The organism is Streptomyces sp. NPDC102437, assembly GCF_044765565.1.
Taxonomy (GTDB): domain Bacteria; phylum Actinomycetota; class Actinomycetes; order Streptomycetales; family Streptomycetaceae; genus Streptomyces.
Map to the genome: position 1 here is coordinate 57543 of NZ_JBIWKI010000012.1, position 57671 is coordinate 115213.

Sequence of the window (57671 nt, forward strand, 5' to 3'; positions counted from 1 at the left end):
CGCCGCCCTGACCTGCCGGGCACAGGTAGCAATTTCCATGACGATGATGAGGCGACCGGAATACGCGCCCGTCATGGACCGGCATAGCGAACTGGACCTGATGGCCGTGGCTCAAACCTTTCGGGGACGAGGTATCGGGGGAGCGCTCGTCCGCGCGATGGAGGAACGGCTGCGGGAGCGGGGCGTACGGATATGGTTCGGCAACGCCACCCGGGACCTGGAGACCACCCGGCTCCGCGAGTTCTACACCCGGCACGGCTTCACCGTTCTCCCGGCCGACCAGCCGTTGCCTGACCTGCTGGGCCGGTCATGGGTGCTCCCGACCGCCGAACAACCCGCCTTCTTCTTCTACAAGCAGATCAAGAAGGGCTGAGGCCGTGGACTGGATCTCTCCCGTTTCCGGACTCGTCGGCGCCCTGTTTGGCGCGGCGGCCACGTACGGCGGCACCCGCCAGGCACAGAACAAGGCGCTGGCTGATGCCCGACAGGCCCGACTAGAGGCCAAGCAGGACCAGGCCGTGGCCACACTGGCGAAGGCTTTCGGTGACCTTCACCAGCACGTCCGGGGCGTTCCCGACGACTGGGAGCCGGGAATGAGCGCCGAGGCAGCCGCCGCGTTCACGGCGGCGCGGGAGACGTGGGACGAGGAGCTGCAAGACCACATCGCGCCTACCCGGCTGGCCATCGGCGCCATCCGGGACAGGAAGGTGCGCCACCGCCTGAAAGAGGCCATGAACTTGCTGGAGGTGTGGGACAGCGGGCTGGTGTACGCCTTCCATGGTCGGTCCCGCATGTGGGTGCTGCACGGGGTGGTCGCCCATGCCGTGGACTGCGTAGGGGCGTGGCAGAGAGAGGAGGCACTACCGGAACCGAACCGCGCGTTCACGGAGGCCCGGGAATCGTTGGCCGCCAAGCGGGACGAGTGGGAGTCGATCGCCGAGGCCGAGGAGGGAGACCGGCGCCGGCGCCGCGCCCAGCGCCTCAGTGGGGCCACCGAGCCGCCGTCAGAGGCTGGATAAGGAGGAGACCGAAAGTGCAAGGACCCGGCCCCGGGACGCCTGCCTCTGCGGGCGGTCCGGATGTTGAGCCGCGTAACTGACTGGGACCGGCCACGGCTTGAAACTGCGATGCACTATGCCGACTCCGGCCGGCGCCCAACTGATGCAAGGTGCCCCGAGGGCCCGACACTATCGGGCTGTCCGTTTGCGTAGCTCCTGGCCTCCGGAACTCCGCTGTACCGCCTCAAGACCAAGGCCGGCCGCCGGGTCTCTGGCGTGTCAGCCACCCGTTAGCCGACCCCACACACCCCACTTGAGGGCCAGCCATGGTGCTGAGGTCCATGGTGAGGCCCATCTCTTCTCGGGTCTATAGGTCGAGGGCGCACCGCCGGCCGCTATCGCACGGGACCTTCCTGCTGCGGACCGCTTTTAGGTGAATTAGAGCAAAAGATCCGCAGAAAACTAGTCTTCGGAGGCATCCCGTGAACGTGGTACAGGAAGCGAAATGGAATCGGAACGACAAAGGGGGCGGTCCAGTAGCTGTATAAATTCCTTGTGCTGTTGCGGCGATGGGGTCGTCTCAAGACCAGTGCTGCCCCAGCCAATAGTCACAGTACCTGCGCAACAGGAACCCGCTGAGCTACCTGCTGCCGCATGCAAGCTGAGATGGGAATTTCCTGCTGGCGGCGGCGTGCCCCGGTGGCAATGTGTTGAGATCTGCGTACAGGCAATGTGGGCATGGGGCCGTGCGCTTCGCACTCCTGAGACCATTTCAGGGTCAGGGTTAGAAAAACGGCCGCCGCGAGCCATCGAAAAAAGAACGAGGTCCGGCTCCACTGCCTGACATAACGTAGCGGCGAATTTTTGGGAGTCGGATGTTTTAGCCTTTCCTCCGTGATGCGGAAAAACAAGTACATGGGATTTTAAGTCCACGCCGAAGGAAATCATGCGCTCCAGAGCTAGCGCATCAATGTCGGCAGGCAAAAGTACAGCGGGGCTGCCGTTTAAAGAGACCCGAAGAACGGCAGAGAGCGTGTTTGCGGTAAGTCGCCCGATCGGGGTGGCGGACGCCGAGGGCCCGAGTGTGGCCATTTCGAGGTCGGGATGTAGAACCTCAATATTCGCCCGCTGACTAAATGCCAGGTCTGCGCTGGAGGCTGTATTGAGATTGCGCTGACCGTTGAGTAGTGCTCCCTCTCGGTACCGCAAGTACGCCTGCCTAGCTAGATTCTGCCAGGCTTTGCTCTGCTTGGTGCCATCTGGGTTATACCAAATCATGCCGACAAGGAAACGTGTGTCCCAGAGGAGCTTAACGGCGCTGCCCATGTGGTCCAGGTCGCTGTGAGATAGGACTAGATGGTCAATGTGCGTGATTCCGCAGCGCTCTAACTCGTCGAACAGGGTCGTACCTGGCGGCGCATCAACCACCACGCATCGTGTACCGTCGCGAATTACGGCACAGTTTCCATGTCCAACATCGAGGACAGTTACTTCCAGAGTGTCAACGATTTGGTCCGCAGATGTGGTCACGGTCGCATCCAGTCTGCTGGAAGATCGGGACTAATTGCGAAGTTCCTGAAAAACAGATCGCGCTCCCTCTCGGCGTGGCAATTTACCTCGGCTTCGACCCAACGATTTCGAAGTTGGTTAAGCCCCAGTCCGGTGTCCTGTGTGATTAGGCCAGCAGGGAGTTGAATGGCCACCGAAGGGCGCCATGCAGGGACCAAGACCTCCGCAGTCGGCATTTCCTCGTTGACGTGCACTCCAACAATTTCAATGATCGTTGGAAGGGCCAATCTTGTCCTGGGAGTATCGCCATGAAATTCTGCAACAATTGCTTCGAATGCAGACTGGATGGATTCTGCGCTCTGCTCATCCTTATCGAGGAGGCATGGAATTTCCGCCCTCCGTAGTCGGATGGTGGTCGCCTGGTCCCGCGAGATGTATGTACTGCTTAGGACGGCCGGGAAACCTCGCTGAGAAGCAAGGCTTGCGAGTTCAGCGCCATCGAACGGGACATTAATCCTTCCATTTAGCCTGTGGTCGAAAACAGCTGCCACGCAACTGTCAGTTACGCGCTGTAACATGCGCTCGGCCGCTTCTCTTTGCGGTGCAACCTCAACCGGCTCGTATCCCGCTAGCCGTAGCACCATCCCTGTGGCGTAAGCCTCCTCAGGGTCGTCATCAACTACTGCTACTCGAGACCCTGCTGCCGGCACCTGAGTGCGCGGAAAGAGCCTGTCCAGAGGCCGCCTCGCGCCCCGTTCGACATTCACGACGAGGCTCCAGCTGGAGTATCGGCGGTGCGAGTGGGATGTGCAGGCAAGCGGACCATAATCCGAGCACCGCCCAGCTCACCTGTCTCGAAGGCGAGGTTCTTTCCTTTTAGTTCTTCCACTACGTCTCGCACGATGGTTAGTCCTAGGCCCGTGCCGTCAGTACGTGAGGTCCTGCCAGGTGACCAGATTTCGTCGATTGGCATGTCCCGAATTCCGGGGCCCGAGTCGTCAACGGTAAGAACGACACTGTCTTCGCCGTATTGGGTTCGGATAAGGATTTCACGGGCGCGATCGGGCATGTCTTGACGTAGCAGTGCATGCGCGGAGTTCGTCAATAGATTGGCCCAGATCGCTTCGATTTCTGCAACGGTGCTGCGAACGCGCATTGACTGACTGTCAAATTCAGTTTGTACGGAAATGTTTCGGTCGTTGAAGTACGGCGAGAATAGTTTCACCACCTCCCTGCAGACCGCGTCGATATCTACGTCAGCGGAGTCTCGTTTCCTCTTTTTCACCATCTCCAGGGAAAGGTTGGCGAAGGCTTGTACCGTGTCCAATGATCGCCCAATGCGGGACATGGGTTCATCGAAGACGGAGTCGTATGCTTCCTGGCCAACTTTGTTTCCAATTAGCTGACCCAATGCTCTAACCATTCGAGTAAGTCGACTTGCAGGTCCAAGAACCTCGTGTGCAAATACTGCTGTACTTGTTCCGAGGGTGCTCAGGGTCCTATAGAGCCTCAGGTCTCGCTCTACAGCCTTAACATGTTGCTGGGTTTCCCCACGATATGTGTTTACTTGGCGCTCTACGATTTCTCTATATCGCGGAGGGAGGGTGCGCACGGTCTTGCGGAGTTCATCTTCGGCGGTCTTCATCCGTGTGCGCGTCTTAGGTACTTGCTGCCGACGCCTGACTTCAGCATCCTTCAGGCGGACGGCCGCCGCCCAGTCTGTCGCTCTGATAGCAAATTCTTTTAGATCGACGAAGGCGGGGGTTTCAACGAAGCCTGTTCGGTCGGTTTTAGGCTGCAGAATTTGCGTGTCGTCGTCCACGACAACTCGTCCGACTGCAGTTCTGGTCGAGGGGCGCTCCTCGGGACTCCCAGTGCGGCGGGCATTTAGCTCTAGCCAGTCATTTCCTGGATCCCCGTAGGGCGTAACCCTAAGCCCTCGATGAATTAGGTGCACGCCCCCTACGACCTCAAGCCATGGCCAAACCCGTTCCCTGTCCGGAGAGTTCTTCAAAGGTGAGAGCGATTTTCCGCCTTTGAGGAACATCCAGAGTTCAAGGCTGGCTCGCGGCGCCAGCTCAAAGGGCAAATGAACATCACGTCCGCCGCGCTTGCGATTCAGCGACACTATGTCATGGCTGGCTTCGTGAAGAATCTCGCCGCGCCAGTCATACAGTGTTGCTTTGGCGTACCCTTCTGGATCGATTTCGGCGAATAAGCGAAAGTCTGCTTGATCCAAGTACGCGCGAGATGTGTCGGCGAGTAGCTTGTCGAACTCATCCGAAACAAAAATAGCCCGGAACGGAGAATTTTCGGGAAATGGTCCTGTAAGTAGTAGAACTGACCGAGCCATCCGTTTTACGTCCGCTTCAGCGAATGGTTCGCGAAGTTGGCTGATGGTGACACGGGTCCCTGGGGGTTCTAAAGTCGGTTTGTTGACGACGGTGAGTGGAACGTCTTCAACGGCGTGCACAGAGTCGTACTTAGTCCAGTCGATTATTAGTACGTGTGCCCGGCCGGGAGTGTTGGCCGGTCGCGTTTCTAATTCGACATGTGCTCCGAGGCGTAGCGCTGCTAGTCGGCCGAGGCCCTTCTCGCCTACTTTTTGTCGCCCGCCGGGAGTGATCGGAGATGAAGTTTTGGCGGAGCGACCCAGGAGGAGGAAGCTGTCATAGATGCTGTCCTCGTTCATGCCCGTGCCGTCATCTTCTACGATGAGGGTACCGCCAGCCCGGTCAGCTTCCAGTAGGCGGATCGTGCAGGTGGTTGCGTCCGCGTCGTAGGCGTTGCGTACCAACTCCATTACGCCGAGGTCTGGGTGTGGGACGAGCTCTTCACCCAGGCGCGCGAGGATCTCCGGCGCGAATCGTAGATGTCGGCTCATCCCTACCTCCCCGTGGCGGCCGTGGATCGGCCCCAGTCTTGCGTCACCTGGACAGCTGAACGCATGTTATCCGCCGTATCCAGTTAGCGACAGAGGGTCATCTGCCCGTTAGCTAGGTCAAGTTCAGGGGGATCTCGCGGACTGCCCGCACCGTGAGGTGTCTACACCTGATGCGCTCGTCCAGCCACCGGGTCACGGGTTCGGACGCCAAGACCTTGAGGAGGTCCCTGCACGTTTCCTCCTGCCCGTCCAGCGGTCGCGCCGTGATGATGTGGTTGTCAACAGCGACGGGAGTGTGCCCCGTGATAAGGACTCCGACCCCGCGGCTGTGTCCGCCCGTGCCTTGGCCTGGACGCGATGTGCGTCGTATTGCCACGAAGGGTGGTTCCAGCAGACGGCCCGAGAATCGGCGCGTTTCCCTGGGCACGCCGGCGTCCCCAGCAGGAGGGAGGGCGCGGGCCTTGAGAAACGGCGATTCAGGACCCTCGTGAGGATCGCGGTTGTCTACTACGGGGCCGACTCGCACCTCAAATAGATCCGCCAGACTCTGGGTGCTTCGCTTGGCTGTCCAGCGAGCCGTGCCGGATTCTGTCCGCTTCGAGCGACGCTGACGCGTGCCCGAGAGCAGAAATACATGAATGTCCGTGTGGGGATCGAACTGACCTTCGGTCTGGACGACTTTCAAACAGAGATGTTCGGACAGTAGCTGGCGCCACCGCTCGTAGCGAGAGCCGCTGCGTAGTACGTCTGGAAGCACGGCAGTCAAATGGCTGCCCAGGGAGAGCGCCTTGGCGCCGGCCAGAGTGAACACGGCGGCTTGGGACACAGCGCCGGCGGCCCAACCCCAACGCGTATCTGCTGGCATAGGCCCAAAGGGTGGGTTGAGAAGCACGCTGCCACGGAAGCTTCTGGCGGTGTGCAGTGCTGCCAGGCCGTCCTCGACTCTGAGTGACTGCAGGTCAGCCCAACCACGGTCGCCATCGTTGGTCCGGGCTTCTGACCCTGCGTCGCGTGTCCTGCGGGCCGCAGCCAGGTACAGGCGGAGTCTTGCTGCGGTGACGAACTCGGGCTGCAGGTCGCTGCCTCGAAGGGTTCGCGACCAAAGCCTCAACGTCTCGCTGGTGTTTGCTCCTACTGGGAGATGCTCGGATGCGGCGAGCAGCAGATCCCCTGCTCCGCAGGACGGGTCCCAGAAGCGGCCCGAGAATGGAGACTGGCCCTGAAGCACGTTGCTGAACGACTCACGAACTGTGCCCGTGGTAAAGAATGCGCCGTGCGCGCGTCGTGCGGCCAGAGGGACAAGTTGGCGTAACCGTTCAGATGCCTGCCCATTCAACGCCAGGCTGACGTCCTGTTCGATCCGGTGCCATGAGCCACGTGCTACATCCCGGGCAAGGAGGGTTAGCTCGTCGACGTAGGCGGAGTAGGAGCCGGTAGTGCCTCGCATGTCGGCGATGCGCCTTTCTGGTACTCCAACGCTGAAGGCACTGCGGATTGTGCCTCGTGCTCAGATTCTGCAGCAGAGAGCTCGGCGCGTCTATCGTAAGAGGCTTGCTCCAACGTGGCTGCCACATGCCGTGGAGTCAACGGCCCTAGCCACAGAGAGGGTTTGCGATCTACATCCGCTGCAGATAGTGCCCCGCCGGGCATCCTCGACCAGGGATGAAGCCAGAGGCTAGCGACGCCGCTGGGGCGTCGTGCGCCTCAGTTGTAGGCGGGCCTCGATGAAACCGACTCGCGTCTGCGCGCTCGCCGAGGGAAGCGGATGACGGACTTCTGGCAGCTGGAGTTCCACTACCACCGCGCTGGCTTCTCGTTCGACGAGCTCTTCACGGCGGACGAGGCGCTGCTGCACTGGTGGACGGAGCGGCTCGATCAGGTCGAGGACGCGTTCTCCGCAAGGCTGGAGGGGTGGATGAGCCCGCTAAGTCTGGGTACGCCCGCCATCTCACTCGAAGGCAAGCCCACAGAAGGCGTTGCGGATGTCCGTCAGCGGCTGTCGGTCGCGGGTGTAGTAGAGCTTGTTGGTCAGAAGCACTGCCCAACGTTGCTGACGAGGTGAGATCCACATACCGGTGCCCGTGAACCCGTAGTGGACCCAGACCGCTTGGGCGGGAGAAGTACCGGGCGCCGGGTGCCAGAACAGCCCCCGGACCGGCTGCAGCTCGCCGGTCTGGGTGGTCAACGATTCCGCAGTCCAGGCGGGGCCGAACCCCGCCTGGCCGGGCGCGGTGGTGGTGTCGAGCATGTAGCGCAGGAAGGCGCAGAGGTCGTGCATGACGGTGAAGGCTCCGGCGATCCCGCACACTCCGCCCAGGTGCCGTGCGGAGAAGTCGTGGGCGGTGCCCTTGAGGTGGGTGTCGGTCTCCGGGTCGAGTTCGGTCGGGGCGCATCGTGAGGCGGTCTCGGGGGGCAGCGGCCCGAAGCGGGTCGTATGCATGCCCAGTGGCTGCCACGTCCGCTGTGTCGCGAGCTCGTCGAGGCGCTGGCCGGCGAGATGCTCGGCGAGGTATCCGAGGATGAGGGCGGCTCGATCGGTGTATTCGACGGCCTCGCTGGGTGGACGGTGCAGGGCTTCGTGGAGGACTCCGTCGCGGACGTCTTGTGGGTCCGTGCCGTAGAGGTTCTTGAGCTGGGCTCGCAGCGGAACGCCGGCCGTATGGGTCAGCAGATGGCGGGCGGTGACGCCCCCGAGCGGGTGGCCGTCGACTTCGGACCAGAAGGTGGCGAGTGGGATGTCGAGATCGAGTTTGCCTTCCTCCCAGAGGGCGCCGATCGAGGCCCACACCGCGAGGATTTTCGTCAGGCTGGCGGCATCGAAAATGGTGTCGGGCCGCATCGGCGTACCGGGGTCGTCGGGGTCGAGCACTCCGGTGGAGCCGGAGGCGTGGATGCCGACAGCGTCACCGACGGCCCATACGGCGCCTGGGTAGACCTTGTCGCGGACGCCTTCGCTCAGAAGCTGTTCGATGCTGTCGGTGCGGTACGTCATGGTCTCCCTGTTCGCCGTGTGCATCCCGCCGGGTCAGCGTAGTGACGTCGGCGGGTCCGGTGGGCGATCGGCGTGGCGGCATCGTCTGGTGTGTGACGTTCATGTGAGCTGGAGGCCCAGGTCCGTCAGGGCTTGAGCGGTCGTCGAGAGTGGGTAGCGGGTGGCGTTCGCGTAGCCCGCCTGTCGGAGAGCGGGCAGCAGTTCCGGTGCGGTCCGTAGCCGGTTCAGGTCGCGGGCGAGTGCGGTGGAGTGCGTGAAGTCGGTGGCCACTCCGGACCCTGCGAGGACCTCGGTGAGGCCGGGCACGGGCTGGTACAGGACAGGCAGGCCGCAGGCTTGGGCCTCCAGCGCGACCAGGCCCATGGCCTCCAGGGTGGTGGACGGCAGGACCAGTACGTCGTGCTCGGTGAAGGCTTTCCACAGCTGTGGACGGCGGAGCCAGCCGAGATAGCGGGCCCGCACACCGGCCCGCTGGAGCAGCGGGGTCAAGGCGCGGAACTGGGCTCTGGGGGCGGCGACGCTCAGCTCGACGCCCGGAATGGGCGCCAGGCCGGTGATGAGGCGCTCGACGCCCTTCTCGGATGTCAGCCGTCCTGCGTACAGGACTCGCAGATGGCTGGTTGACGTGCGGGCGGGCCGGGCCGGTGGATCAGTGAGCAGATGGTCGGGGATGCCCCACGGGATGTGGACGACCTTGCGGCGGTCTGTTTGCGGGGCGAGTTTGAGCAGGTGATCGGCCATGGCACCGGTGGAGACCACGATTGCGTCCGCGGCCCTCGCAGTCTCGCGCAGTACCTGGAGCTGGTCGCGGTGAGCTTCGGCAAACAGCAGGTCGGTGCCGTGAACCATCGCGATCCTCGGGTGTGCCGGCAGGGCCCGGAGCAAGGCGGGAGTGGCGCCGAACGCGAGATGTTGCAGGTGCAGAACGCCGATCTGTGCCGGATCGATCGCGGTCACCAGAGCCCGGCGCAGGGCTGCGACGTAGCGACTGAAGCCGGCACCTTCCAGACACTTCCCGGAGACGGACAGCAGGTCGAGGCCAGATGGGAGACGGGGCCTGGGGCCCGGGGGTGCCAGCATGAAGGCCCGCGCGGGGATGAGGGGCTCGTCGCCGGTATAGAGATCGAGGAAGAGTTCGACGCTGCCGCCGGGGCTACCGGCCGGAAGGTCCAGGCAGGTAGCAGCCAGGAGGCCCGCGGTTGGGTGAACGACGGACTTCACAACGCTCCTTGAGGGATCTCTTCGTACAGGCGGGAAATGTCGATGCCGTCCGTCGCCGCGTACTTGGCTCGTTGTTGCTGGTAACTGGCCGGGCTACCGGCAGTGGTGAGGAAGACGAGCTTGCCGAAGGTCATTCCCGGATAGACGCGGGCGGGCTTGGCGACGCGGATCTCCAAGGTCCAGCGGATTGCGTGGCCCTGGTGGCCCAGCGGAGCGGAGACGTGGACCCAGATGCCGAGGGCGCCGATGGTGCGGTCCCCGTTGAGGAGCTGTGCGTACGTTTCCGAGCCGGTCTTCTCCAGGGTGACGCCTAGGTAGAGCACTCCGGGTTGCAGGACCAAACCGGACGTAGGGATGAGGTGTTCGGTGAAGGCGGTGCGGGCGGCGGCGTCCAGGTCGCCGTCACAGATGCGGATCGTGTCGCCCAGCCGCCAGTCGTAGGCGTTGGGTGAGATCCGCTCGGGCTCATAGGGGGAAATAGTGATCTCTCCCGTGCTGACGGCAGCGGCGATGGCTGGACCCGTGAGAATCACGAGGCCACCGCCTGGATGCGTGCAGCGTCCTGCCAGTAGCGGGAGGACTGGGGGCCGGCGGCACCCTGGTACTTGCCGCGATACAGCTCGACGTCACCGGTGGAGACGAAGAACATGATCTGCCCGATCTTCATGCCCGCGTACACCCGTAGCGGGCGGATGGGCGAGAGCATCAAGGTCCACTGTCCGTGGAAGCCGATGTCGCCGATCGGCGCGGTGATCTCGACGAACAGGCCAAGGCGTCCGACCGAGGAGCGGCCGAAGAGGAGGGGGACGAAGATGTCCGAGCCGACCTCCTCAACGGTGTGGCCGAGGTACAGCTCGCCGGGCTGCAGGACGTATCCGTCGTCGCCGATCAGGATCGAGCGCGTGGGATTGGTCTGGTGGGCGTCGATCACCTTGGCGGCATACGTCAGCAAGGTCGGAGCGAGGCGGACGTTGTAGCTGTTGGGGTTCGTCTGGTCCGGGGTGAAGGGGGTGATCCGTAAGCGCCCGTTGGCCACGGCAGCCTTGATCTCAGGTCCGGTGAGGATCATTACTGACCTCCTTCTTGGGAGTCTGCGGAGCTGGGCAGCGAGGTGGTCAGGACATGGCTCACGGCTTGCCGAAGGCGCACGCCTGCTTGGTGAGTTGGCCCGCCGAGGTAGCTGTCGGCGAGGTAGTCGGTGGTCAGCACGGTTCGGATCGCCGGGGGAAGAGGCGCAGGGGCGACGATCAGGCGGCCGACGAGTTCGGTGAGGTGGTCGAGCAGCTTGCCGTGGTCCCGGACGTGCTGCTCGGGGAGGAAGGCATGCACGAGCTGGTTGCCGAAGGGCTCGATGGCCAGCAGGTCGCCGAGGGTCAGCGTGGCGCCGAGTGGCACGGGACGCAGGGCGGTCTCGTTGAGGATGACCGCGTCAGCGCCGAGGCCGGAGTGCAGTCGGCCTGCGATCTCTTCGAGCAGTCTGCGGCGATCCAAGGGCGCATCGCGGAGGCGCTCGTCCACAGCGCCGATGGGGCTTCTCAGCCGCAGTCCGATGGCTGAGATCTTCTCCATCACCGAGGTGAGTTCGTGAGGAACGGAATGAGCGTCGGGGAAGGACCCGATGCGGGCGCCCCAGCCGCTGCCGACAGGCTCGGCGGCGGAGTATCCGACACCGAGTTCGCGGCCCTTGACCACGAGGGTGTCGCCGACGTGCACGGGGCCGGAGCTGTCGCTGTGGCAGTGCCCGGCGAAGATGACATCGGCGCGCGGGCAGGCTGTGGCCAGCTTCAGGTCCTCCTCGAAGCCGGAGTGGGACAGCACCATCCACGCGTCAGCACTGTGGTGGTTGTCCTGCATCACCTCGTGCAGAGCCTGTGCCGGGTTGCTGATGCGGTGGCCGGCGCGCTGGTCGGCAGGGATGGCGTTGAACGCCTGCGGGCCCATCACCGCGGTGACAGCGACCCGTCGTCCGCCGATGTCCTGGATGCGTACGCGGTCGAAGAGCGGCGTGCCGCAGTCGTCGGTCGTGTTCGCGCACACCGTCATCCGCCGCAGCCCCGGCTCGAAGTAGTGCGGCCACCCGTGGTTTCCGGGCGCGAGCAGGTCGTACAGGGTGGTGAGGACTTCGCGCTCGATGCCTCCCTCGCCGAGGTGGTAGTAGCCGCTCCCCTCGAAGAAGTCTCCGCAGTCCACGATCAGGCTGTCGGGTCTCGCAGCGTGGAGGTGGACGAGCATCGGAGCGGCCGAGTCGAAGGCGGAGTGGACGTCGGTCGTCGCGATGATCTGACGCAGTTGCCCGTTCACGGGATCACCTCGCAGATGTCGGCTCCGAGGGCGTGCAGCTTGACGGGCAGGTCGGCGTGGCCGCGCCGGAGCTGTTCGAGGCCGCCGAGGGTGGTCACACCGCGAGCGGTGAGGCCGGCGATGAGCAGGGCGGAACCCGTGCGGATGTCGGTGGCCTCCACTCCGGCACCGGTCAGCTGCTGCGGTCCGGCGAAGCGGCACTGTGTGGGCGACAGCTCGTCGATCGTGGCTCCGAGGCGGACGAGCTGGGGCAGCAGGTTGCGGTGGCGGCCGGGGTTGATGTCGTCGGCGAACAGGTGCGTGCCGGGCAGGGTGAGGGCCAGGGCCAGCAGCGCGGGCTCGAAGTCCGCGTCCAGACCGCCGGGAGACAGAGAGGCAATGGCTCGCAGTGGTCGGCCGGTGGGCTGCGCGTCCTGGGCCTGCACGGTGAGGGTGCCGTCCTCGGCGTCGGCAGGGACGCCGAGCCAGCGCAGCGCGGTGATCAGAGGGGTGATGTCGTCGCGGCGTACGCCGAGGATGTGCGCGTTGCCGCCTGTTACCGCGACTGCGCAGGCCAGGGTGCCCGCTTCGATCTTGTCGCCGGGCACCCGCCACGCGATCTCCTCACCGGAGACGGATCGAGGCGGCTGAAGCGTGAGGACGGCCTCGCTGACCCGGCACTCCCACCCGGAAATCCTCAACGCCTCTACGACACTGAGAACTTCGGGTGACAGGTTCGGTTGGCCCAGTCGCAGCGGCCGTCCGGCGACGACCGTACGCAGGAGTGCGGCGATACTCGCTCCGCGGGACCGGAAGGGGAGCATGATCGACACCGTGCCGCGTCCGCCAGTGGCTGCTTCCACGAGGTAGCCGCGGTCACCGACGGTCGAGCGGTCGCCGAACCGCTCGTACACCTTGAAGTGCTGCTCCATCCCACGATCCCCGATGGCGCAGCCGCCCGGCCACGGCAAACGGGCCCGCCCATAGGCGCCGAGAAGAGCCGGGACCAGGTAGTACGAAGCTCTGATCCGCGCAGCGACCTCGGGATCGGGATCCGGCCGCTGCTTGTCGCTCGGCAGGATCACCGTGGTATGCGGATCGCTGACCGGGCGGGCCGCCTGCCAGCCGGACTGCTGGAGGAGGGTGAGCATCGTCCCTACGTCCGTGTTGGCCGGGACGTTACTCAGGTGCACCGGGCGGTGCATGGCCGCGGCGGCGGCCAGCAGGGGCAGGGCTGCGTTCTTCGACCCATCTACGGTCACGGCCCCGGCGAGCGGAACGCTCGGGCGCACGGCGACGACTTCTGCGGCGACTGGGGGAATTCGTACGGCTGGCAACAGTCAGCTCCTCATCTGGGGCACGTGTGTTGCGACGGTTGGAAGCGGGGTGCTGAACTCGAATTCGGCCCAGCAGCGCTTACCGGAGGGCAGCGGGTCGAATCCGTGGCGGTCGGCGAGTGCGGCGACGAGGAACAGGCCGCGTCCGTCTTCCTCTTCCTCATCCGGCAGGCCGACTTCCGGGATGTCGAAGCTGGTGTCGATCACCGCGATCCGTAGCGCCCCATCGCTGAGGTAGGCGCCAGCCGTGATCGGTCCTTCGTGTGCGTGCCGTACCGCGTTGGTGATCAGCTCCGAGGCCACCAACGCAGCCGCATCCAGGAGCGCAGGTCCGAGAGCGGCACCCCAATCCCGTATCTCCTCGGCGATCTGCCGGCGCGCCGACGCGGCGCCGGCAGATGTGCCATGGACGGGAATCCGGATGTGGTGCGCTTCCATGAGCGGCCTCCTGATTGGTTCGGCCACTCCACGTAACCGCCGCACGGGCCCCTCGGACCAGGACTCGTGCCGGTGCTGCATCGTCTATGCAGGAGCTGCATCACGGTGCACTGCCGGTCCCTTACGCTCGGTTGGGAAGGCAGGATCGGCGACGGCAGGAGGAGCCGTGGCACAGATGGCCGAAGAGCACAGCGAAGCGAGACGGATCGGTGAAGTGATCCGTCAGGCCCGCGTATTACAGCGGCGTTCGCAGAAGGAAGTCGCCTCCGCCCTGGGCTATCACCAGTCCAAGGTGAGCCGCCTGGAAGGCGGCAGGGGCACGGACGACGTCCGCACGCTGCGCGAGGTCTCGCGCGTGCTGGCGATTCCGCCACACCGCCTCGGCCTCGCGGCCACCTCGGACATCAACCACGCCGAACCCGAGACAGAGGACATGCACCGCCGTACCGTTCTTGCCGCCGGCATCGCCGCGCTCGCGGCCCCGACCCTCCCCAGCACCGCCCATCAGGACCTGGTCCAGTCCCTGCTGCCCGGAACAGCCCGGGTGACTGCCGAACCGGTGCCGGATCTCCAGAGCATGCGAGACCAAGTCGCAGGTGTACGACGCCTCTTCTGCACCTGCGATTACACAAAACTGGAAGGCACACTGCCCGTCCTGATCGGGCAGTTACGGCAGGCCATCAGCGACAGTCCCGGATCGAGCGACCTGTCCGGGCTCCTCGCCACGGCGTACCAGACCTCGGCGAGCCTGCTGCTCAAGCAGAGCGACCAAGGAAATGCCTGGCTCGCGGTCGGACGCGCCATGTCCGAGGCCGAACGCTCCGGCGATCCTGTTGTCCTCGCCTCCAGCGTCCGCGTTCACGCCCACGCCCTGGCCCGTGACAGCCACACCGCTCAAGCCGTCACCCTCGTCCGGCACACCGCCGACCAGCTCACGGGCTCGTATGACCAGCGCTCCCCGAAGTACCTTGCGGCACTCGGACTGCTGCTTCTGCGCGGGGTCACCGCCGCCAGCAGCGGCGGCGACCGCTCCTCCACCCAGGACTTCCTCACCGAGGCGAAGGAAGTCGCCCGCTACGTGGCACTCGACAGCCCCGACGCCTGGGCCAACTTCAGCCCGACGAACGTCGCCCTGCACGGACTCAGCGCGGCGGTCGCCTTCGGCGACGCGGGCGTCGCCCTGGACACCGCCCGGCCTCTCATGCGCCGCCATATCCCCGTCCCCGAGCGTCGTGCCGCCCTGTGGATCGAGGCCGGCCGCGCCTACAGCCAGCAGGGACGCCTGGCGGACGGGTACCAGGCCCTTCGCATCGCAGAAAGCTGCGCGGCCCAGGACATCCGCCGACCGGCCGTCCGTGAGCTGGTGGCCGACATGGCCGCCCGCGACCGCCGTCGTACGCTGCCGGAACTGCACCGTTTCAGCCGTCAACTGGGAGTCCCCGCGTGAGTGATCAGCCGGACCGGCAGACCAAGAAGCCCTTCCTGTACGTCGTCGTGTGCGCCTCCGGCATCGCCGGCGACGTAGGCATTCTGATCACCGCGGCCCAGGAGGCGAACTGGGATGTGGGTGTCGTCGCCACCCCGCAGGGCCTCGGTTTCATAGACACCGAGGCGGTCGAGGCACAGACCGGCTACCCGATCCGCTCGGCCTGGCGCTCGCCCGGCGACCCACGGCCGCTGCCGCCCGCCGACGCCATCGCGGTGGCCCCGGCCACCTTCAACACGATCAACAAATGGGCTGCAGGGATCTCGGACACCCTGGCGCTGGGCATCCTGTGCGAGGCGTACGGCTTCCGCATCCCTACTGCCGTCATGCCCTACCTGAACTCGGCACAGGCCGCCCATCCCGCATACAGCCAGAGCCTGGAGCGGCTGCGTGAGATGGGTGTCCTGATCGGTTCGTACGAGCCCCACAAGCCGAAGGCCGGCGGTGGCGCGGACCAGTACCGCTGGGAGGAGGCGCTGGAGCTGCTTACTCCCAAGCTGTCCGCACCGGCCTGATCAGCGCCGCCGTGCTGGCGGTGCCTGCGGCGGCGGAGGGGCTGCTGCCCGGTGGATAGGGGCGGCACCACGTTGCGTGGTGCTGCGCGCCCTGGCCGCCTGAGCGCGGGGACCAGGGGCGTGACGGTCACCGAGGCGGCGGATGCGCCAGGTCAGCGCGCGGGCGGGGCTGTGGGCGTCGTCCAGGGTGCGCTGGCCGAGTGCCTGAACGAGCACGGTCGTCGCGTTGTGCCCGGCAGCTTCTGCTTCGGCGAGCACGGCGGTGAGTGCGTCCCAGGCGGGGTCGTTGAGGATGCGCTCGGCATGCTCCGGCACGGCCTGCTGGAGGTGGTGGGCGTAGCGGTGCTTCATCTGGGGGCTGGGGGCGCGCTGCGCGAGGCCGGCCAATACCGGCTCGGCAACCTGGGCGTACGCGACCTGAAGGTGGACGAGAGCCTGTTCTGCTGCCGCTTCCTGCTGGGCGTGCTGGTGGGTGCGGTGCCAGTGCATGGCGAGCACCACTGCCGTGAGCACGGTGTCCAGCAACATGGCAATTCCGGATCCGTCGCCGTCCGAGGGCCGGTCTCGCCAGATCGTTTGGATTCCGCGCCGCAGAGCGTGGGTGCTGGCGAGGTCGGCCGCGATGCGGGAGCGGGTGGCGCGCTCGAAGGCGACAGCGGCTCGTTCCAGTTCAGCCTTCACCGCGGTCGGTGCGTTGATCGGCAGTAGATCCAGCGTCGCGCCGAGTAGGACCAGTTGGCCTTGCGCTGTCTGGTCGTCGCCGTGGGTGAGGTGGTGGGGGATGCGCTCCGCGGCGGCGGTGGCTTGGTGCCATGGGTTGCCCGGCCGGACGGTGACCGGTTCGGGGCTGGTGGTGGCGAGGCTCTTGCGGATCTTGGGCAGAGACAGGTCGGGGGCGAGCGTGGAGCCCGCGTAGAAGACTGGCTCGCCCTTGCCGTTGGTGTCGTCGGGCAGGGCAAAGTTGCAACCGAGCGCGTCGCCGGAGGGGCCGAGCTTGAGGCGAACGGTCACGCCGGTCGCCTCCAGCAGGGCGAAGAACTCGGCCTCGTCGGAGGCGGCGGCGACGGCGCGGCGGACCCGCAGGCGCAGGACATCGCGGGCGGCAGCATCTTGGCCCAGACGCTTGGTCTTGAAGTGTTCCTTGCTGGTGAGTCGCTTGGCTCCGGTGCCATCGCCTGGCTTCAACCGGCGAAGCCCATAGTCGACTTCGACTGAGCGGGCCTCACGCTGGACTGCGCGCTGGTCGTAGCCCCGCTCGGGCCTACGGCCGTCGTGGCGTACGAGGGTGGCGGCGATGTGAATGTGGTCGTCGGCGTGACGGACGGCCACCCAGCGGCAGGCTTCCTCATCCCCGTCGGGGGCTATGCCGGCGGCGGCCACCATCCGGCGGGCGATGTCCGCCCACTGCCCGTCGCTGAGGATCGGGTCTTCGGGCGCGGTGCGGACGGGGCAGTGCCACACGGTGTCCCTGGGTGCCTTGTCGCCCAGCATCTTCACGGGCTGATCCAGTTGTGCGACGAGCTGGGCCTCCACATCCTTCGGGTCGCGGTGGGGGCTGCGGCCGGGGTCTGGGGCGAAGCCGTTCCAGGAGGCCACCAGGTGTGGGTCGGTGTGCTCGTTGGCCCGCCCCTTGCCGAAGAGGTAGGCGATGGTGCGTTGCGTGGCTTTCGGGCCCGCGCCGAGGATGATCTTGGGTATCACCGGCTCACCGGGCCTCAGTGACCTGGGCGATGGCGGTGTCCAGTTCGTCGATGGACGCCTCGACGCGGGCCAGGAGCCTTTGGACGGTGGCGGGGTGGGGCCAGGCGCCGTCCTTGTTGAGGTGATGGGTGAGCTGATTGAGGTTGCTGCCGATCTTGCCGAGCTGTCCGTTGGCGGCCATGAGCGTCTTCACCGTGGCGCGATAGTCGGCGACAGCTGCGGTGGGATCGCTGGCACGGGCAGCGGCAAGGGAGCACTCGGCCACGTAGCCACCGGTCGCCATGCCGCTCAGAGCAGCGGCGTTCTTAATGAGGACGAACTCGTGGTCGTTGTAGCGGGGGTGGACGCGGCGCTCGCGCAACTGCTTGTCACGCAGACGGCGACGCGGCGCTGGCTGCTGCTGCACGCTCGACGATGGCTTGGTGCCTCCTGTCCCGGCCGGCTCCCCCGGGCCGGCCGACTCCGGTGCCGCCTCGGCGCCGGATGCCTCCGCCTCCCCTGGGGCGGAGGTCGGGTAAGGACTCCTTACCCGACAACTTGCTCCGTCTGAAGCAGCCCGTCCGAATGCCTGCCGTACACGTTCCGTCAGCACAGGCGACTTCGTCAGCGGTATCTGTTCCTTGGGGTGGTGTGGATCGTGCGTCATGAACGGTTCTCCAGACGAGGGGGTGGGGTGGGGCGGGCTCTCGGGAGGGCCCGTGAGCTGCGAGCGGTCACACGGACCCGTCCTTGGGTGTGATGAGCCAGTAGTGACCGGCCTGGCCGGGTGACCGGAACGGGTTCCGGTCACCCGGCGGGTTCCTGGTCAGCCGCTGGCTGGACCGCTTTCGGCGGAGGCTGTGAGTTCGTTCCGGAGGACGTTCGTCACCTCGGTCAGCCGCTCACTGGAAATCGGAAGGCCCTTGTCCTCAACTGCCTTCCGGACAGTGGCCCGGGTGAGTTTTCCCTGCTCAGCACAGGCAGCCCTGCCGATCTCCACGAGATCCCTGAGCGGGGCGCCGGGCGGACGGCCACCGCGGGACTTGGTCTCCGCAACCTCCGCAGGAGGTTGCGGAGACCCATCGGGCACGGCGACCGGTAGCTCGGTGAACCCGGCGAGCTCGCCGGGTTCGGCTGGCTCCGCTGGAATTCCGGCGGCCTGGAGAGGTGTGGTCACCGATGCCCTCAGCACTTGCCCGGAACCTGCGAGCGGGTGCTGGTCCACGAGCTGGTGGATCTGCCGCATCAGTACGGCGAAGGCCACCATCGCGGCTGCCGGTGGAACCGCGGCCACCACGTAGTCGAGGAACGGAACGTCACCGGTTTCGCGTGTGCCGCTGACCCCGGCAACGTTCAGGGCGATGGAGCCGACAGATCCGATGGCGGTCACGGCGATGGCCCATCGGTCGGTGACCCGGCGCAGCCCTGCGCGGAGCATGAGCAGCTCACCCGCGACGATGAAGGCGTCCAGGGTGGCGGGCCACGCCCAGCGGCGGACCGGTGAATCTCCCAGCCCGTGCTGCCCGGCGACGTCGGCCAGGTGCGCGTAGGAAAGACAGAACGCTCCGGCGGTCAGGGCGACGATGACGATGCCGGCCGCGATGAGCGCGTAGCGCTCGGCAGCGCCGTGGGGCGCTGCGGGCTGTCCTTCGGTCGTTCGGTTGACCGGCTGGTGGTGCGGGGGTGAGAGGGGAGGGGTGGGCAAGCGGGTGCTCCTGGGGTGGTGGTGTGGGGCGTCTTTGGCGTCTTGGCCGTTGCAAGTGCAGGTCAGGGGCGGTACGGCAGCGGCTCCGGCTGTCCGTCTCGGTGGTGCCGCCAGCCGTCTTCAGCTCTGTCGCAGTACGCCGCAGGCGGTTCGCCGCGCCAGTGCCCGACCGGGGTGCTCCTGTCCCGAGTCGGGACACGGCGTCTGTCCCGAGTCGGGACAGCGGCATTGCGTCTTCCGTCTCACTGGCCAGGGCTGTGACCTGCACCGATACGGCAAGGACGCGGGAGACGGTGCAAGACGGATCCGGACAGCGTCTTGGGCGGCCACGCCAGTGGTCGTGATCGCTTTGCCGTCTTGGCCCCGGTCGCCGTCTCGCTCGCAGGCCGTATGACCTGCGAGATCACGGCAGGGACGGCAGGGACGGCAACCAGGGCGGCGGGCCTCAGCCCCTGTCGGGGGCGGGGCGGGTGCCGACGGGGTGGACGGTGGGGCAGTACCGCCGCCAGCTGTCGAGGAACTTGTTGCGCGTGTAGCCCTTGCGCTGCGTTCCGTCGGCCATCCGGACGTTGCCCGGCCCCACGCCGAAGCCTCGCAGCAGCCTGCCCAACTCACGGGCGTTCAGCCCGCCGCGCCCCCACTCCGCCCACGGGCTCTCGGGGTCCTGGCGCAGGTGGTGCAGGAGTTCCTCGGTGGACAGGCTGTCCACCTCCCGCTGGGCAGCGAAGATCCGACGGATGTCGGCGAGGATCCGTGCGCCGCCGGGGTTGTCCTCCTCGGCTGTCACTTCGGCGGCGACCATGCGTGCGCACGCCATTCGAGCCCGGCGCGGCCAAGACCCACCGGCCAGCTCGGCGACGATCACCAAGGGTTCCCAGGTGTCGGCGGCGCGGTCCTCGACCGGCATGTCCGGCTCAAGGATTGCCGCCTCCTCCAGAAGCGGCCTGGCCCACGCGTTGACCCGGTCGCGCAGTTCGTGCAGGGCAGGAATGTCACGGCGGGAGCGGAAGGGTTTCACCTTCTCCCCTTCGGCCCGTCGACGCATCCGGATCACGACCGACCGGTCCATGATCGTGTCGGGCAGGTTGCCGATCCCCGCGATGGCCGCCATGGCGAAGGTGGCGAACTTGTGCGGGGTGTGGTCGTTACCGACAACCCGAGTCACGTAACGCCCTCGCTGATGACCGGCGTTGAGTAGGCCACGCGTCTCCTCGTTCCGCTCCGCCTGCTTCGGCGTACCGAAAATGGTGTCTGCCTCGTCCACCAGAAGCGTCGGCGGCTCCTCCTCGGTGATCGAGCGGAAGATCGCCGCCGGCGTGGTGTTGATCGTCAGCATCGGCTCGTGGACCGTCTCGGTCAGCACGTCCAGGAGCCGCGACTTGCCGCACCGCTTCTCCGGCCCCACCACCGCCAGACGCGGCGCGTGCTGCCACGCGGTCTGCAGGTGCGTGGCCACCACCCACAAGGCGATCGCATCGAGCGCCTCCGCTGACGGCGGGATCACGAACTGGGCTATCTGCGAGTGCAGTTCATCCAGCAGCGTGGAGCCCTGCGTCGGCTCCGCATCGGGGACGTCCTCCAGCCTGCTCGGCGCCTGCGCCTCAGCGGCGCTGTCGGCGGCCGAACCGCCGGTCAGGCCCGGATCGGTGTCCACGGGCTGGGCGGCGCCCAGGTGGGCACCTGGCCGACCAGGGATGGCGGTCGTGGGCCAGCTCGCCTTGGCGGGCTCGGAATAGTCCTTGGGGTTCTCGGGTTCCACTGGGCAGCTCCTCGTCTGGCGGTGGCGGGCTCGCCCGCCCTTTCCGCCGGGTCGGTTCTCATCGGATCGCTGGGGAGCTACGGGGCCTCCGGCGTTGCACCGCCGGGGGCTCTCCCCCTTCCCGCAGGCATTGGGGTACCGCGAGGGACCACGGACAGTACGGTCACGCCCGGCCACAGTCCAGCGTTTCTGTGTCAGCTCAGCGCAGAACCGTTTGCTACGCTCCCGCCCTTTCACGCGGCCAGACCCAACAGGATCAGCAGATCTGCGGTCACGACCCGATAGGCGTTGCCCAGCCGCAGGACCTTGCACGGGTACGCCCCGCGCTTCGCCAGCTCATAGCCCTTGCTCCGCCCGAGCCCAAGGGCGCGGTTGCTGGTTTCGAGGTCAACGGCTACCGGCAGGGCCAGTAGGTCCTCACGACTCATCCCTTTCGGCGATCCCTCTGCGGTGTTTTCGCGCATGCGCCATGCCTTTCGGTACAGCCATCGGCGAACGCGGGCATCACGTCCGGCTCCAGGCAGCCACCAATCAGGATCCACAAGCTAATGTGTCTACATGACGCAACGCCGTGTGGATGATGAAGCGGATGACTTCCCGGAGTGGGTGGACCGGGTGCAGGCGAACGTGGCCGGCGAAGTCCGCCGCAGACGAAAGGAGATGGGGTGGAGCGCGCAGGAACTGGCCGACCGGTGCGAGCAGCTCGGGCACCCGATCCCGCGCAATGTGATCGCCAACATGGAGTCCGGCCGCAGGGCCGGCCTGCCGCTGGTGGACGTCTTGGTCCTGGCCGCCGCCCTGGAGACGTACCCCGCCTGCCTGATCTTCCCGGTCGGCTACGTCGAGGAGACCCAGGAGCTCCCCTTCCAGAGCCTCGTCCCCACTTGGGACGCCCTGCGTCGCTTCTCTGGCGAACAGGAAGTCTTCGGGCGCGACCTGGGTCTCGTGCCCGACTTCGAAGCCCACACGAGCCTCGTACGCACCGCCCTAGCTGCGCTCGACGAAGAGGAGCAGGCACGGTTCGCGGCCAAGACGGCAACCAGCCGCGCCCAACAGGAAGAAGCCGAACGAAAACGGACCGAGTACGCCGACCAGGCCATCTCGGCCAAGTACAAGCTCCGTCACCTCCGTCGAGACCTCCTCGACGACGGAGCCGTCCCGCCCGACCTCCCACCCTCACTCCACGACGTCGACCCGCCCGAATGGGCCCCCGATACCACCACGGAGGAACGCCCTTGAAGGGATCCACCCACCGCCGCTGCTACTGCCGCGACGCCGAGACCGGTAAGCCGCTCGGCAAGAAGTGCCCCAAGCTCACCAGCCGCAAGCATGGCTCCTACTCCGTACGCCAGGAGCTCCCTCCCCGAGCCGACGGCACTCGCCGATCCTTCAGCCGTGCCGGCTACGAGAGCCTCAAAGCCGCCCAAGCCGACCTCGACCACATACGCGCCCTTCTCGGTCTTGCCGACGCCGACGACTCCGAAGGTCTGGATCAGATCGCCGAGTTGCTGGAGAAAGTGGCAGAGGAGAAGGCTCCGCTGCCGGACATCGAGTCGACCCGTCGGCGCCTGAGCCACGGCCTGGACCTCACCAGCCGCCTCACGGTCGGCGAGTGGCTGGACATCTGGCTGGCGGGCAAGAAGGGGCGACAGAGTGCAATCAGCCGCGACGAGAGCAATATTCGCGTCCACCTTCAACCGCGCATCGGGCACGTTCGGCTCGACCGCCTTCGGGTCACTCACCTCTCGGAGATGTTCGAGGCCATAGCCGAGGCCAACGTCGAGATCGCCGAGGGGAACGCCGCACGACGCAAGGCGGTCGAGGATCTCGCACAGATTGCCTGGAAGGGGCGCGAGCCCCGCGCCCGCCGTAAGGCGATGAAAGCGGCCATCGCCGAGATGGACCCCTACCGCCGCATTGTCGGTCCGGCGACGCGGCAACGGGTTCGCTCCACACTGCGGGCCGCGTTGAACGCTGCGATCGCCCAGCAGCTGATCACCTTCAACCCGGCCGCCCACGTCGAGCTGGAGGCCGGCAGGCGCCCCAAGGCGCTTGTGTGGACCGAGGAGCGCATCCTCCATTGGAAGCGCACCGGCGAGAAGCCCTCGCCGGTAATGGTCTGGACGCCGGAACACACCGGCCTCTTCCTTGACCATGTAGCCGAGGACCGGCTGTACGCGCTGTTTCACCTGGTCGCCTTCCGCGGACTTCGGCGAGGCGAGGCGTGCGGTCAGAGGTGGACCGACACGAATCTGGAGGCCGGGCTCCTCACGGTCGCCAAGCAACTCGTCGTGAACGGCTGGGAGGTGTACGAGGACGATCCGAAGACGGACGCCGGAGCGCGCATCATCGCCCTCGACTCCGACACGGTCCAGGCCCTCAAGCGGCACCGTGCCCAGCAGGACAAGGACCGCAAGGAGTGGGAGAGCGCCTGGGTGGAGACCGGAAGGGTCTTCACCCGCGAGAACGGAGAATTGCTCCACCCCGCCAACGTCACACGGCGGTTCATCGAGCTGCACGAGGAAATCGGACTTCCGCCGATCCGGCTCCACGACCTCCGTCACGGTGCCGCGACGCTGGCTCACGCGGCCGGTGCCGGTTTGAAGGACATCCAGGAGATGCTCGGCCACTCCTCGATCACCATCACGTCGGACACGTACACGAGCCTGCTCCCCGAGGCGGATCTGGCGATCGCGGAGGCCGCGGCCCGGCTCGTGCCGCGGGCGCGCGCCACTGCCGAGGGCGTCCGGTCCGGGGCTGGCGCCGAGCCCGGCGAGGCTGACAAGTCCGTGCCAGATGGTGCTGCTCCGTGGGGCCAGATTGGGGCGGCAACTCCCCCGTCCGCTCACGCACCGCTCACGCAAACGGCCTCGGACGAGAAGTCCGAGGCCGAGTAAGACCCCTCCTTGGGGGAGAAACCCCAGGTCAGAGCGGTAACGCGTTGTGCCCCCGGCAGGATTCGAACCTGCGACACCCGCTTTAGGAGAGCGGTGCTCTATCCCCTGAGCTACGAAGGCGGCGCTGACAGCCTAGCGGATGCGGCTTGCGGAGGTCGCCCCCCATTGGGGCCGGGCCGGGCGGCCGGCCGTTTTGTGGTGAGGGTGGTGGAGGGGGCGGTGGGGAGGTGGGGGTGGGGAGGCGGTTGCAAGGGGGGTGTTCGCGGGGGGAGTTGGGGGTGGGCGTACCGTTCTGGGCGACCAGCAAGATCCGTTTGTTCAGCATGCGCGGGGTGTTCCCGTATGCCCGCATGCCGTGTCCGCACCGCACTGCGGAGTCCGGGTCCTCCCGGGGTGCCGGGTGTCGCCGCATGGGCGGCCGGGGGAAGTGGTGTGGCGTGGTGTGGGCTCGGGGCCCCGGCCCGGACGTCGGGTGGCGCCTGACCGACGCCGCCCCGAAGGACCCCCCATGAAACGCCCGTTTGTTCCCTTTCTGGCTGCCGTTGGCTGCGCCGCCGCTCTCGTCGTCGGGATCACGATCGGAGGCAGTCCGGGTACGCCCGCGGGCTACCACCGCGGCAAGGACGGCACACTGACGATCGACCGTGCGCACCGTCCCGTCGCGCCGGACTTCACCGGGGCCGACGTCGACGGGAAGCCGGTCCAGCTCTCCGACTACGCGGGGAAGACGGTCGTGGTCAACGCGTGGGCCTCCTCGTGCGGGCCCTGCCGCAAGGAGACCCCGGTCCTGGTGCGGTACCACCGGAAGATGGAGACCCGGGGCGTTGTCGTCCTCGGGTTGAACCGGGACAGGTCCCCCGACGTCGCGCGGGCCTTCGCCCGTGAGTTCCAGATGCCCTACCCCAGCATTCTCGATCCCGGCGGCAAGCAGCTCTTCGCGCTGCCCAAGGGGCTGCTGGCCACGCAGGGGCAGCCCGTCACCCTTGTCGTCGACGCGCGTGGGCGGATTGCCTCGACGGCGTCCGAGGCGCTCGACGAGGGTCGGCTGGAGGGCCTCGTGGCCGCCGCGCGGGTGTCTTGACGCGGGGTGGGGGCGGGCATAGCGTCGCGAATGTACTGATTACTGAGCAAGCGCTTAGGCGATGACGATGCTTGGAGGGGTTGTTCGTGCCGCATGTCGATCCGGCCCCCGTCCCCGATCCCGGCTCTGCTGACGCCGGTCGTATCGAAGCCGCGCTGACCGGACCTGGCGCCCCGTTCGCCGTCGTACGGGCGGAGGACGGGGCGCACGCCGGGGTGCTCGTGTACTCGGACGGGCCCCGGACGCTCCGGGAGTTCGTGGAGACCACCTGGGCCTTCGGGGACCGGCCGTTCCTGATCTCAAAGGAGCGCAGCTACTCGTACGCCGAGTTCTTCGCCGCGGCGTCCGCGCTGGCCTGCCGGATGACCGAGGTGTACGGGCTCCGCCCGGGGGACCGGGCCGTCGTCGCGATGCGCAATCTCCCCGAGTGGCAGATCGCCTTCTGGGCGGCCCAGCTGGCCGGTCTGGTCGCCGTACCGCTCAACGCCTGGTGGACCGAGGACGAGTTCACCTACGCGCTGGACGACTCCGGGCCCCGGGTGCTCCTGGTGGACGGTGAGCGGCTGCCCAGGGTCGCCGGGTGGGCGACGGAGAACAGGGCGCGCGTGGTCGTGTTCCACGGGGAGGGGGCGGTCGCGGAGGGTGTCGAGCGGTACGAGGAGCTGCCCGCGCCCGATCCGCTCGCCGCGCCGCCCGAGGTCGAGATCCGGCCCGAGGACGACGCGACGATCATCTACACCTCCGGCACCACCGGCCGGCCCAAGGGCGCGGTCGCCACCCATCTCGCCCAGGTGGGAGCGGTGCTCAATCCGCGGTACCACGCGGCCGCCTCCGCGCTCGGGAGCGGGATCATCCCGGGGCAGGGGCCCGCCCCGGTGTCGCTGCTGACATTCCCGTTCTTCCACGTCGCCGCGTTCACCGGCTTCTACGCCGCGATGGCGGCGGGCGGTGCCATCGTGCTGATGCGGAAGTGGGACGCCGAGGAGGCGCTGCGGCTGATCCGCGAGCACGGCGTCACCCACTACGCCGGTGTCCCGGCGACCGCGCTCCAACTGCTCGCCGCGGCCGAGCAGGCGGGCGACGGCATGGAGAGTCTGCGGATGCTGAACACCGGCGGGGCCGCCGCGCCGCCCGATCTGGTCGCCCGGCTGACCGCCCGGCACGGCGACCGCATCGAACCCCGCAACGGCTACGGCCTGACCGAGACCAGCGGCGGCGTCCTGGCGAATTTCGGTGCCGAGTACCGGCTCCACCCGGGCAGCGTCGGCCGTCCCACCCCCACCACCGAGGTGCGGATCGCCGGGCCGGCGGGCGAGGCACTGCCCGAGGGCGAGGTCGGGGAGCTGTGGCTGCGCGGTCAGTCGCTGGTCCGCGGCTACTGGCGCGACGAGGCGGCGACCGCTCGGGCGTTCACCGACGGGTGGTTCAGGACCGGTGATCTCGCCGTGGTGCGGGAGGGCCGGGTCGATGTCGTCGACCGGATCAAGGACATGGTGATCCGCGGCGGGGAGAACGTGTACTGCGTCGAGGTAGAGGCCGTGCTGCACGACCACCCGGACGTCGAGGACGCGGCGGTGCTGGGGGTGGCGCACCCGGTCCTGGGTGAGGAGGTCGCCGCGGTCGTGCGGTTGCGGGCCGGCGCCACCGTCACCGCCGAGGAGCTGAGGGTGCACGTCGGGCGCAGCCTGGCCGCGTTCAAGGTCCCGGCCCATGTGCTCGTGCGGGAGGGGCCGCTGCCCCGGAACCCGACCGGGAAGATCCTCAAGCGCGAGCTGCGCGGGCCCGTCGAAGCGGAGGTCCGGGGCGGCGACGGGTGAGTGGCGCGGTCCAGCGGCGGGGTGCGGGGGCGTCGCGGGCGGGGTGTCGGGGATGTGGGAGCCGTTGCGGGCGGGGGCAGTGAGTCGTCAGGGGCGGGTTATTCGGACTCGGTAGTTTCCCTTCTTGTCCTTGTCGAGCACGGATATGTGTATTCCGCCGGCCCGGTCGGTGAAGGTCTCGCCGGGCTGGAAGGCGGCGTCGGACAGTTCGGCGTGCACATTGGGCAGTCGGGTGCAGCCGGTGCTGCCCTTGGTGCTGTCCGCGACGGATACCGGGCCCTGTCCGGTGTCGACGTCCGAGCTCACCTTGTAGATCAGTACGCCCGGCCGGCAGATGGCCTGGTCGTTGCCGGCCTTGGTCCGTACCTCCACCGCGTAGCCGGATTTGCCGCTCAGCGGTACGAATGCCAGCTTGGTGCCGCCCTTGGTGGCCAGCGGGCCGAGCACGTGGTCGCTGGTGCCGGAGCGGGCGGCGCAGCTGATCTGGCTGTTGTCCAGCCAGCCGAGCTTCCACTTGTGCCAGCCCAGCAGGTCGTTGTTGGCCCCCCAGTCCTCGGACATGATGTCCCAGTGCCCGACCGAGCCGCCGCCCTCCATCGTGTAGAGGTCGGGTAGGCCGAAGACATGGCCGTTCTCGTGCGGCAGGACCCGGAATCCGGTCTGTTTGAACGACCCCGAGCCGTCGTCCTGGTGGCTGTAGATGAAGGACGTGTTGGCGAGCGGGACGCCGTCCGCTCTCGGGGCGTCGTCGTTGCCGGAGAACGTCACGGACAGGACGGTGTCCAGTGCGGACGGCCCGGCGTTCGGGGTGACCAGGATGTTGACCAGGTCGTACGAGGTGAAGTCCACCTTCGGATCGGCAGCGGTGATGATGTCCTCGATGAGGTGGCGGTAGCCCGGTTCGTACGGTGAGCCGCGGTCCACGCCGTACTCCGAGAACGGGAGTGGCATCCGCAGCCAGGACTTCAGCGGGGTTTCGGGGACGTACGTGAGCCGTCCGTACGATCCGGTCCGGAACCAGTCGGTGGTCTGCGGGAAGAATTCGGCGTACCGGTCCATCGCCTTGCCGGCGCCCGGTGCGTCCGGGAAGTCGACCATCAGGTTGAGGGCGTGGACCTTGCCGGTGGAGCGGGCGTAGCCCTCCGGTGTCGGCATGCCCTCCGACATCTGTACGCCCATGGTCGCCGGTATCCGGCATGCGGCTATGCCCGCGGAACGGGCGGTGGCTATCGGGCCGGCCGAGGCCCGGCTGGCTATCGGAAGAGCGCTGCTGGCCGTGGCCATCGTGGCTATGACCAGGGAGGTTGCGGAGGCGAGAGCGATCGGGTGGCGATGGTTGCGTATCCGGTGGCGAGACTTTTGCATAGAGGCGCCTCGGGGTCCGCGGCAGTCGGCCGGCCCTGACTGCGCTCTGCGGATCAGCCTGTTGCGGGTGGTGCGGTGCCGCTCGTTGGGTGCGCCGTTCGGCTGGTTTCCCCGTCATTGATGTGGCTCAGGTCACATTGGGGAGCGGAAATAAGCGGGGAGCTGTTCCCCGTTTGAATCGGTGTCCCCTGTGAAACGGGGAGATGGTCCCCGGTTACGGGGAGGCGCTCCGTGGAGAGCGGGGCCGACCGGCCGTCACCGCGGGAGTGGTGGGAGAGTCAGAAGGAGAAGGAGGTCGTCGACGTGGAGACCGTCAGCCGCGCCGCAACCGGAGCGACGCAGTCCCGGACGCACCGTCCACGGGCCGACGCGTTGCGCAACCGGGAGCGGATCGTGACGGCCGCGCGCGAGATGTTCGTCGAGTTCGGGCCCGATGTGCCGCTCGACGAGGTCGCCAGGCGCGCCGGCGTCGGCAATGCCACCCTCTACCGGAACTTCCCCGACCGGGCCGCGCTGGTGCACGAGGTCGTGCTCGCGGTCACCTCCCGCACCACCGACTGCGCGGAAGAGGCGGCGGCCGAGGAGGCCGACGCCTTCGCCGCGCTCAGCCGTTTCGTGCACGCGGCGGCCGACGAGCGGATCGGGGCGCTGTGCCCGATGCTGTCCGGCGGCTTCGACCGGGACCATCCCGAACTGCTCGCCGAGCGCCGGCGCCTCGAAGAGGCCGTCGAGGGGCTCGTGTCGCGCGCCATGTCCGCGGGGCGGCTGCGTACCGACATCGCCGTCGGTGACGTGATCGTCGCCCTCTCCCAGCTCACCCGTCCGCTGCCCGGCATCGGCTGCCTGGACATCGACCGGTTCACCCATCGTCATCTACAGCTGTTCCTGGACGGACTGCAGGCCCCGGCCCGGTCCGAACTGCCCGGAACGGCAGCGACCTTGGAGGATCTGCGGCGTCGGTCATGAGATCCGCACCGGGCTGCTGAGCCAGCGGCCCGGTGGGGTGCCCGCCACGCCTTGAGCATTCCTTTTCGCCGTCCGCCCTTTCGTCACCCGTTCGTCGTCCGCCCGTTCATCGTCTGTCCTTCAGCAGGCGTTTCATCCCGGTTCATTAATCTTCGCGTGCATGTGTGCGCGTGCACGTCCTTAGGTGGGTACCCCCATGTCCAAAACAGCCGATATCCGACTTCCGGACCCCAGCCGCTGGAAAGCGCTGGCGTTCATCGCCCTCGCGCAGCTGATGGTCGTGCTCGACGCCACGATCGTGAACATCGCGCTGCCGCATGCCCAGACGGCCCTGGGCATATCCGATGCCAACAAGCAGTGGGTCATCACCGCGTACGCGCTCGCCTTCGGCGGGCTGCTCCTCTTCGGAGGCCGGATCGCCGACCTATGGGGCCGTAAGCGGACCTTCGTCGTCGGCCTGATCGGCTTCGCGCTGGCCTCCGCGCTCGGCGGCGCGGCGCAGAACCAGGGCATGCTCTTCGGCTCCCGCGCGCTCCAGGGCGTCTTCGGCGCGCTGCTCGCGCCGGCGGCCCTGTCGCTGCTCGCCGTGATGTTCACCGATGCCAAGGAGCGTGCCAAGGCGTTCGGCATCTACGGTGCGATCGCCGGTGGCGGCGGCGCCGTCGGGCTCATCCTCGGCGGCTTCCTGACCCAGGCGCTGAACTGGCGCTGGACGTTCTTCGTCAATATCCCGTTCGCCGTCATCGCGGCCGCGGGCGCGTACTTCGTGATCCGTGAGCCGGCCGGCAGCCGCAACCGCTCCTCGCTCGACATCCCGGGCGTCGTCCTGTCCGCGCTGGGTCTGGTCTCGCTGGTGTACGGGTTCACCCGCGCCGAGTCCGCGGGCTGGTCGGACGGGCTGACCATCGGCATGTTCGTCGCGTCCGCCGTGCTGCTGCTCTCCTTCGTCCTGATTGAGTCCAGGGTCAAGTCGCCGCTGCTGCCGCTGCGCGTCCTGCTGGACCGCAACCGCGGTGGTGTCTACCTCTCGCTGGGTCTGGCCATCATCGCGATGTTCGGGCTGTTCCTCTTCCTGACGTACTACCTCCAGGTCGTGAAGGGCTACTCGCCCATCAGGACCGGCTTCGCCTTCCTCCCGATGATCGCGGGCATGATCACCGGCTCGACGCAGATCGGTGCCCGGCTGATGATCCGGGTCCCGGCGCGCAAGCTCATGGGCCCCGGCTTCCTGACCGCCGCCGTCGGCATGCTGCTGCTGACGCAGCTGGAGATCGGCTCCTCGTACGCCGGTCTCATCCTGCCCGCGCAGCTGCTTCTGGGCCTCGGTATGGGTACGGCGTTCATGCCGGCGATGTCGCTGGCCACGCACGGGGTCGAGCCCAGGGACTCGGGCGTCGCGTCCGCGATGGTCAACACCTCGCAGCAGGTGGGCGGCGCGATCGGCACGGCGCTGCTGAACACCATCGCCGCCTCGGCCGCGACGGCGTACGCCACCTCGCACGCCGCACTCGGCGCAACCGACCCGGAGCTGCTGAAGCTCCAGTCGATGGTGCACGGCTTCACCGGCGCCATCTGGTGGGCCGTCGGCATCCTGGTGGTGGCCTCCGCGATCGCGCTGACCTTCATCAACGCCGGCCGGCCTTCGGCGGGCCCGGCGGCCGGAAGCTCCGGTTCGGGTGACGCCGACGGGGTTGAGGACGAGTTCAGGGTCCCGGTCGTCGCGCACTGAACGCCGACGGGTGACGCGCGACGTGGCACCGTTGCGCGCGACGTGACACATGGGGTGCGATGTGACAAAGGTGAAGTGAACGCGGCTGTGCCCCGGTCCCGTCCGAAGTCCCGGACGGGACCGGGGCACAGCCCGTGTCGGTACGTGCAGGAGGGCTCAGCGCAGCCAGGGCAGGTCCGCGTCCGTGCCCTCCGGCTGGAGTCCGGCGGAGACGACCTGCATGATCTCGCCCAGCGAGCGCACCTGCTCGGGCGTGAGCCGGTCGAACATCGCCTGGCGTACGGCGTCGACATGGCCCGGTGCGGACCGGCGCAGCATCTCGAAGCCGTCGTCGGTGAGGACCGCGTTCTGGCCGCGCTTGTCGGACGGGCAGTCCTCGCGGCGCACCCACCCGCTCTTCTCCAGCCGCGCGACGGCGTGCGAGAGCCGTGAGCGGGTGATCTTGGCGTCCTTGGCCAGTTCCGTCATCCGCTTCCGGCGTCGGGGGGCCTGGGAGAGCTGGACGAGCAGGCCGTAATAGATGTGCGGCATGCCGGCATCGCGCTGCAACTGGCGGTCGAGGTGGTCCTCCATGAGCGTGGTGGCGTGGAGGTACGCGCGCCAGACGCTCTGCTCTTCTTCGGAGAGCCAGCGCGGCTCGCCGGTGGATGCCGTGGTCATGTACTCCACTGTACGACCTTTTCTTGAAAGTTGAACTAGATAGAGCTAAGGTCTCTGCAGGAAGGAAGCTTGAAGATTAAAGAATCCTTCCTGCTCAAGAACGTGCCTGTAGAAGGCCCGACAAGAAGACTTACCCGGATCAGAAGCGGATGGGGAGTGCCATGACAGTCACCGCGGAGCGCATGCCCGCCCTCTATCTCTCTCACGGTGCCCCGCCGCTGGCCGACGACCCGGTCTGGCCCGGCGAGCTGGCCGCCTGGTCCGCCGGGCTGCCCCGCCCCCGCGCGATCCTGATGGTCTCCGCGCACTGGGAAGAGGCCCCGCTGGCCCTCGGGGCCACGGAGAGGGTCCCGCTCGTCTACGACTTCTGGGGCTTCCCCGAGCACTACTACCGGGTGCAGTACGCAGCCCCGGGCGCCCCGGAACTGGCCGAGAACGTACGCAAGCTGCTGCGCGGCGCCGGAACGCCGGTCCAGGACATCCCGGACCGCGGGCTCGACCACGGGGCGTACGTCCCGCTCGTGGAGATGTTCCCGGGGGCTGACATCCCCGTACTCCAGATCTCCATGCCGACGCTGGACCCGCAGAAGCTCATGGACATCGGGCGCAAACTCGCGCCGCTGCGCGACGAGGGCGTGCTGATCGTCGGCAGCGGCTTCTTCACCCACAACCTGGCCGCCCTGCGTCATACGGGCGGCGGCGTCCCCGGCTGGTCGGCGGAGTTCGACGACTGGGGGAGCCGGGCGCTCCAGGCGCAGGACATCGACGCGCTGCTGGACTTCGAGCACAAGTCCCCGGCCGGCCGGCTGGCCCACCCGCGCACCGAGCACTTCGCGCCGCTCTTCGTGACGCTCGGCGCCTCGGAGGGCGAGCTGGACCGGGGCCGCAGCGTCATCGACGGGTTCTGGATGGGGCTCGCGAAGCGGTCGGTGCAGTTCGGCTGAGCCCGGTCCCCGCCGACCCGCCGGTCCCGGTCCGCGCCCCGGTCACAGGGCCGGCGGGTTCAGTTCGATCGAGCGGAGCGCCGCGGCGAGGGCCGTCGCGTCGCCGACGTCCAGCGCGGTGTCGGTGAACTTGATGGTGTGGTCGTCGCCGTGGGCCGCCGCCCGTGCGAACAGCTCGTCGGCGGACACGGTCGCCGGTGCGTACGGAGCGGGCCCGGCCGGGCTGTACGCGGCGGTGACCGCGGCGCTCGCCGCCCAGGCGGCCCCCAGGCTCGGCACCCACAGCGCGCGCGGGAGCGCGGGCAGGGTGCGCAGCACGGCGTTGGGCGCGGTCGCGGCGTGCACCAGCATGATCGGTGCGCCGTGCCCGTGCGTGGCGAACCGGTGGGTCGCGGCCCGCACCAGCTCCACCAGCCGGGCCCGCGCCTCGTCCGGGTCGTCGGTGAATCGCTGCGGCCACACCGGGAAAGCGGTGAGCTGCGCCAGCCGGTCCCGGATGCCGCCTTCCTGCTCGGGCACCGGCGGTACGGCGTCCAGCGCGGCCGCCGCGGTCGGCGCGGGCGCGAGCGGGGCCAGGGCGGGCAGCGGCTGGTGGCGGGCGGCCCAGTAGCCGAGGCCGTGGGCGAGCTCGGTGATCCGGGGCGCGGTCGCCTCGCCGGCGAGCAGGGTGCGTACGCAGTGGCCGACCCGGATCACGGGATGGGTGGCGCCCGCCGCGATGCCGGGGAGCAGCCGCGGCCACCACTCGGTGAGGACGTCCCGCCAGGGGCGCTCGGCCGTCTCCCGCTCGAAGTACGCCGTCCAGTCCGCGATCCGGCGCGGGTCGCCGAGGGCCTCGCGCCAGTTCTCCGCCGTCACCCGGGTCGCGGGGGCCGGCATGTCCTCCAGCTTGTGGCTGTAGTGGTCGAGCCAGCGGTGCACGGCCGGTGCCTGGCCGTGCCGGACCAGCGCCTCGACGGCCATGGGGCCGTGATTGCTCAGCCAGCCGTTGCGTTCGGGGCCCGAGGAGTGGAGGCGCTCCAGCGCCTCGTCGAGCGTGCCGGTGATGTCGTCCGTGGTGTTCCTCGCGCCGTCAGCGGTGTTCCTCGTGTCGTCCATACGGGAGCACGCTAGGCGCGGGGCCCGCGCGGCGTAACGGACCGGGGACCCGGATCGGCACCGGCCCCGGGCCTAGGACCGTGGCCCCAGTCGCCTCTCGTACCAGGCCACGTCCCAGTACGCGCCGAACTTCCGGCCCACCTCGGCGTACGTACCGACATGGCGGAAACCGAAGCGCTCGTGCAGCCGGACGGAGGCGTCGTTCGGCTGGGCCACGCCGGCGTACGCGCGGTGCAGGTCCTCACCGGCGAGCGCCTCGAACAGGGCCGTGTAGAGGAGCGTGCCGATGCCACGGCCGGTGGCCCACGGGGCGCAGTACACGCTCACCTCGACCGAGGTCGCGTACGCCGCCTTGGGGCGGAAAGCGCTGCTGGTGGCGTATCCCAGGACCGAAGCGGGGCCGGTGAACCGGACATCCTGAGCAACCAGAAGACGGTGCGGGCCGTCTTCAGGGTGGGAACGCAACCACGGCAGCCGCTGTTCGGGGGTGAAGGGGGTCGTGTCGAATGTGACTGCGGTCTCACGCACGTAATGGTTGTAGATGTCCGTGAGTGCCACCAGATCACCCTCGATGCCCTGCCTGACCTGCACTTCTGTCCGGCTCGTCGGCATGCGCACCCCCTCGTGGCGGCACAGGGTACTGCATGATCACCAAAGTGAATGCCAGGCGTGGGAATTCTGTCCGGATTCCAGTCGTTGTTTCCATCGGATGCAGGGCACCCGGAAGGGTGTCGCGACCTACTCAGCAAGGGAGCACGCATGGCAACCCGTGCCGTCGCCCGTCGTTCGTCCACCACCGGTGGGACCAGCCGGGCAAGCAGCGTTCGCGCCGCGGGCGGGGAGATCGCCGATCGCGACCTGGTCGGCATGTACCTGGACGAGATCGCGCGTACGCCGCTGCTCGATGCCGCAAAGGAAGTCGAGCTGTCGCAGATCGTCGAGGCGGGCGTCTACGCCCGGCAGATACTCGACGGCACGGCGGACAGCGAGGCCGGTGGAGCCACGCGCGAGGAGCTGGAGGCGTTGGTCGCCGAGGGCGAGCGCGCCAAGGACGTATTCATCCGCTCCAACCTCCGGCTCGTCGTTGCCGTCGCCCGCCGCTATCCGCGGGCCGGGCTGCCCCTGCTCGACCTGATCCAGGAGGGCAACGCGGGCCTGGTGCGCGCGGTCGAGAAGTTCGACTACGCCAAGGGCTTCAAGTTCTCCACGTATGCGACGTGGTGGATCCGTCAGGCCATCACCCGCTCCATAGCCGACCAGTCCCGCACGATCCGGCTCCCCGTCCACCTGGTGGAGGAGCTCGGCCGGATCCGCCGGGTGCAGCGCGAGTTCAACCGTGAGCACGGCCGCGAGCCGGAGCACGCGGAGATTGCGGCCGAGCTGGACTCCACGCCGGAGCGCGTGGGCGACGTGCTGGACTGGGCCCGTGACCCGGTCAGTCTGAACATGTCCGTCGACGACGAGGGCGAGACCCAGTTCGGCGATCTGCTGGAGGACACCTCGGCGGTGTCGCCCGAGCAGTCGGTGATGACGCTGCTGCGCAGCGAGGAGCTGGAGCACCTGATCGGCAAGCTCGACAACCGCACTGCCTCCATCATCCGAATGAGGTACGGCATCGAGGACGGCCGCGAGCGGACCCTCACCGAGGTCGGTAAGCAGCACGGGCTCACCCGCGAGCGGATCCGCCAGATCGAGAAGCACGCACTGCTGGAACTGAAGCGAATGGCCCACGACACGGGTTTTGACGCTGCGGCGTGAGCCTTCGTCCAGTAACCTCCGAAATAGGTCGCTTCGCGTGACCTCTTGAGCTGAGTCCCGGCGCCCACCCCCCCCTGGCGCCGGGGCTCATTCTTTTGCCGGGGCTCATCGTTCTCATGACCGGTGCGCTCGCTTGCCCGGCTCGGCCCGCCCGCGCACCCGGAGCTCGGGTCAGCGGGCTGCGGCGCGGCCCAGGCGGGTGCTCAGATCGCCCAGGTACTCCACCAGCTGCGGTGGTTCGCGCACGGTGAACTCGCAGTCCACCAGCGCCAGTCGGAGCGCCACCCACTCCAGCGAGTCCGCGAGCACCGCCCGCAGCCGGCAGCTGTTCCCGTCGGTCGGCTCCAAGGGACCGATCGACGCGGGCAGCCGCGCGGACACGAAGTCCGCCGGGGCCGCGAAGCTCACGTCGACCGCGAGCCGGGGCTGCCGCCGGGCGATGGAACCGGCGAGGAACTCCGACGCGTCCCCCGCGGGCAGCTCGCGCGGTGCGAACCGGGCCCCGGTGGCGAACGGCTCGCTCACCCGGTCGACCCGGAACGTGCGCCAGGCCCCGCGCCCCAGGTCGTACGCGACGAGATACCAGCGCCACCCCGTGCTCACCAGCCGGTACGGCTCGGCCTCCCGTTTCGTCTCGGCGCCGTCGCCCGCGCGGTACGAGAACCGCAGCCGCTCCTGCCCGGTGATCGCCGACGCCATCACGGTCAACGTCCGCGGGTCGATGGTCGAGCCGTCGCCCCGGGTCAGCGGCACCGTCGCGTTCTGCAGGGTCGAGACCCGGTGCCGGAGCCGGGACGGCAGCACCTGCTCCAGCTTCGCCAAGGCCCGTACGGACGCCTCGTCCACCCCCTCGATGGCGTGCCCGGCCCCCGCCCGCAGGCCCACCGCGATGGCCACAGCCTCCTCGTCGTCGAGGAGCAGCGGTGGCATCGCGGTGCCCGCGACGAGCCGGTAGCCGCCGATGGATCCGCGCGAGGCCTCGACCGGATAGCCCAGCTCGCGGAGCCGGTCGATGTCGCGGCGGATGGTGCGCGGGCTGACGTCGAGCCGCTCGGCGAGTTCGCTGCCCGGCCACTCGCGGGGCGTCTGGAGGAGCGACAACAGATTCAGCAGTCGTGCCGGGGTGTCGGTCATGGCCTCGCCTTCTGCCGGGGTGTCGGTCGTCTCACCAGGATGCGTACCTATTAGGTCATGGAACGACCTAATGACTGTCTACCTTCTCCCCATGACTTCTTCCTCATCTCTGCCGTCCACGGCAGTCGGGCCCACGGTGTCCTCGGACCCGTCGGACCGGCGGCGCTGGTTCGCACTCGCCATCGTCATGACCGCGGCCTTCATGGACCTGGTCGACGTCACGATCGTCAACATCGCCATCCCGAGCATCCAGGAGGACACCGGCGCCTCGTTCAGCGCGATCCAGTGGATCACCGCCGGCTACTCGCTGGCCTTCGCGGCCGGTCTGATCACCGGTGGTCGGCTGGGTGACATCTACGGCCGCAAGCGGCTGTTCCTCATCGGCATAGGCGGCTTCACCCTGGCCTCCGCGCTCTGCGGCTTCGCCGCCGACCCGGAGATGCTGGTCGCCTCCCGGATCCTGCAGGGCGGCACCGCCGCGCTGATGGTTCCGCAGGTGCTGTCGATCGTGCACGCCACCTTTCCGGCGCACGAGCGGGGCAAGGTCTTCGGTCTCTTCGGCGCGGTCGTCGGTCTCGGCGCCGTGCTGGGCCCGCTGCTGGGCGCGCTGCTCACCGAGTGGAACATCGCCGGTCTCGAATGGCGGCCGATCTTCCTGATCAACCTGCCGGTCGGCATCGCGGGCCTGATCCTCGGGCGGAAGTTCATCAGCGAGTCCAAGGCCCCGAAGGCGCTCCGGCTCGACCTGATCGGCGTCGTCCTGGTGATCTTGGGGATGTTGATGCTGATCTACCCGCTGACCCGTGGGCGCGAGCTGGGCTGGCCGGTGTGGGGCCATGTGTCGATGGTGGGCAGCCTGCTGGTGTTCCTGGTCCTGGTGCTGTTCGAACGGGCGAAGGCGCGCAGGGACGGTTCGCCGCTGGTCGAGCTGTCGTTGTTCCGGGTCAAGAGCTTTGCGGCGGGCATCGCGGTGCAGCTGACCTTCGGCATCGGGCTCGGCATCTTCTTCCTGGTCTGGACGCTCTACATGCAGTTGGGTCTCGGCTGGAGCGCGTTGCGGGCCGGCACGACCGGCATCCCGTTCTCGGTCGCGGTGTCGTTCGCCGCCGGGATCTCCGTACAGAAGCTGGTGCCCCGCTTCGGACGCAAGGTCCTCCAGACGGGCGCGCTGCTGATGATCGCCGGTCTGCTGATCTACATCTGGGAGTCCGACCGGTACGGCATGGGCATCACGTCCTGGCAGATGGCGCTGCCGCTGGTGGTCATGGGCATCGGGATGGGCCTGATCGTGGCGCCGCTGACCGACATGGTGCTCTCCGAGGTGCCGAAGGAGCACTCCGGTTCGGCCTCCGGGCTGATCAACACCGTCCAGCAGATGGGCAACGCCCTCGGGCTCGGGCTGGTCGCGGTCGTCTTCTTCGGCTCGATCAGCGACCGGCTGGCGCCGCGGGACGCGGGCCCGGCCTTCGCGGAGGCGTTCCAGCACTCGCTGTGGTGGGTGGCCGGGGTGCTCGCGGTGATCTTCCTGGTGATGTTCGCGCTGCCCGCGCGGCCGCAGCGGCAGGCGGAGAGCGGCGACGAGGACGGTGAGGGGGCCGGCGCCGAGGGTGCGGCGGGTGCCGCGGACGGCTCGGACGGTTCCGATGTCGTCAAGGAGCCCGCTCTGGCGCCCTGACCGGTCACTGCCGGGAAGAAGCAACGCAGGTGCCCGCCCCCTCGGGGGGCGGGCACCTGCGCGTCTCGTCGTCCGTGCCGGGGCCGGGGTCAGCAGATGCGTGTACGGCTCTCCATGGCGCCGCGTGCGGTGTCCTCGTCGCCGTACACCTCGCACATGTGGCGGCCGTCCGGCGTGGCCGTGTGCTCGACCTCCCACAGGCTCGTCTCGCTGCCGTCGAGGAGCAGGAAGGCGTGCTCGTACAGGGTGAATCCGGCGTCCCGCCCGTCCACCCGGCACTGCCGGCCGAAGACCTGGGTGATGTGGTGGGCGAAGGCGGCGCGCAGCAGCCGGGCGGTCTCCTCGCCGGGACCGTCGCTGTTCTCCGCGCGGCGCAGGACGCGGCGGGCGTGGTCGGCGGAGTTGTCCGGGGCGTACATCCGGGGCAGCGGGGCCGGGGGAGCCGCCATCAGGACCGTGAGTATCTCCAGGTCGGCCTGCGGCCCGTCGTCCCCGAACACCGGGTCCTCACCGAAACTGCCGGTCAGCCTGGCGGCGGCGACATGGGCGTCGGCCTCGTCGTCGTACAGCTCGTGGTGCCTGAGGTCGGGCTCCGTAGGGGACCGCTGGTCCGTCGCGCCGCGCGGGCCTCCGTGCACCAGCTCCCACAGGGACAGAGCGGTGCCGTCGGACAGCAGATACGTGTGCCGGTAGGTCTCTCGGTGGAGTACGGAACTGTGGTGCGAGGAGTGCAGGGAACTGCTGTGGGCGAGCGCGGTACCGAGTCTCTCGACCGTGTCGTCGGGCAGGTCGAAAGAGTTGAGTGCCCGTCGCAGGAGTCGCTCGAGGTGCTGCTCGGTTGTCTCGTACGGATCGCTCAAGGTGCTGTCTCCAGGCCGTTGCCGCGTGTTACTTGCTGCGTGCATAACGTAGTCCCTGGGTCTGACATCGTGACCGGGGTTCAGAAAAACGTATGACACACGCAGATGGTTCCTGTCGGTTCGTCCTGACTTCCTTACCCGGCTGGCGAGTCGGGCTCCGGGGTGCCGCCCGCCGGCTGCCGTGAGGAGCGCGGCGGTTTGGCGTAGAGGTCGCTGTAGGCGGGGTAACAGGCGGCGCCCGGTCGGCCGTCGACGCTCCGAGCTGCGCGGACGGCCTTCACGATGGCGCGCGCGAGCACATCCGCACCGGCCCCCAGCAGGTCGTTGAGCGCGATCGGATTCCGCGGATCCAGCGGCCGTTCGCCGGTGGCCAGCGCGAAAACGGTGTCCCCGTCGGTGAGCAGATGTACGGGGCGGACGGCGCGCGCCAGTCCGTCGTGCGCCGTCCCCGCGAGCTTCTGCGCCTGGGGGCGGGTGAGGTCCGCGTCCGTGGCGACGACGGCGAGCGTGGTGTTGAACGGGGGCCGGGCGTTGGCGTCGCGCACCTCGGCGAGCCGCTGCTCCGCCGCGCGGAGGACCTCGGGTGCCGGGCGCACCGGCGGTTCGACGGCGCCGTACTCCCCGTACAGCACCCCGGTACGCGGATCGGCCACCGAGCCCGCCGCGTTCACCACGACGAGCGCGGCCACCGTGATCCCGGAGGGCAGCCGCAGGCTCGCCGTGCCCACGCCGCCCTTGAGCTGCCCGGCGACCGCGCCCGTACCGGCGCCCACGTTCCCCTCGGCCACCGGCGCCCCCGGCTCCGTGGCCGCCGCGTCCTCCACCGCCGCACGGCCCGTCGAGGCGTCGGGGCGGGCCCGCCAGTCGCCGCCCCGCCCCAGATCGAAGACGCACGCGGCGGGGACCACCGGCACCACCTGCGCCGGGTCGGGGCCGACCCGCACCCCGCGTCCCCGCTCCTCCAGCCAGGCCATCACCCCGGACGCCGCGTCCAGGCCGTAGGCGCTGCCGCCCGTCAGGACGACGGCGTCGATGCGCTGCACCAGGTTGCGCGGATCGAGCGCGTCCGTCTCCCGGGTGCCGGGACCGCCACCGCGTACGTCGACGGCCGCGACCGCACCGCCCTCGGGGGCGAGGACGACGGTGGTACCGCTCAGCGCGCCCTCGCCCGCCACCTGGGCGTGGCCGACGCGGAGCCCCGCGACATCGGTCAGGGCGTCGAGCGGCCCGGCCGTATGCGGGGGGCCGGCCTCCGGCGGGGCGGAGGGGCCCGTCGGCCTCCGGGGTCGTTCCGTCATCGCGTGCTCCTCACCGAGCGCTCCCGACCGCGTGCTCCTAGCCGCGTGTTCCTCATCTCGTGAGCCGTCGCCATCCGTCGCGCCGTCCATCCGTCGCGCTCACCCGGCCGGGGCGGGCCGCCGGGACAGCAGCTCTCCCGCAGCCACGGTCGCCGCGGCCACCAGACCGGCCGCGAAGACCGCCCACCCGCCGGCGAACGTACAGGCCAGGATCGCCAGCGCGGCCAGGGGCAGGGACAGCTGCTCGGCGAGGTCGCGCTTGAAGTGGCGGGCGTGCAGCGCCCACACCGTCAGCAGGAAGAGCGCGGAGGGAATGGTCACCGCGGCGGCGGCCACCGTGTCCGAGACGTGGGCCTTGCCCACGGCCTCCTCCACCGCGACCTCGATGCCCGCGCCGATGGCAGCCGCGGAACCGAAGATCAGGAAGTGCCCGTATCCCCAGATGAACGCTTCCCTGCTGCCGAGCAGGTAGTCATGGATCGGCACGGCGAAATAGATCCACCAGGCGGAGAAGACGATCAGCAGCCCGCCCGCGGCGATCGGCAGCAGTTCACCGAGCGCGTCGTGCTCGTACACCCCCTGCTGGACCGCGACCGTGGCCGCCGCGATGGTCTCGCCCAGCACGATGATCGTGAACAGCCCGTACCGCTCACCGATGTGGCGCGGATGCCAGCTCGTCGAGCGGTCGCGCTCGGCCAGCACCGGAACTGACAGTTCCGCCAGCACGAGCACGACGAAGACGGCGGTGAGGGCTCCGCGCGACTCGGTTGGCAGCAGCAGCATGGCGATCCAGCCCAGCTGCACCACCGAGATCCCGACGGCGTACCGCAGCGCGACGCGGCGCTCCCCGCCCCGGGTGCAGTGCGCGGCGCGCAGCCACTGGCTGGTCAGCGCGAGCCGCATCACCACGTAGCCGATGACGACGACCGTCCAGTCGCCCGTGTCGAAGGCGCGCGGCACCCCGGCGGCGAGGACGAGCACACCGGTGATCTGGACCAGCGTGACAACGCGGTACAGCGGGTCGTCGGTGTCGTAGGCCGAGGCGAACCAGCTGAAGTTGACCCAGGCCCACCAGATCGCGAAGAAGACGGCGGCGTAGCTGCCGATTCCGGTGAGGGCGTGGCCTTCGGCGACGGCGTGCACCAGTCGTGCGCCAGCCTGGGCCACGGCGACGACGAAGCACAGGTCGAAGAAGAGTTCCAGTGGGGTCGAGGTGCGGTGCTCCTCGGTGCGGCTGCGAGCCATCATTACGGGCATGGGAGCCAGCACACCAGACGGGGGACGGCCGCGCTGATCCGGGCGTGCCTCGAATGCGTGACCGGGCTCACCCGTGCGAGCCGTAAATCAGGACCAAACGTTAGATACCGCCCTACGGTGACGGGGTGACCGAGCCGCCAGAAGCGTCCGCCGAAGCCGCGCAGCCCACCCCCGGTGTACGTACCGGCTCCGCCGGAGCGCCCGGCTCGGACGGCCCCACCGGCCCCACCGGCCCCACCGGCCCCGCAGACTCCACCGGCCCCACCGGCCCCACCGGCTCCCGCTCTGTCACCGGCCGGGCGACCGCGGCCGGGGTCATCGTCTCCGCCCTCCTGATCCTCGCGATCGTGCTCGGCAGCCGGCTGCTGGAGAACTTCGACTCCGCTCTTCTCCCGTACGCCGTCGCCACCGTCTTCCTCGCCTTCGGCGTCGCCTACCGCTACACGGTCTGGGTCTCCGCGCCCGGCGCCCGGCGGCTGTTCGAGCAGGGGTGGCGGAGCTTCTTCTCGGTGGCCAACTTCCGCAAGGCCCCCACCGCGCTGCCCCGGATGATCGCCACCTATCTGGGCTTCCAGAAATTCCTCGGCGCCCGCTCGCACGCTCGCTGGGCCGCCCATCAGCTGATCTTCTGGGGCTGCGTCCTCGCCGCGCTGATCACTTTCCCGCTGACCTGGGGCTGGTTCACCTTCACCTCCGGCAGCGGCTCGGGGCCCGGCTACGAGATGCGTATCTGGGGCTTCAAGATCATCGGCTTCGACTCCCTGGACTTCCTGGGCTGGCTGATGTTCCACGGCCTGGACATCGCCGCCGTGCTCGTCATCCCCGGCGCCTCGTACTTCCTGTGGCGCCGGATGAAGGACCGCGGCGCCGTCACCGGCCAGCGCTTCGCCTACGACCTGGTCCCGCTGATCGCGCTCATCGTCATCTCCGTGACCGGTCTGCTGCTCACCTTCTCGTCGCTCTTCCTGCACGGCGGCGGATACGAATTCCTGGCGGTACTCCACATGGTGTCGGTGGTGTTCACTCTCATCTACATCCCGTTCGGGAAGTTCTTCCACATCGTCCAGCGCCCGGCCGCGGTCGGCATGCAGCTGTTCAAGTACACAGCCAGGCAGGACGAGGAGGTCTTCGCCTGCCGCCGCTGCGAGGAACCCATCGACACCGGGCCCTATGTCGAGAACCTCCGCGGCACCATGCGCGACCTCAGCCTCGACTTCGACGAGTGGGCCGAATACTGCCCACGCTGCAAGCGGGTGCTGCGTGGCAGTGCCTATCTCTCCCAGGTGAAGAAGGGCTACAAGTGACCGCGGATCCGCATGCGGCCGATTCCCCCCGCACGACCGAGCCCCGTACGGCCGGCTCCCGTGCCGCCGGCTTCCGTACGGCTGTTCCTCTCGACCCCTCTCTCGCGCCGCCCGGCACCCGCGCCTTCCGGGACGCGGGCGGGATCCCCGCCGACCGGTGGCACGCCGACCAGGACGGCGAGACTCTCGTCCCCACCCACTGCTGCTTCTGCGGGGTGCAGTGCGGGATGTATCTGCGCGTCGACCGCGGCGGCAAGGTCTTCGGCGTCGAACCCCGCAACCACGACATCAACCGGATGCGGCTGTGCCCCAAGGGGATCAACGCGTATCAGCAGGTCAACCACCCCGACCGGCTCACCGCCCCACTGCTGCGCCGCTCCCGTGACGAGGACTTCCGCGAGGTCTCCTGGGACGAGGCGCTCGACTTCACCGTCGCCGAGATCAAGCGCATCCAGCAGCGCTACGGCAACGACGCCTTCGGGCTCCTCGGCGGCGCCAGCCTCTTCTCCGAAAAGACCTATCTGGTCGGCAAGTTCGCCCGGGTCGCCCTCAAGACCCGGCATGTCGACTACAACGGCCGGCTCTGCATGGTCAGCGCCGCGGGCGCCAACAAACTCGCCTTCGGCATCGACCGGGCCGGCAACCCCTTCTCCGACATCCTGCTCACCGACTGCCTGCTGATCGCGGGCTCCAACGTCGGTGAGTGCTTCCCGGTGATGACCCAGTACGTGTGGGGAGCGCGGGACCGCGGTGCGAGCCTGATCGTCGTCGACCCGCGGGAGACCGCGATCGCCCGCACGGCCGACATCCATGTCGCGCTCAAGCCCGGCACCGATTCGGCCTTCTTCAACTCCGTGCTGAACGTGGTCATCGAGGAGGGGCTGACCGACGAGGCCTATCTCGCCGCCCACGCCACCGGCTGGGAGGAGGTGAAGTCCAAGGTGGCCGAGTACCCGCCGTACCGGGCCGCCGAGATCTGCGGAATCCCCGTCGAGCAGATCACCCAGGTCGCCGGCGCCTTCGCCCGCGCGCCCAAGGCCATGGCCTGGCACGCCCGAGGCATCGAGCACCACTCGCAGGGCGTCGAGAACTGCCTCAGCGTGATCAACCTCTGCGCCGCCACCGGCCACATCGGCAGACCGGGCGCCGGTTACGGCACCATCACCGGCCAGGGCAACGGACAGGGCGGGCGCGAGCACGGACAGAAGGCCGACCTCCTGCCCGGCGGCCGCTCGATCATGAACGAGGAGCACCGCAGGCAGATCTGCGAGATCTGGGGCATCGAGGAATCCGAACTCCCGCCCGCCGGTACCTCGATGATGGAAATGGTCTGGCAGATGCAGCGCCGCGAGATCCGCGGCCTGATCGGCATCTGCAACAACCCCTTCGTCTCCCTCCCCAACTACAGGGTGGTCAAGGAGGGGTACGACACCACGGAGTTCCACGCTCAATTCGACTTCTTCCTTTCCGAGACCGCTGCCAACGCGCATGTCGTCTTCCCCGTCACCACCTGGGCCGAGGACGAAGGGGTGATGGCCAACGCCGAGGCCCGGGTGGTCAAGCACAACAAGGCCCAGGACCCGCCGCCCGGGGTACGGACCGACACCTGGGTGATGTGCGAACTCGCCAGGCGCCTCGGCGCGGGCGACAAATTCGCCTTCGCCGACTCGCGCGCCGTCTTCGACGAACTGCGGACCGCCTCCGCCGGCACCGTCAACGACTACTACGGCATCACCTACGAACGTCTGGAGGAGACCGGCGGGATCGCCTGGCCCTGCCCCGCCACCGACCACCCCGGCACCCCCCGGCTCTTCGAGGACGGCAGGACCTACCACCCCGACGGCAAGATCCATATGCAGGTCGTCGAATGGCACCCGCCGATGGATCCGTACGACGACGAGTACCCCATGTCGCTCACCACCGGGCGCACCGTCGCCCACTTCCTCTCCGGCAACCAGACCCGCCGCCTGGGCGCCCTCGTGGAACAGACTCCGCGCCCCTGGGCCGAGCTCCATCCCTCCCACGGCTTCCGCAACGGCGAACCGGTCCGCGTCGTCACCCGGCGCGGCAGCGAGGTCTTCCCCGCCCTGGTCACCGAGGCGATCCGCCCCGACACCGTCTTCGTCCCGTACCACTGGCCCGTCCCCACCGCGGCCAACGCCCTCACCATCGACGCCCTCGACCCCCGCTCCAAGATTCCCGAGTACAAGGTTTGCGCCTGCCGTATCGAGCACGCCGAGAAGATCGACGACGTCCCCGCACCGCCTGTCGCACCCGGCCAGGCCGGCTACCCGGAGACCCAGGTCTCCCGTACCGACCCGTTGCCGCCCACGGCCCCCCAGGGGCGTGGCACCTCGGAGAGGAGCTGACCGCCCCATGATGGGCAGAACGATCTTCATCGACCCGGGGCGCTGCATCGGCTGCCAGGCCTGCGTCTCCGCCTGCCGGGAATGCGACTCGCACCGCGGCAAGTCGATGATCCATCTCGACTACACCGACGAGGGCCGTTCCGTGGCCTCCCTTCCCACCGTCTGTATGCACTGCGAGGACCCGGTCGCTCCGTGCGCCGAGGTCTGTCCCGCCGACGCGATCCTGGTGACCGCCGACGGTGTGGTGCAGCAGGCCGACACCACCCGCTGCATCGGCTGCGCCAACTGCGTCAACGCCTGCCCCTTCGGCGTTCCGAAGATCGACCTCCAGGCGAAGCTGCAGATGAAATGCAACCTCTGCTACGACCGCACCGCCTACGGCCTCGCCCCCATGTGCGCGACCGTCTGCCCGACCGGAGCGCTGTTCTACGGGACCGTCGAGGAGCTCCGGGCGGAGCGCCCCGGCGTCCAGGTCGCCGACACCTTCGCCTTCGGCCGGAGCGAGGTACGCACCGGCGTGGCCATGGTCGTTCCCGCCGACCGGATGCAGTGGCCGGTGCCCGGCGGCCTTCCCGTCGTCGAGATCAACGGGAAGGACGTCCGCCGATGAGCGTCACCGACCAGCCGCCCTCCGGCGATCCGCGCGAAGCCCTGCACGACCGGATCGCCGCCGACTCCCTCACCACCCGGCGCGACTACCTCCGGATCGTGGTGACCGTCTCCGGCGGGCTCGCCGTCGGCGGTCTCGGCGTGGCGAGCGGGATCCTGCCGCGCCACGGCGACCCCGACGACGGCAGGACGCCTTCGCCGAAGAAGATCGCCGCGCAGTTGCTGCCCGGTGAGTCCCTCGCCTTCCACTACCCGGACGAGGAGGACAAGGCGGTCGCCGTCCGGATGGACGACGGCACCCTCGTCGGCTACTCCGCGATCTGCACCCATCTCGCCTGTGCCGTGCTCTGGCGCAAGGACCGCGGTTCGGAGGGGGAGCTGCACTGCCCCTGCCACGAAGGCGTCTTCGACGCCCGGACAGGCGAGGTGACCGCCGGGCCGCCGCCCCGTGCGCTGCCCAGGGTGGTGCTCATCGAACAGGCCGACGGCAGCATCTGGGCCATCGGCACGACGCGCTCGGGCGAGAGCGTCGAGCAGGGTCTGTGCCGCCGGTTCCGCGCCGACCGCCCGGACCTCGCCTCCCGTATCGGCTGCCCCGCCGTCGAGGGCGGCGGCGCGGAGGGACCCACGGCCGCGGCACCGGGGACCGTTGGAGCCGGAGCCGGAGCCGGAGCCGGAGCCGGAACCGGGGCCGCGGTTGAGACTCCTGGCGGGCGGACATGAGCGACGCCCGGCAGCCCCGGAACCAGGAGCACTCGGAGCGTCATGAGTATCCGGAGTACCACCCGGGAAGTGCTCGCCCCGAACTCAACCGGCCCGTCCACGAGCGATATCCGCAGATCCGGGCCACCAGCGGCTACGGCGACCCCCGGATCCGCCACACCGGTCCCGGACCGGGAGCCGGTACCGACCAGGAGCCCGAGCGGTCCTCGAAACTGACAGCCCGGCTGGCCCTCGCCATGACGGTGGTCATCGGACAGCTCTGGGGACTGACCGTCATCATCGACGCATGGATGGAGGGCCACACCGGCACGGCATGGTGGGGTGCCGGCTTCCTCTGCCTGTCGTTCCTCGTCGTCCTCGGGCTGTGGCTGATCGATCCGAAGGACCGCTGACCGTCGCCGTACCCTTGACGTATGAGCACCGCCCCCGCCCCCGGCCCGCGTGATTCGAAGCCCTCCCAGCCGGACGGGCCGAAACCGAAACCGGCTCTGATCTTCGACGATCCGCTGGACCAGCAATCCGCGGACGATACGGACCGAGGATGGGGCGAGCGGGCCCCGGCCGGTGGCAGCGCCGCCGATCTGGCGCGTTTCCTCGACGAGAAGCCGCCCCACCACATCTGATTCCCAGCTCCGTGGTGGTCCGGCGGCGTCGCCGCCGGTTCTTCCGCTGTGTGTCGCGCTTACTGGTCGTGACCCTGGCCGGGGTTCTCGCCGGTCCCGCCCGCCGGGCCGCCGCGTTGCGAGACGAGGGCGTCGCGGATCTCCTTCAGTACCTCCAGTCCGCTCACCTCCAGCGTCTCCTGCGCCCCTTCCTTCGCGGCCTGCGTCGCCGCCCGCTTGGCCAAGTACTTGGCCATGGGCAAGTCCATCAGGAAGTACTCGGCGGCTGCCGTGATCAGGACGCTGAGGGTGGCGACGAGTACCGAACCCCACAGGATCCGGATGCCCTCGGTGGCCGGCAGTACGCGTAGAAACCACCCAATCCTCTGGTTTGGCAGGGTGACTTGACCGGTCATCAGCGCGAATCAACACAGAGTCACCGCCAGTTGGGACGAGATGCCGGCGCCGGCCAGTGCGGTGGCGGTCTCCCGGGGGACGGCCAGCACGATGAGCGCACCATCTTCCGTGAAGCCGTCGGAGCCGCCTGCCGGGCTGTGCGGCACCTCCGCCACCCGCGCACCCTTCGCCAGCACCCGGGCTCCTGCCCCCGCACCGGCCCCGACCTCGGCCCCGGATCCGGCTTCCCCGGCGGCGATCACGTCCACGTGGTCACCCGGGCGCAATAAGCGCACCGCCCCCGCATCCGCGATCCGGACCGGCGCGGACACCAACCGAGCCGGTCGCCGCGCCCGCTCGGGCAGCGCCCCCGTCGTACTCCCGGCCCCCGCCCCGTACGCGGCATCGCCGCCCGCACCCGCGCCGCCACCGCCCAGCCCCGTGGCGGCGAGCGCGGCGGCCGTCAGGGCCAGCCCGGCCGCAAGAGCACGACGCTGCCGCCACAACGCCCGCCGCAGCCGGTGCCCGCCGCCTCCGCGCACCCGCAGAGGTTCGAACGCAGGTACCCCACAGGGCGGGGGCGCCGACGACGAAGACGACGGAGAAGACACGGGCGACGATGAAAAGGACGGAGGCGACGATGAAAAGGACGGAGAGGACGACGACGAAGACGACGGAGAGGATGACGGAATGGGTGCGGAAGACGCGAACATGGTCGACACCACCTGCTGCGAGGAGTCATGGGGAGTTTCGGACGAACACCCCCATGCTCCACCGCTCGCGAGATTCCCACCGAGGCCTGTGGAGAGCCCCGGAGTTGTGGACAACTCCGTCACCCACTCATGCCGCACCCGCCCCGACCATCGCGCTAAGGCAGCTCGATCCCCGTCTTGAGTCCGTCCAGCGCGTGCGAGCACGGGCAGTCCCGGTCCGCCTCCACGGGCAGTGCGGCCACCACGTCGAAGAGCACCGAGCGCAGCCGGTCCACATTGGCTGCGAACACCTTCAGCACCTCCCCGTGCGAGACGCCCTCGCCGGCCTCCGCCCCCGCGTCCAGGTCCGTGACCAGGGTCATCGTCGTGTAGCAGAGGCCCAGCTCACGGGCGAGGACGGCCTCCGGGTGACCGGTCATCCCGACCACCGACCAGCCCATCGCCGCATGCCAGCGGGACTCCGCCCGGGTCGAGAAGCGCGGCCCCTCGACGACCACCAGCGTCCCGCCGTCCACCGGTTCCCAGTTCTTCGCCCGAGCCGCCGCGAGCGCGGCCCTGCGCCCGTCGGGGCAGTACGGATCGGCGAAGCCCAGGTGCAGGACGTTCGGCTCCGCCCCGTCGGCCCGGGGCACCCCGTCGTAGTAGGTCTGGGTCCGGGCCTTGGTGCGGTCCACCAGCTGGTCCGGCACGAGCAGGGTGCCCGGACCGTACTCCGGGCGCAGGCCGCCCACCGCGCACGGGCCGAGCACCTGACGTACACCGACGGAGCGCAGCGCCCACATGTTGGCCCGGTAGTTGATGCGGTGCGGCGGCAGGTGGTGGCCGCGTCCGTGGCGGGGGAGGAAAGCGACCCGGCGGCCGCCGACCTCGCCGAGGAAGACGGAGTCGCTCGGCGGTCCGTACGGGGTGTCCACGCTCACCTCCGTGACGTCCTCCAGGAAGGAGTACAAGCCCGAGCCGCCGATGACACCGATCTCTGCGTTCACCATGCGGTCACAGTATCGGTGTGCGAAAACGCCGGGAGCCCCGCCGAACGGATCGGGCGGGGCTCCCGGTGGAAGCGCGGTGCGGTGTGCGACTCAGGCGGCCGAAGTGCCGCTCTTCGAAGAAGAGGAAGAGGAGGCGGAGGCCGCGGAAGAAGACGCGGACGACTTCGAGTCGGACCCCGTGGAAGCCGACGTCGAGGACGCGGACGACGAAGAGTCGGACGACGAAGCGGAACCGGAGGCCTTCGCCGAGGACGAAGCCGGCGTGCTGCTCGACGAGGAGCCGCGGCTGTCGTTCCGGTAGAAACCGGAACCCTTGAAGACGATGCCGACCGCCGAGAACACCTTCTTCAGGCGTCCATCGCAGCTCGGGCACACGGTGAGCGCGTCATCGGTGAACTTCTGCACCGCCTCGAGGCCCTCGCCACATTCGGTGCACTGGTACTGATAGGTCGGCACTTGCTCCTCCTGGCACTCTGACTCGATGAGTGCTAACGACGCTCCATACTGACGTATTCCGCAGCATCAGTCCACCGTGACCGGCTTCCGGTGACCGACACCACGTGCCACGGTCCGTCCCGGGGCGGCGGCCGCGAGCCTGGAACGCAGCGAAACCAGGGTGACCAGGGCCAGTGCGGTCCCCACGAGCGGCACCAGGAAACCGGTGCTGGCCCCGTGGGCGTCCGCGAGCCGTCCGGCGACCGTCACCGCTGCCGCCTGGCCGAGCGCGACCGAGCCGGTCAGCCAGGTGAAGGCCTCGGTCCGGGCGGACCCCGGGACCAGGGCGTCGACCAGCGTGTAGCCGCTGATCAGGGCCGGGGCGATGGAGAGCCCGACCAGAAGCCCGAGCCCGGCCAGCAGTGGCACCGAGTGCACCGCCCACAGCCCGGACGCGGTCAGGGTGAGTGCCGCGTACCCGACGATCAGCCGCCGCCGCGGCCCGCTCTTCCAGGCGATGGCACCGCAGGCGATCCCGGCCAGCATGTTGCCGGCCGCGAAGACCCCGTACAGCAGACCGTTCGCTCCCGGGCGGCCGATCTCCTCGGCGAAGGCGGTCAGCGAGACCTGCATGCCGCCGAAGACCGCGCCGATCCCGAGGAAGGCCACGGCGAGCACCCGCACGCCCGGTACGGACAGGGCGGATGCCCGCCGCTGGGAGGTGCCGCAGTCGGCGTTGCGCACCGTGGGCTGGGTGCGGCGCTGTGCGGCGAAGAGCAGCCCGCCGACCAGGGTCAGCGCGGCCTCCGTGATCAGACCGGCCGCCGGGTGCACCCCTGTGCACAGCGCGGTGGCGAGTACCGGTCCGATGACGAAGGTGAACTCGTCCGTCACCGATTCGAAGGCGGCAGCGGTGGGCATCAGCGGCGAGGCCTCGCGGCCGGGTGCCGCACCGAGGGCGGCCGCCCAGCGGGCCCGCACCATCGGTCCGACCTGCGGAACGGACGCACCCGTCGGCACGGCCGCCACGAACAGCGCCCACAGGGGCGCGTCCGCCAGCGCCAGCGCCGTCAGCGCCGAGACGGACGCCGCGTGCACCAGGACGCCGGGCAGCAGCACGGCACGCTGGCCGAAGCGGTCGGCGAGTTTGCCGGTCTGCGGCGCGAACAGGGCCATGGAGACACCGGTCACGGCGGCGACGGCGCCCGCGCTGCCGTACGAGCCGGTGGTGTGCTGGACCAGCAGCACGATGCCGATGGTCAGCATCGCGAAGGGCTGCCGTGCGGCGAAGCCCGGAAGAAGAAATGTCCACGCACCCGGGGTGCGCAGCAGCTGCCCGTAACCGGGGCGGTCGGTGACCGTGGACGCCACGGTCCATGCCTTTCTGCCGCCTGGTGGCCGAGCTCCCGCGGGGTGGCCGGCACGGATGGGTGCGGGCTCGTTCGTGGGTGCTGCCGAGAGCTGTCCTCTTCGCGCGGGACTGCGGTAGATGCCGGGCGCTCAGCAGAGGCGGAGGACGCCACGACCGCCATACGGTCGCGCCAGCTCTGCGTCAGGCAGAGTTGGTCGTTCAGGTTGGTCGATCGGTTGGTAGATCGATTTCGACGATCGGGTCGGCCGATCGGTTTCGGTGATCGGGTCGGTCGATCGGTTTCGTCGATCGGGCTCGATCGGTCCCGTAAATCAGAGGGTGATCGAGCCCCTTGATGATACAGGCAGAGGTCCTTGCGCACCTGTGATTGTGCGCAAGGACTCCATCGATGCCTCGGATCGAAAGTGCCCACTAGGTGGGGTGCTCTCAGTGGGGCGTCTTCGGGCCGCCTGTCTTCCCCAGCCAGCCCGCGAGCTTGCCGCCCTCGCCGACCGCGCGCAGCCGTTCCTCCGCCGCGTCGCGCACCGGATCGGTGGCGACCACCAGCAGCTCGTCGCCGCGCCGCAGCACGGTCGAGGGTGCCGGTACGAAGCTCTTGCCGTCCCGTACGACGAGGGTGACGGCGGCCCCGGCGGGCAGCCGCAGCTCCCCGACCTCCACGCCGTGCATCTTCGACCGGCCGGGGATGGCCACCGACAGCAGATGACCGCGCAGCCGCTCCAGCGGCGCCGACTCGATGCCCAGGTCGGCGGTCTCGGCCGGATCCTCGGCGATCTTCAGAGCCTTCGCCAGCCAGGGCAGGGTCGGCCCCTGGATGAGGGTGTAGACGACGACGAGCACGAAGACGATGTTGAAGACGCGGGTGGAGCCCTCGACCCCGGCGACCATCGGGATGGTCGCCAGGATGATGGGCACGGCACCGCGCAGCCCGGCCCAGGACATGAGCGCCTTCTCCTGCCAGGGCAGCCGGAACGGCGCCAGCGAGATGAAGACCTCCAGCGGACGCGCCACCACGGTCAGCACCAGGCCCACGATGATCGCGGGCCAGAAGTCGTCGAGCAGGTCGTGCGGCGTGACCAGGAGGCCGAGCAGCACGAACATGCCGATCTGCGCCAGCCAGCCGAGCCCGTCGGCGAAGCCGCGGGTGGCGGGCCAGTGCGGCAGCTTGGCGTTGCCGAGGATCATCGCCGCCAGATAGACGGCCAGGAAGCCACTGCCGTGGACCAGGGCGCCCGCCGCGTACGCGGACACCGCGATCGCCATCACGGCGATCGGGTAGAGGCCGGACGCGGGCAGTGCCACGCGACGCAGCCCGTACGAGCCGAGCCAGCCGACGGCGATGCCCATGGCGGCGCCGATGGCGAGCTCCAGGGCTATCTCGCCGACCAGTACGTACCAGCTGTCCACCGGCCCCTTGGTGGAGAAGGCGACCACCAGGATCACCACGGGGGCATCGTTGAAGCCGGACTCGGCCTCCAGTACGCCGGTGACCCGGGCGGGCAGCGGCACCTTGCGCAGCACGGAGAAGACCGCGGCGGCGTCCGTCGACGAGACGACCGCGCCGATGATCAGCGACTGCCGCCAGTCCAGGCCGACCAGGTAGTGCGCCCCGGCCGCCGTGACACCGACGCTCACCGCGACGCCGACCAGCGAGAGCATCGCCGCGGCGGGCAGCGCCGGTCTGATCTCTTTCCACTTCGTGCCGAGGCCGCCCTCGGCGAGGATCACGACCAGTGCGGCATAGCCGATGACCTGGGTCAGCTCGGCGTTGTCGAACTTGACGTCGAAGAAGCCGTCCTGCCCCATGGCGATCCCGATACCGAGGTACAGGAGCAGGCTGGGGAGCCCGCTGCGGGACGAGACGCGCACCGCCACCACCGCGACGAGCAGCACGAGTGAGCAGACGAGCAGGAGTTCGTTGAGCGTGTGGACAGACAGTGGCCGTTCCTTCCCTGCGTGCGCCTGCCGAGTCGAACGAATCGATCTGATCGAACGACGCCATCCGGTCGAACGACGCGATCCGACCGGACGAAGCGATCCGACCGGACGAATCGGCCTGACCGGACGAAGCGATCCGGTCGAAGAATTCGATCCGATCGGACGGTGCGACCGGATCGACCGGATCACCCCTCGGCATCGGCCGTTGGCGGCCGGTACTTCGTTACCTTACCTAATCTTTAACGCTTTCTTGATGCCTTCGAGCATTCGTACGATCGCTACGCGATTCGAATCATCCCGATGCCGCGTCAGAGCCGTCCCGGCGCTGCGCCTATGGTTGCTCCTGCACTCCCAGGACCACCTGCCCCTCGAAGGACAGCGATGCCCGCCAAGACAACCGCCCCTTCCGGTTCCACCGGCACCACCGGTTCGGCCGGTGCCGTCGGTGCGAAGACCGGCAGGAAGAAGGGGCGACGTGCCCGCCTGATCGTGATCGTCCTGGTGCTGGCGCTTGTCGCGGGTATCGGTTACGGGACGTTCTGGTCCGTATCCACCGTGCGGGCCTCGTACCCGCAGACGACCGGGTCGACGAAGCTCGACGGCCTCGACGGGAACGTCGACGTCAAACGCGACAGCTACGGAATCCCGCAGCTGTACGCGGACTCGGACGCCGACCTCTTCCGCGCCCAGGGCTTCGTCCAGGCGCAGGACCGCTTCTGGGAGATGGACGTCCGCCGTCACATGACGGCCGGCCGGCTCTCCGAGATGTTCGGCTCCGGACAGGTCGAGACGGACTCCTTCCTGCGCACGCTGGGCTGGCGCAAGGTCGCGCAGGAGGAGTACGACAACGTCCTGTCCGAGGAGACCAAGAAGAACCTCCAGGCGTACGCGGACGGCGTGAACGCCTACCTCAAGGGGCGCGAGGGCAAGGACATCTCCGTCGAGTACGCGGCCCTCGGCTTCACCAACGACTACAAGCCGTCAGAGTGGACCCCGGTCGACTCGGTCGCCTGGCTCAAGGCCATGGCCTGGGACCTGCGCGGGAACATGCAGGACGAGATCGACCGCTCGCTGATGACCAGCAGGCTCGACGCGAAGCAGATCGAGGACCTCTACCCGGCGTACCCGTACGACAAGCACCGGCCGATCGTCGACCAGGGCGCGATCTCCCCGGTCACCGGGAAGTTCGACCCGGACGCGACCCCCTTGGACAGCATCGGCTCGGACACCGCGCAGGGCGCCACCGAGGGCCTGAACACCCAGCTCTCCGCGCTCTCCGACACCCTCGACCAGATCCCGGCGCTGCTCGGCCCGAACGGCAACGGCATCGGGTCCAACTCCTGGGTGGTCTCCGGCAAATACACGACGACCGGCCAGCCGCTGCTCGCCAACGACCCGCACCTGGCGCCGCAGCTGCCCTCGCTCTGGTACCAGATGGGCCTGCACTGCCGCGAGATCAGCGCGAAGTGCCAGTACGACACCGCTGGCTACACGTTCTCCGGCATGCCCGGTGTGATAATCGGCCACAACCAGGACATCGCCTGGGGTTTCACCAACCTCGGCGCGGACGTCACCGACCTCTTCCTGGAGAAGGTCTCCGGCGACGGCTACCTGTACGACGGCAAGGTCAAGCCCTTCACCACCCGTGAGGAGACCATCAAGGTCGCGGGCGGCAAGGACCGGACGATCACCATCCGCGAGACCAACAACGGCCCGCTGGTCTCCGACCGCAGCAGCGAAATGGAGAAGGTCGGCCAGAAGGCCCCCGTCACCAACTCCGCCCCGGACCGGGCCGACGGCTACGCGGTCGCCCTGAAGTGGACCGCGCTGGACCCCGGCAAGTCCATGGACGCCGTCTTCGAGCTGAACCGGGCCAGGGACTTCAAGACCTTCCGGGCGGCGGCCGAGCACTTCGAGGTCCCCTCGCAGAACCTCATCTACGCCGACACCGACGGCAACATCGGTTACCAGGCACCCGGGAAGATCCCGGTCCGCCTCGACGGCGACGGGACGCTGCCCAGCCCCGGCTGGTCCTCGAAGTACGGCTGGAAGGAAAAGCCGATCCCGTTCGACGAGCTGCCCTACGAGTACAACCCGAAGCGCGGCTACATCGTCACCGCCAACCAGGCCGTCATCGACGAGAAGAAGTACCCGCACCTGCTGACCAAGGACTGGGGCTACGGCAGCCGCAGCCGGCGGATCGACGACCTCATCCAGTCGAAGATCAACGGCGGCGGGAAGATCTCGACCGAAGACATGCAGAAGATGCAGATGGACAACACCAGCGAGATCGCCGCGCTGCTGGTGCCCGAGCTGATGAAGATCAATGTCTCGGACAAGAGCGTCCGCGAGGCGCAGAAGCTCCTGGAGGGCTGGGACTACACCCAGGAGTCCGACTCGGCCGCGGCCGCGTACTTCAACGCGGTCTGGCGCAACATCCTCAAGCTGGCCTTCGGCAACAAACTGCCCAAGGAGCTGCGGGTCGAGGGCGAGTGCCTCAACGTGCCCCGGGCCGGCGATTCGGGCCCGGTCGACGAGCAGAACAGGCTGGTGCGCGAGTGCGGCCAGCGGGACGCGGATTCCGCCCAGCCCGACGGCGGTGACCGCTGGTACAAGGTGGTCGCCGACCTGATTGACGACGAGAACAGCGACTGGTGGAAGGCGCCGAAGAGCGGCCGGGACGAGCCGACCGAGAACCGTGACCAGCTCTTCGCCCGCGCCATGGAGGACGCCCGCTGGGAGCTGACCGCCAAGCTCGGCAAGGACATCACCACCTGGAGCTGGGGCCGGCTGCACCAGCTGACCCTGAAGAACCAGACCCTCGGCACCGAGGGCCCCGGCCTGCTCCAGCTGGCCCTCAACCGCGGCCCGTGGAACCTGGGCGGCGGCGAGGCCGCGGTGAACGCCACCGGCTGGAACGCGGCGGGCGGCTACGACGTCGTCTGGGTGCCGTCGATGCGGATGGTGGTCAACGTGGGGGACTGGGACAAGTCCCGCTGGATCAACCTCACCGGCGCCTCCGGGCACGCGTTCAGCGCGCACTACACCGACCAGACCGACAAGTGGGCCAACGGTGAACTGCTCGACTGGTCCTTCGGCACCAACGCCGTCGGCAAGTCGACGACCGACACCCTGACCCTCAAGCCATAGAGCCTGGCCGGCGGACAGCGGCCGGTGTCACCACCACATCGACGGGGTGGTCGTGCGGTTCCTCCGGGACCCGCGCGACCACCTCGTCGTCGTACAGCAGGACGATCAGCGCCGGATGCGCGTCCGCCGCAGCGAGCCGCGCCAGCACCCGGTCGTAGCTGCCGCCGCCGCGGCCGAGCCGCATCCCGCGTCCGTCCACCGCGAGCCCGGGCAGCAGGACCGCGTCGGCCTCCAGGACGGCGTCGCGGCCCAGCGGCTCCCGGTCCGGCTCCAGCAGCCCGCGGCCGGCCCGGACGAGACGACCGGGCCCTTCGTACGGCGCCCAGTCCAGATCGTTGTCCGCGAGGAGCACCGGCAGCAGCACCCGCACGCCCCGGGCGCGCAGCGCGTCCAGCAGAGTGCGGGTACCGGGCTCGGTGCCCACCGAGACGTACGCGGCGACGGTACGGGCCCCGGACAACTCCGGAAGAGACAATGCGTTCCCGGACAGAACCGAATCGGCGTTCTCCACGTCTTCCCCGGTCAGAAGGCGTCGCGCGGCCAGCAGTTCACGTCGGAGCAGCGCCTTTCGGGACATCTCAGTGCTCAACGGGCACCCCCGGATCTCTCGCATGTGCGTATGTGCGTATAGGCGTACAAAGTTAACCGGAGGCTCATCTTCCTCACATACGCACCGGTTATGGTTCTGCGCATGACTCAGTCGCACCCCAGGATCAGCAAGGCTGTCATTCCGGCCGCGGGACTCGGTACCCGCTTCCTGCCGGCCACCAAAGCCACTCCCAAGGAGATGCTGCCTGTGGTCGACAAGCCCGCGATCCAGTACGTCGTCGAGGAAGCGGTGACCGCCGGTCTCTCCGACGTGCTGATGATCACCGGCCGCAACAAGCGTCCGCTGGAGGACCACTTCGACCGCAATTACGAGCTGGAGTCCGCGCTCACCCGCAAGGGAGATGCCGAACGGCTCAAGAAGGTCCAGGAGTCGAGCGACCTGGCCACCATGCACTACGTCCGGCAGGGCGACCCGCGCGGCCTCGGCCACGCCGTGCTGTGCGCCGCACCGCACGTGGGGGACCAGCCGTTCGCGGTCCTCCTGGGTGACGACCTGATCGACCCGCGCGACCCGCTGCTGGCCCGCATGGTCGAGATCCAGGAGCGCGAGGGCGGCAGCGTGATCGCGCTGATGGAGGTCGCGCCGGAGCAGATCCACCAGTACGGCTGCGCGGCCGTCGAGCCCACCGCCGAGGGCGATGTGGTGCGTGTCACCGGCCTCGTCGAGAAGCCCGAACCGGCCGAGGCGCCCAGCAACCTCGCCGTCATCGGCCGCTACGTACTGGACCCCGCCGTCTTCGGCATACTGCGCAGGACCGAGCCGGGACGCGGCGGCGAGATCCAGCTCACCGACGCCCTTCAGTTCCTCGCCGAGGACGAGAAGGCCGGCGGCCCGGTGCACGGTGTCGTCTTCAAGGGCCGCCGCTATGACACCGGTGACCGTAGCGATTACCTCCGTGCCATTGTCAGACTCGCGTGCGAACGTGAAGACCTGGGCCCGGACTTCAAGACCTGGCTCCGCAGTTACGTCACTGAGGAGATGTAGCACCTTGAGCAGCACGATCTGGTCGGTGGACGAGCACCTGGACGACATTCTCGGCGCGGTGCGACCGCTCGAACCCATCGAGCTGCAACTGCACGACGCCCAGGGCTGCGTCCTCGTCGAGGACGTCATGGTGG

The 57671-nt window shown here is 68.6% G+C and carries 50 protein-coding genes, 1 tRNA gene and 1 pseudogene (2 of these 52 cut by a window edge); 22 read left to right on the plus strand and 30 right to left on the minus strand.

Features of this window, described 5'->3' with window-relative positions; genetic code table 11:
• Together ACIRJP_RS17315 and ACIRJP_RS17320 are read left to right on the plus strand one after the other, a co-directional pair.
• Window positions 1–373 carry the 3' portion of a GNAT family N-acetyltransferase gene (locus ACIRJP_RS17315; protein WP_404174209.1) on the plus strand. Its footprint begins 182 nt before the window's first position, so 373 of the gene's 555 nt are visible here — the last part of the coding sequence; its start codon lies beyond the left edge, outside the window; its stop codon occupies window positions 371–373.
• A 4-nt stretch (window positions 374–377) separates the two neighbouring features.
• A complete protein-coding gene (locus ACIRJP_RS17320; protein ID WP_404174212.1) occupies window positions 378–1019 on the plus strand; it encodes a hypothetical protein in 642 nt (213 codons plus the stop codon).
• Window positions 1020–1460: 441 nt separating this feature from the next.
• Here ACIRJP_RS17320 and ACIRJP_RS17325 read toward each other — a convergent pair whose 3' ends face one another.
• The 9 genes from ACIRJP_RS17325 to ACIRJP_RS17365 all read right to left on the minus strand — a co-directional run bounded on the left by ACIRJP_RS17325 (window position 1461) and on the right by ACIRJP_RS17365 (window position 13659).
• On the minus strand, window positions 1461–2528 hold the full coding sequence (locus tag ACIRJP_RS17325) for a ComEC/Rec2 family competence protein (protein WP_404174215.1): 1068 nt from the start codon (window positions 2526–2528) through the stop codon (window positions 1461–1463).
• Window positions 2529–3270: 742 nt separating this feature from the next.
• Window positions 3271–5391: an ATP-binding protein gene (locus ACIRJP_RS17330; RefSeq protein WP_404174218.1), complete on the minus strand. Its 2121-nt coding sequence runs from the start codon at window positions 5389–5391 to the stop codon at window positions 3271–3273.
• Between the two features lie 1948 nt (window positions 5392–7339).
• Entirely contained in the window at window positions 7340–8383 is a 1044-nt protein-coding gene (locus tag ACIRJP_RS17335; protein WP_404174221.1) for a serine hydrolase domain-containing protein, read from the minus strand.
• Window positions 8384–8482: 99 nt separating this feature from the next.
• Window positions 8483–9604: a glycosyltransferase family 4 protein gene (locus tag ACIRJP_RS17340; RefSeq protein WP_404174224.1), complete on the minus strand. Its 1122-nt coding sequence runs from the start codon at window positions 9602–9604 to the stop codon at window positions 8483–8485.
• Window positions 9601–10137, minus strand: coding sequence for a dCTP deaminase domain-containing protein (locus tag ACIRJP_RS17345; protein ID WP_404174227.1), 537 nt, complete (start codon window positions 10135–10137; stop codon window positions 9601–9603). Before ACIRJP_RS17345 ends, ACIRJP_RS17340 begins: the two co-directional genes overlap by 4 nt.
• A complete protein-coding gene (gene dcd / locus ACIRJP_RS17350) occupies window positions 10134–10673 on the minus strand; it encodes a dCTP deaminase (protein WP_404174230.1) in 540 nt (179 codons plus the stop codon). Before dcd ends, ACIRJP_RS17345 begins: the two co-directional genes overlap by 4 nt.
• The gene (locus ACIRJP_RS17355; protein ID WP_404174233.1) at window positions 10673–11905 is read right to left on the minus strand and encodes a metallophosphoesterase; all 1233 of its coding nucleotides are present in this window, start codon (window positions 11903–11905) and stop codon (window positions 10673–10675) included. The genes dcd and ACIRJP_RS17355 overlap by 1 nt, the downstream gene beginning before the upstream one ends.
• The gene (locus tag ACIRJP_RS17360; protein ID WP_404174236.1) at window positions 11902–13221 is read right to left on the minus strand and encodes a UDP-N-acetylglucosamine 1-carboxyvinyltransferase; all 1320 of its coding nucleotides are present in this window, start codon (window positions 13219–13221) and stop codon (window positions 11902–11904) included. Before ACIRJP_RS17360 ends, ACIRJP_RS17355 begins: the two co-directional genes overlap by 4 nt.
• Window positions 13222–13224: 3 nt before the next feature.
• On the minus strand, window positions 13225–13659 hold the full coding sequence (locus ACIRJP_RS17365) for an ATP-binding protein (protein WP_404174239.1): 435 nt from the start codon (window positions 13657–13659) through the stop codon (window positions 13225–13227).
• Between the two features lie 175 nt (window positions 13660–13834).
• Between ACIRJP_RS17365 and ACIRJP_RS17370 the strand changes: the two genes are divergently transcribed.
• On the plus strand, window positions 13835–15106 hold the full coding sequence (locus ACIRJP_RS17370; RefSeq protein WP_404174242.1) for a helix-turn-helix domain-containing protein: 1272 nt from the start codon (window positions 13835–13837) through the stop codon (window positions 15104–15106).
• Window positions 15103–15660: a flavoprotein gene (locus tag ACIRJP_RS17375; RefSeq protein WP_404174245.1), complete on the plus strand. Its 558-nt coding sequence runs from the start codon at window positions 15103–15105 to the stop codon at window positions 15658–15660. Before ACIRJP_RS17370 ends, ACIRJP_RS17375 begins: the two co-directional genes overlap by 4 nt.
• On the opposite strand, the gene ACIRJP_RS17380 is transcribed toward ACIRJP_RS17375, so the two are convergent.
• The 5 genes from ACIRJP_RS17380 to ACIRJP_RS17400 form a co-directional block, all read right to left on the minus strand.
• Entirely contained in the window at window positions 15661–17361 is a 1701-nt protein-coding gene (locus ACIRJP_RS17380) for a mobilization protein (protein ID WP_404174248.1), read from the minus strand. It abuts the gene before it with no gap.
• Between the two features lie 4 nt (window positions 17362–17365).
• Window positions 17366–17767 carry a plasmid mobilization protein gene (locus tag ACIRJP_RS17385; protein ID WP_404174251.1) on the minus strand — a complete coding sequence of 134 codons (402 nt, stop codon included), beginning with the start codon at window positions 17765–17767 and terminating at the stop codon, window positions 17366–17368.
• A gap of 399 nt (window positions 17768–18166) precedes the next feature.
• Complete coding sequence (locus ACIRJP_RS17390; RefSeq protein WP_404174254.1) at window positions 18167–19045, minus strand: DUF2637 domain-containing protein; 879 nt, start codon at window positions 19043–19045, stop codon at window positions 18167–18169.
• 445 nt (window positions 19046–19490) lie between these two features.
• Window positions 19491–20804 (minus strand): DUF3631 domain-containing protein, encoded by a 1314-nt coding sequence (locus tag ACIRJP_RS17395; RefSeq protein ID WP_404174257.1) that lies wholly within the window; start codon window positions 20802–20804, stop codon window positions 19491–19493.
• Window positions 20805–21037: 233 nt separating this feature from the next.
• Entirely contained in the window at window positions 21038–21268 is a 231-nt protein-coding gene (locus tag ACIRJP_RS17400; RefSeq protein WP_328900683.1) for a hypothetical protein, read from the minus strand.
• A 94-nt stretch (window positions 21269–21362) separates the two neighbouring features.
• Here ACIRJP_RS17400 and ACIRJP_RS17405 point away from each other — a divergent pair, with 94 nt between their 5' ends.
• On the plus strand, window positions 21363–22043 hold the full coding sequence (locus tag ACIRJP_RS17405) for a helix-turn-helix domain-containing protein (protein WP_404174260.1): 681 nt from the start codon (window positions 21363–21365) through the stop codon (window positions 22041–22043).
• Window positions 22040–23701, plus strand: a complete 1662-nt coding sequence (gene xerC, locus ACIRJP_RS17410; RefSeq protein WP_404174263.1) for a tyrosine recombinase XerC — start codon at window positions 22040–22042, stop codon at window positions 23699–23701. Before ACIRJP_RS17405 ends, xerC begins: the two co-directional genes overlap by 4 nt.
• 47 nt (window positions 23702–23748) lie before the next feature.
• Here xerC and ACIRJP_RS17415 read toward each other — a convergent pair.
• A tRNA-Arg gene (locus tag ACIRJP_RS17415) sits at window positions 23749–23821 on the minus strand.
• Between the two features lie 388 nt (window positions 23822–24209).
• Between ACIRJP_RS17415 and ACIRJP_RS17420 the strand changes: the two genes are divergently transcribed.
• Complete coding sequence (locus ACIRJP_RS17420) at window positions 24210–24782, plus strand: TlpA family protein disulfide reductase (RefSeq protein ID WP_404174266.1); 573 nt, start codon at window positions 24210–24212, stop codon at window positions 24780–24782.
• A gap of 86 nt (window positions 24783–24868) precedes the next feature.
• Window positions 24869–26599 carry a class I adenylate-forming enzyme family protein gene (locus tag ACIRJP_RS17425; protein WP_404174269.1) on the plus strand — a complete coding sequence of 577 codons (1731 nt, stop codon included), beginning with the start codon at window positions 24869–24871 and terminating at the stop codon, window positions 26597–26599.
• Between the two features lie 87 nt (window positions 26600–26686).
• On the opposite strand, the gene ACIRJP_RS17430 is transcribed toward ACIRJP_RS17425, so the two are convergent.
• Window positions 26687–27964, minus strand: a complete 1278-nt coding sequence (locus ACIRJP_RS17430) for a M6 family metalloprotease domain-containing protein (RefSeq protein ID WP_404174271.1) — start codon at window positions 27962–27964, stop codon at window positions 26687–26689.
• 303 nt (window positions 27965–28267) lie between these two features.
• Between ACIRJP_RS17430 and ACIRJP_RS17435 the strand changes: the two genes are divergently transcribed.
• Both ACIRJP_RS17435 and ACIRJP_RS17440 read left to right on the plus strand, forming a co-directional pair.
• Complete coding sequence (locus ACIRJP_RS17435; RefSeq protein WP_404174625.1) at window positions 28268–28930, plus strand: TetR/AcrR family transcriptional regulator; 663 nt, start codon at window positions 28268–28270, stop codon at window positions 28928–28930.
• Window positions 28931–29126: 196 nt separating this feature from the next.
• On the plus strand, window positions 29127–30659 hold the full coding sequence (locus tag ACIRJP_RS17440; RefSeq protein WP_404174274.1) for an MFS transporter: 1533 nt from the start codon (window positions 29127–29129) through the stop codon (window positions 30657–30659).
• Between the two features lie 156 nt (window positions 30660–30815).
• Here the strand turns inward: ACIRJP_RS17440 and ACIRJP_RS17445 are convergent, their stop codons facing one another.
• Window positions 30816–31328 carry a MarR family winged helix-turn-helix transcriptional regulator gene (locus ACIRJP_RS17445; protein ID WP_404174277.1) on the minus strand — a complete coding sequence of 171 codons (513 nt, stop codon included), beginning with the start codon at window positions 31326–31328 and terminating at the stop codon, window positions 30816–30818.
• A gap of 152 nt (window positions 31329–31480) precedes the next feature.
• Between ACIRJP_RS17445 and ACIRJP_RS17450 the strand changes: the two genes are divergently transcribed.
• Window positions 31481–32263, plus strand: coding sequence for a dioxygenase (locus tag ACIRJP_RS17450; RefSeq protein ID WP_404174279.1), 783 nt, complete (start codon window positions 31481–31483; stop codon window positions 32261–32263).
• Between the two features lie 42 nt (window positions 32264–32305).
• Here the strand turns inward: ACIRJP_RS17450 and ACIRJP_RS17455 are convergent, their stop codons facing one another.
• Complete coding sequence (locus tag ACIRJP_RS17455; protein WP_404174282.1) at window positions 32306–33361, minus strand: questin oxidase family protein; 1056 nt, start codon at window positions 33359–33361, stop codon at window positions 32306–32308.
• Window positions 33362–33433: 72 nt separating this feature from the next.
• Window positions 33434–33973, minus strand: coding sequence for a GNAT family N-acetyltransferase (locus tag ACIRJP_RS17460; protein ID WP_404174285.1), 540 nt, complete (start codon window positions 33971–33973; stop codon window positions 33434–33436).
• Window positions 33974–34120: 147 nt separating this feature from the next.
• Between ACIRJP_RS17460 and ACIRJP_RS17465 the strand changes: the two genes are divergently transcribed.
• A complete protein-coding gene (locus ACIRJP_RS17465; RefSeq protein ID WP_404174288.1) occupies window positions 34121–35119 on the plus strand; it encodes an RNA polymerase sigma factor RpoD/SigA in 999 nt (332 codons plus the stop codon).
• A 171-nt stretch (window positions 35120–35290) separates the two neighbouring features.
• Here the strand turns inward: ACIRJP_RS17465 and ACIRJP_RS17470 are convergent, their stop codons facing one another.
• Complete coding sequence (locus ACIRJP_RS17470; RefSeq protein WP_404174291.1) at window positions 35291–36253, minus strand: helix-turn-helix transcriptional regulator; 963 nt, start codon at window positions 36251–36253, stop codon at window positions 35291–35293.
• A 91-nt stretch (window positions 36254–36344) separates the two neighbouring features.
• On the opposite strand from ACIRJP_RS17470, the gene ACIRJP_RS17475 reads away from it, so the two are divergent.
• Window positions 36345–37928: an MFS transporter gene (locus ACIRJP_RS17475; protein ID WP_404174294.1), complete on the plus strand. Its 1584-nt coding sequence runs from the start codon at window positions 36345–36347 to the stop codon at window positions 37926–37928.
• A gap of 89 nt (window positions 37929–38017) precedes the next feature.
• Here the strand turns inward: ACIRJP_RS17475 and ACIRJP_RS17480 are convergent, their stop codons facing one another.
• The 3 genes from ACIRJP_RS17480 to ACIRJP_RS17490 form a co-directional block, all read right to left on the minus strand.
• Window positions 38018–38788: a DUF6227 family protein gene (locus ACIRJP_RS17480; RefSeq protein WP_404174297.1), complete on the minus strand. Its 771-nt coding sequence runs from the start codon at window positions 38786–38788 to the stop codon at window positions 38018–38020.
• A gap of 134 nt (window positions 38789–38922) precedes the next feature.
• A complete protein-coding gene (locus ACIRJP_RS17485) occupies window positions 38923–40086 on the minus strand; it encodes a P1 family peptidase (protein ID WP_404174300.1) in 1164 nt (387 codons plus the stop codon).
• Between the two features lie 99 nt (window positions 40087–40185).
• Window positions 40186–41334: a low temperature requirement protein A gene (locus ACIRJP_RS17490; RefSeq protein ID WP_404174303.1), complete on the minus strand. Its 1149-nt coding sequence runs from the start codon at window positions 41332–41334 to the stop codon at window positions 40186–40188.
• Between the two features lie 134 nt (window positions 41335–41468).
• Here ACIRJP_RS17490 and ACIRJP_RS17495 point away from each other — a divergent pair, with 134 nt between their 5' ends.
• Genes ACIRJP_RS17495 through ACIRJP_RS17520 form a run of 6 tightly spaced genes read left to right on the plus strand, consistent with a single transcriptional unit; the run spans window position 41469 to window position 46971 of the window.
• Window positions 41469–42647, plus strand: coding sequence for an MFS transporter (locus ACIRJP_RS17495; protein WP_404174306.1), 1179 nt, complete (start codon window positions 41469–41471; stop codon window positions 42645–42647).
• The gene (locus ACIRJP_RS17500) at window positions 42644–45016 is read left to right on the plus strand and encodes a molybdopterin oxidoreductase family protein (RefSeq protein ID WP_404174309.1); all 2373 of its coding nucleotides are present in this window, start codon (window positions 42644–42646) and stop codon (window positions 45014–45016) included. Before ACIRJP_RS17495 ends, ACIRJP_RS17500 begins: the two co-directional genes overlap by 4 nt.
• Window positions 45017–45023: 7 nt before the next feature.
• Window positions 45024–45626: a 4Fe-4S dicluster domain-containing protein gene (locus tag ACIRJP_RS17505; protein WP_404174312.1), complete on the plus strand. Its 603-nt coding sequence runs from the start codon at window positions 45024–45026 to the stop codon at window positions 45624–45626.
• Window positions 45623–46348 (plus strand): Rieske (2Fe-2S) protein, encoded by a 726-nt coding sequence (locus ACIRJP_RS17510; RefSeq protein WP_404174314.1) that lies wholly within the window; start codon window positions 45623–45625, stop codon window positions 46346–46348. Before ACIRJP_RS17505 ends, ACIRJP_RS17510 begins: the two co-directional genes overlap by 4 nt.
• On the plus strand, window positions 46345–46740 hold the full coding sequence (locus ACIRJP_RS17515; RefSeq protein WP_404174317.1) for a hypothetical protein: 396 nt from the start codon (window positions 46345–46347) through the stop codon (window positions 46738–46740). Before ACIRJP_RS17510 ends, ACIRJP_RS17515 begins: the two co-directional genes overlap by 4 nt.
• A gap of 21 nt (window positions 46741–46761) precedes the next feature.
• Window positions 46762–46971 (plus strand): hypothetical protein, encoded by a 210-nt coding sequence (locus ACIRJP_RS17520; RefSeq protein WP_404174320.1) that lies wholly within the window; start codon window positions 46762–46764, stop codon window positions 46969–46971.
• A 59-nt stretch (window positions 46972–47030) separates the two neighbouring features.
• Here ACIRJP_RS17520 and ACIRJP_RS17525 read toward each other — a convergent pair.
• From ACIRJP_RS17525 to ACIRJP_RS17550, 6 genes and pseudogenes are all read right to left on the minus strand, one after another.
• Window positions 47031–47306: pseudogene (locus ACIRJP_RS17525) on the minus strand (large conductance mechanosensitive channel protein MscL); the annotation flags it as partial.
• A 69-nt stretch (window positions 47307–47375) separates the two neighbouring features.
• A complete protein-coding gene (locus tag ACIRJP_RS17530; protein WP_404174323.1) occupies window positions 47376–47888 on the minus strand; it encodes an RcpC/CpaB family pilus assembly protein in 513 nt (170 codons plus the stop codon).
• A gap of 326 nt (window positions 47889–48214) precedes the next feature.
• Window positions 48215–49048, minus strand: coding sequence for an S-methyl-5'-thioadenosine phosphorylase (locus tag ACIRJP_RS17535; RefSeq protein ID WP_404174326.1), 834 nt, complete (start codon window positions 49046–49048; stop codon window positions 48215–48217).
• 90 nt (window positions 49049–49138) lie between these two features.
• Window positions 49139–49504 (minus strand): FmdB family zinc ribbon protein, encoded by a 366-nt coding sequence (locus ACIRJP_RS17540; protein ID WP_404174329.1) that lies wholly within the window; start codon window positions 49502–49504, stop codon window positions 49139–49141.
• A 66-nt stretch (window positions 49505–49570) separates the two neighbouring features.
• Entirely contained in the window at window positions 49571–50854 is a 1284-nt protein-coding gene (locus ACIRJP_RS17545) for an MFS transporter (RefSeq protein ID WP_404174332.1), read from the minus strand.
• Window positions 50855–51281: 427 nt separating this feature from the next.
• Entirely contained in the window at window positions 51282–52766 is a 1485-nt protein-coding gene (locus ACIRJP_RS17550) for a potassium/proton antiporter (RefSeq protein ID WP_404174628.1), read from the minus strand.
• Window positions 52767–53174: 408 nt separating this feature from the next.
• Between ACIRJP_RS17550 and ACIRJP_RS17555 the strand changes: the two genes are divergently transcribed.
• A complete protein-coding gene (locus ACIRJP_RS17555; RefSeq protein ID WP_404174335.1) occupies window positions 53175–55943 on the plus strand; it encodes a penicillin acylase family protein in 2769 nt (922 codons plus the stop codon).
• Here the strand turns inward: ACIRJP_RS17555 and ACIRJP_RS17560 are convergent.
• Window positions 55933–56520 (minus strand): 5-formyltetrahydrofolate cyclo-ligase, encoded by a 588-nt coding sequence (locus ACIRJP_RS17560; protein WP_404174338.1) that lies wholly within the window; start codon window positions 56518–56520, stop codon window positions 55933–55935. The two genes, ACIRJP_RS17555 and ACIRJP_RS17560, sit on opposite strands and share 11 nt — an antisense overlap.
• A 114-nt stretch (window positions 56521–56634) precedes the next feature.
• Between ACIRJP_RS17560 and galU the strand changes: the two genes are divergently transcribed.
• Both galU and glp read left to right on the plus strand, forming a co-directional pair.
• Complete coding sequence (gene galU, locus ACIRJP_RS17565; RefSeq protein WP_404174341.1) at window positions 56635–57537, plus strand: UTP--glucose-1-phosphate uridylyltransferase GalU; 903 nt, start codon at window positions 56635–56637, stop codon at window positions 57535–57537.
• 4 nt (window positions 57538–57541) lie between these two features.
• A protein-coding gene (gene glp / locus ACIRJP_RS17570; protein ID WP_404174344.1) for a gephyrin-like molybdotransferase Glp crosses the window boundary here: on the plus strand, window positions 57542–57671 show its beginning. 1181 nt of this gene lie beyond the right edge of the window; the window shows 130 of its 1311 coding nt (coding positions 1–130); the start codon lies at window positions 57542–57544; the stop codon falls past the right edge of the window.

Bases quoted from the DNA above. Each gene is read 5' to 3' on its own strand.
- galU (WP_404174341.1), top strand. From the start codon at position 56,635: ATGACTCAGTCGCACCCCAGGATCAGCAAGGCTGTCATTCCGGCCGCG.
- ACIRJP_RS17490 (WP_404174303.1), bottom strand. From the start codon at position 41,334: ATGATGGCTCGCAGCCGCACCGAGGAGCACCGCACCTCGACCCCACTG.
- ACIRJP_RS17475 (WP_404174294.1), top strand. From the start codon at position 36,345: ATGACTTCTTCCTCATCTCTGCCGTCCACGGCAGTCGGGCCCACGGTG.
- ACIRJP_RS17485 (WP_404174300.1), bottom strand. From the start codon at position 40,086: ATGACGGAACGACCCCGGAGGCCGACGGGCCCCTCCGCCCCGCCGGAG.
- ACIRJP_RS17365 (WP_404174239.1), bottom strand. From the start codon at position 13,659: ATGGAAGCGCACCACATCCGGATTCCCGTCCATGGCACATCTGCCGGC.
- ACIRJP_RS17370 (WP_404174242.1), top strand. From the start codon at position 13,835: ATGGCCGAAGAGCACAGCGAAGCGAGACGGATCGGTGAAGTGATCCGT.
- ACIRJP_RS17405 (WP_404174260.1), top strand. From the start codon at position 21,363: ATGACGCAACGCCGTGTGGATGATGAAGCGGATGACTTCCCGGAGTGG.
- ACIRJP_RS17560 (WP_404174338.1), bottom strand. From the start codon at position 56,520: ATGTCCCGAAAGGCGCTGCTCCGACGTGAACTGCTGGCCGCGCGACGC.
- ACIRJP_RS17330 (WP_404174218.1), bottom strand. From the start codon at position 5,391: ATGAGCCGACATCTACGATTCGCGCCGGAGATCCTCGCGCGCCTGGGT.
- ACIRJP_RS17510 (WP_404174314.1), top strand. From the start codon at position 45,623: ATGAGCGTCACCGACCAGCCGCCCTCCGGCGATCCGCGCGAAGCCCTG.
- ACIRJP_RS17440 (WP_404174274.1), top strand. From the start codon at position 29,127: ATGTCCAAAACAGCCGATATCCGACTTCCGGACCCCAGCCGCTGGAAA.
- ACIRJP_RS17450 (WP_404174279.1), top strand. From the start codon at position 31,481: ATGACAGTCACCGCGGAGCGCATGCCCGCCCTCTATCTCTCTCACGGT.
- ACIRJP_RS17335 (WP_404174221.1), bottom strand. From the start codon at position 8,383: ATGACGTACCGCACCGACAGCATCGAACAGCTTCTGAGCGAAGGCGTC.
- ACIRJP_RS17505 (WP_404174312.1), top strand. From the start codon at position 45,024: ATGATGGGCAGAACGATCTTCATCGACCCGGGGCGCTGCATCGGCTGC.
- ACIRJP_RS17465 (WP_404174288.1), top strand. From the start codon at position 34,121: ATGGCAACCCGTGCCGTCGCCCGTCGTTCGTCCACCACCGGTGGGACC.
- ACIRJP_RS17520 (WP_404174320.1), top strand. From the start codon at position 46,762: ATGAGCACCGCCCCCGCCCCCGGCCCGCGTGATTCGAAGCCCTCCCAG.
- ACIRJP_RS17515 (WP_404174317.1), top strand. From the start codon at position 46,345: ATGAGCGACGCCCGGCAGCCCCGGAACCAGGAGCACTCGGAGCGTCAT.
- ACIRJP_RS17555 (WP_404174335.1), top strand. From the start codon at position 53,175: ATGCCCGCCAAGACAACCGCCCCTTCCGGTTCCACCGGCACCACCGGT.
- ACIRJP_RS17460 (WP_404174285.1), bottom strand. From the start codon at position 33,973: ATGCCGACGAGCCGGACAGAAGTGCAGGTCAGGCAGGGCATCGAGGGT.
- ACIRJP_RS17420 (WP_404174266.1), top strand. From the start codon at position 24,210: ATGAAACGCCCGTTTGTTCCCTTTCTGGCTGCCGTTGGCTGCGCCGCC.
- ACIRJP_RS17430 (WP_404174271.1), bottom strand. From the start codon at position 27,964: ATGCAAAAGTCTCGCCACCGGATACGCAACCATCGCCACCCGATCGCT.
- ACIRJP_RS17400 (WP_328900683.1), bottom strand. From the start codon at position 21,268: ATGCGCGAAAACACCGCAGAGGGATCGCCGAAAGGGATGAGTCGTGAG.
- dcd (WP_404174230.1), bottom strand. From the start codon at position 10,673: ATGATCCTCACCGGACCTGAGATCAAGGCTGCCGTGGCCAACGGGCGC.
- ACIRJP_RS17470 (WP_404174291.1), bottom strand. From the start codon at position 36,253: ATGACCGACACCCCGGCACGACTGCTGAATCTGTTGTCGCTCCTCCAG.
- ACIRJP_RS17535 (WP_404174326.1), bottom strand. From the start codon at position 49,048: ATGGTGAACGCAGAGATCGGTGTCATCGGCGGCTCGGGCTTGTACTCC.
- ACIRJP_RS17455 (WP_404174282.1), bottom strand. From the start codon at position 33,361: ATGGACGACACGAGGAACACCGCTGACGGCGCGAGGAACACCACGGAC.